A 53,707-nucleotide genomic window follows, 5' to 3' on the forward strand; every position below is an offset into this window, starting at 1 on the left:
AAAGGGCCGGGCGCGGGTTCAATTTGCGGCTCCGGTCGGGAACGGCCATGCGGACGCGGGGTCGAGGCCGGGCTTTGCTTTTCGCGCCGGGAACGCTGTATCGAGCAGCGCCTTATTTGACGCGATCCGCTGCTTATGGCCAATGGCCGTCAACACGTCCGACAAATCAGGACGTTCACCCTTGGCGGTGGCGGCAGAGAATTCGGCCGTCATGTCGGGATCGGGCATGTCGATGATCTCGTGCGCCCATTCGAGAATGCGCTTGAATGATGCTTGCTCGGCCTTGGTTCGTCCGTGGGCCGGCGATTTGATCGTCTCGATGAGCCGCGCTGCGCCGGAACGAATCGCTTGAACGCGCGTCCATACCGCGCGCGTCTGGGGCGATACCTTCAGCGGGTCGCTCGCGAAGCTGGTCCCGGTGTTGTATTCGATCGCGTAAATCCATGCGCCGGGTGCGGGCTGCGCGACGCGAATGTATGCGAGCGGCCCCTTAATTCTTCCGGTTCGCTCAGGTCCGCATACCGTATCGACAGGCTCGCAGCAGCCGTTTGCATCCGGCTCGGACAATGGCCAGACCTTTGTCGTTGAGGGGCGGCCGAGTAGATCGGCGAGCGGCATCAGCGCGGTATGAACTGCTTCGATCGTCGGCTTTGCCAGTCGGCCGAAGTTCTTGTCATGGAGTACAGCCTGCAGGGCCTGCAAAAGTTGCTTTGACTGCTTCTCGCTGATTTTGGTGGGGGCGCTTTGCCGCGACGCTGCCTGCATCGGCGCTTGAGTCGCAATCGTGCATTCCGCGGTCGTTGACCCAGCGAGCGGTGCAGTGTCGGTGTCCGTGTCGGCGGATGCGGGTGCTGCATGCTCGGCGGAAGGTTCCGGGTCCGGGCGTGTATCGAGCAGGGGCGCTGCTTCGAGGTACTTCTTCGTTACCTTCGTCTTGCCGGCTTCAGCGGCTTTGGAGATCCCGACGACGATGCGTTCGAGCGCTTTGTCGCCACCGTGCAGGCGGATCTGCTCGATGGCCAGTGTGCCGGTACATTGGCCGTTCCGTATGAGCTGATGCAGTTCGGCCGGTGCCCGTTCGAGGAGGCCGACGTCGCGGATCGTTTGATCGGTGACGTTCAAGCGCTTGCAGATGGCGGCAAGCGTCATGCCGTGAATGTCGCGCAGTTCTGCGACGGCAGCGGCCAGATCAAGCGGCGACGACTGCTTGCCGTTGTTGCTGAGATAACCGTCGATCACCATTTCGGCGCGGTTGACCGTCTTGGCGTCACGGACGACGACCGGGATCTTTCCGATGTCCTTGCCCGCTTCGATCGCTTTGCCGGCCGCGAGGTAGCGGTGCTGCCCCTTGTATACGAACAGCAGATCCTTGCCCGCGACCTTCCGCGCGTAGCAATGGAGCGGTGAGCCCTTGTCGTATCCGTTTTCCATCATCAGCGCGGTGAGGTGCTTCACCCACTCGGGATCAACCGGTCGAATATTGTCCGACGGGTCGTAATGAAGCTGGTCGTAGGGGACCATCCACAGGTCCGCTGACGTTGCGCCGGCCGCAGCGGCTGCGGCCTTGATGTTGCCGGTCGGGATCGGGGCCGTCAGGTCGAGCTGTTGCGTGCGGTCGTCCATTACGCAACCTCCTGCGGTACCGCCGTCCGCGTCTTGCCACGCTTCTTCGCTTTATCGATCGCGTTCGACGCCTCGACGCCCGCTGCGCGCTTGGCGTCGCGCAGGCGTTTGATTGCGTCAGCGCAGTTGCCTTCGTCCGGAATCGAGATCTGCCTGCGGGCGATCTCTGTACCGTCGAGGATCAAATATTCCGTATGCACGCTGTCCGGCAGCGGGCGACGTCCGACAACGTACTTGCCGATCAGGATCGGTGTCGACGGACGGCGTGCGCTTCGGTCGTATCGCGTGAAAGTGCGGAGTGAGAGGGTGTCGCGACGTTCGACGTCGAATAGGGGTTCTGCTTTGACTTTGATGCGCGGCATGGTGGTCTCCATGACGCCGGGGCGGGCTCTCGCCCCGGCAATGTCGGGGCGGTTTAGACGGTGACGTTGTAAGCGGTCGTTGGGGCGACGACCGGATCGTCTTGAAACACATTCACGACGACAAACAGCAGGGCGGCGACGACCGTCCAGCGGAAGATCTTCGATTTTTCAAAGTTGCTTTGGCGTGCCGGCTCGGACGGGGTAATGCGGGGTGTTTGCTCGTCGCGGAGCCATTCGTGACGGTCGTAGAGCTGGCAATCGATCAGGCGGCTCGCTTGACAGTGGTGAGCGACGGGTTGCGAGGCGTGCAGTTCAGGAAGTTCGCGATTCATCAGTTCCTCACGATAGGTTGTGACGTGAGGATGATAGATTTTCTATCCAATCACATGCAAGAAAAACTATCCTTGCGGGTAGAAAATCTATCTATTGAGATCGAGCAGGCAATAGTCAGGAGTGGGGTGCGCAAAAAAAATCCCGCCGAAGCGGGACTGCGGGGAGCGAGTTATCGCCGGCGATATCGACGGTGTTCAACCATCACGCCAATAATCCGAACGGGTTCGTGTTCGCTATTTATCGTTGGATAGTCGGAATTCAGTGGGACCAGCTCAAACACTTCCGCGCCAGTCGTACTCACGCCACGAAGCCTGTACTTCTTGAACGTGGCTTCTTCTTTGCCGTTCTTAGCTACGACATAGTCGCCCGGCCTAGGTGCAATGGCTGGCTCAACGATGATTCTATCGCCGGGCATAAACTCCGGTGCCATCGATTCCCCCTCTACCTCAAGGGCGAACGCATGATCCGATAGCTCTAGATCGGTTAGCAGGTACTCGAATGCACCGCCAGGTGGAAACGGAGTGATTGCCTCGCTCATCAGGCCGGCTTGCACGCTGCTGATCAGCGGTACGCGACGCGTGCCGACATTCGCCGGGACAACGTTCCCAATGGGCGTACCCGCAACGCCGGGGATGGGAATTGCATGTTTGGTAATACGTGCGATCTCAAGAATCTGGCCGAAGCTTGGCTCGTGACGGCCGTTCTCCCACGCTGACACGTTGCCGCGCGTCTTCCCCAATCGCTCCGCGAGTTCATCTTGCTTGAGGCTGGCAGCTTCGCGGCTGGCCTTTATCCATTCACCGATGTCCATGCGCTCAATGGTAAGAAAATCTTGCGCGCATACGGCTATATTTTCTATCTCTCGAATGTTAGAATTTCTATCATTGCGCTGATGATGGAAGCTCATGGACAACATCGTTGAACACCCCTTGGATCGGGCCGCCAAAGCGGCCGGGCTGACTATGCAGTCGCTTGCAGATCATCTCGGCGTGACTCGCGCGGCGGTCCAGCAATGGAAGCAGGCGGGCCGGCGGGTGCCGGCTGAACACTGCCCTCCAATTGAGCAGCTTTGCCACGGTGCCGTGCGATGTGAGGAACTGAACAGTCGGGTCGATTGGGCCTTCGTCCGCCAATCGGGGCCATCGCCAAGCGCAACGCATGTCTGCAACAGCTAACGGTGCGGTTTCGATCGCACATCTCGAATCCTAGTGACGTTTCGTGCGTCGCGACAGGATGAAACGCTCCGATCTCAAACGCTATGACCTGCCGATACGACAGTACCGAATGGCTGGACGTGCTTTATACGTCCGTTCGCAACACGCCCGGCGGTGTCGCCGACGCGGCGAACCACCTTACGATCCGGCGCGGTAAGAACATCACGCCGGAATCGCTTCGTCTTCGCCTGCGTGGCGTTGGCGATAGTCGCTTGTCGATGGAAATGTTCGAGCTGCTGATCGAGTGGATGCAGGAAAAGGCAGAGGGCGAGGCGTATGCGCTCGACGCGCTGCATGCGTTGAACGCGCGCTTCGGGCTGGTTGCCGAGCACGTCGACGACCATGCCGCTGACGACGTCAGCGAACCCGGCACGCTGCGCCTTGTTTCGACGGCGCTGCACCTGCAGGCGCATGTTGGCCTCGTCGCCGACGACGTGACGCGTGCGCTGGCTGATCAGCGGATCGACGATCAACACGCCGAGAAGATCATCGCGACCGGCCGCAAGGGCCAGCGTCTGTTCCAGCGATTGATTCACGCTGCTCGCAACCTCGCCGCGCGTCGACGCCGTCGTCATGGAGCGGTTTAAGCCTGGCATGGGGTGCTGTCGTCCCGACCGTGAACACGTCGGCCTCTACTGCTCGCCCGAGCAGCAACTGGCGTGCTCTGTCACGACGCTCACATCCCGATTCGAGTATGCCCCCGCCGAAGCGGGGCGCTTGCTGTCCGAATTGATCGCCACGTTCCCCGATCGCCTCGCTCCGATTCTTGCGGAAGCGAACGCAGCCGGGCGCGTGCGCCTGTTCATCGAGCGAGCGGCGCGCGCATGCGCCGCGCTCGCGACCAAGGCGGAACGTCACGCGTTCCGCGACCAACTTACCGATCGTCTCTGCGCACTGGACCTTGCCGCGTTCGACGATCTCATGTCGACGGAATGGCGTCGACTGCGTGGCAAATAACCGGAGACACATGTGAACGTGAACGGGATCAGTAGCGCGTTGCGACGCAGCGCATTGCAATACAGCCGCTCGCCGAGCGGGCGGCAGTGCTATGCGGCGGGACGAGCCGTATGGCGAAGCTTTTCTCACAAGGTCGAACGCGACCGCCGTCTCGTCGAGTTGGAGACCGTTCGGCGTGCGAGTTAGCACGGAACCATTCAACGAATTGTGATCTGGCCGCGACATGCGGCCAAAGTAACTTTGATCGAGGGAATTTTTGTATGGCGACACTGGACCAGATCATTCAGCAATTGCGCGCTGCGGGGCATCCCGACCTGCCTGCCGGCCATCCGGTCGCAGACGGCAAACATCATCGGTATGGGCCGCGCAAGAAATACTGGTATCAGCTTCGAGAGATCATCAGCAAGGGCGCGGTAATCGGCTATGGCGGCACGTTCGGCCACTTCTCGGGCGACGATCCGGGCACCGAGCGATTCGAATGGAGCGGCGCACCGATGAGCGAGGAAGTGCTCGCGGAGACGCGTCGCCGGCAGGAAGCCGCCGACCGTGAGCAGGCCGAGCGCGATGCGCGTCAGGCGAAGCTCGCCGCGAACCGCGCGCGAGATCAGTGGAACCGCGCGGCAGAGCATGGCGATTCCACCTATCTTGAACGCAAGCGCATCACGGCCGAAGGCGTGCGTTTCGACGCGGACGGCACGATCTTCGTGCCGATGTATCAGTACGGCGATGACGCTCGGCTCGTCGGTCTGCAGAAGATCACGCCGGACGGCGCGAAGCGCTTCAACAAGGGCATGGAAAAGAAGGGCGCGTCGTATCTGCTCGGCGAGGTGAGCGCCGACGACCAGATCGTACTGGTCGCCGAAGGCTACGCGACCGCGCGATCGATCCGCGTGGCGGTCGACGAGGCGTTCGCGGTCAATGTCTGCTTTGACGCGGGCGGCATCCTCCCGGCCGTGCGGTATTTGCGTGCGACGTATCCGGATGTGCATGTGCTGGTCTGCGCCGACGACGACTGGAAGATCGAGCAGCGCATGCGCGACTGGCTCGCCGACGAGTTCGGTTTCCGGGGTGAACTGCCGTTTGGTGCCGACCCGGTACGGATCGAGGCGAAGAACACGTGGTACATGGTCGCCGCGTCACGCCGTCGTGACGACAATGGCGTGCCGTATGTCGAGGTCAGCTACGGAAACGACGTGATGCCGTTGCGTCGTAAGCGGTTCGAAAACACGGGCCTGAAACGTGCGTATGAGGCGGCAGCGATGGTCGCCGACGTCAGCGTCGTCTATCCGGTATTCGCCAAGCGCGGCGAGCGCAAGCTGACCGATTTCAACGACCTGCACGTCGAAGAGGGCATCGACCCTGTCCAGGCTCAGGTGCAGGCGGCAATCTTGCGCGTCATCGCGCCAGCGAACGAAGAGATCCGACCGGCGGCGGTTGCGGTGTCGACCGCGGACGACACGCCGACGAAATCCGCCGCGACGTCCGCTGCCGCGAAACAGCCGGAATGGGATGGCCGCGAGGCAGAGAACGGCGCGCACACATGGGAGCAGGATCTCGCGCGTTCGGACAAGGGCACGCTGCTGCCGACGCTCGGCAACGTGCACATGATCTTGGCGAATCACAAAGCGTGGCAGGGCGTCATCGAGCAGGACGACTTCGGTGGCCGCGTGATGAAGCGCAAGGCACCGCCGTTCCGGCAAGGCGTGAAGGGCGAGTGGACTGACATGGACGATCAGCGCTGTGCGCTTTGGTTGTCGCAGCGCTACGGCCTCTCGGTGCGCACCGATATCGTGATGAACGCGGTTCTGTTGGTGGCGGACGAGCAGCACTTCCATGACGTGCGCGAATACCTCGAAGGGCTCAAATGGGACGGCGTGTCGCGCGTGCGATCGATGCCGTCGACCTACCTGCGTGTCGCCGACAGCGAGTATGTGCAGCTCGCGTTCATGAAATGGATGATCGCCGCCGTCGCGCGCGTGATGGAGCCGGGCTGCAAGGTCGACAACGTCCTGATCCTCGAAGGCAAGCAGGGGCATCGCAAATCGACGGCGCTGAAGGTGCTGGCCGGCGCTTCGTGGTTCACGGATACGCCAATCCAGATCGGCAACAAAGACACATACGCGGTGCTGGCCGGGAAGTGGGTGATCGAGCTGGCCGAGCTGGACTCGTTGAACAAGGCCGACTCGTCGGCGGTGAAGAGCTTCTTCGCGACGGCCGTCGACCGGTTCCGCAACTTCTACGGTAAGCGGGCGACCGACGTCCCGCGTCAATGCGTGTTCGCTGGCTCGGTCAACTTCGACACGTACCTGAAAGACGAATCGGGCAACCGGCGTTACTGGCCGCTGCGTGTCGGCGGTCTGGTCGACATCGACGGCATTGTGGCCGTCCGCGATCAACTCTGGGCCGAAGCCGTGCACCTGTATCGATCGGGCGTCGTGTGGCACGTAGAAGAGCATGAGCGCCCCCTGTTCGAAATCGAGCAAGCGGAGCGTTACGAGGGCGACGTGTACGAGGACAAGATCGCGAAGGCCCTGGAATTCGTGTCGCGCACGACGATGGAAGAGATCCTCGCGGACATTCTGAAGCTCGATACGTCGAAATGGACGCTGGCAGAGCAGCGTCGCATCGGCAAGGCGTTGAAGTCGCTCGGGTGGGTGCGCAAGCGCGAGTCGACCGGGTCGCGTGGCTGGTACTACGTGAAGGAAGAGCAAGAGCCGGAAGCGGAGCGCGAATTGGTCGCAGCGGGTGATGACGACAGTCCGCTGTAATCGCGCGGCGCGCTGTGCCTCCACGGTAAGCGCGCCACTCGGCCCGTCTTGGCGCGCTGTGGACGTCCCATGTCCCAACGTCCCAAGGCGCGGTCTCGGGCGCGGGTGCAGGGGCGCGACATGCGCGACGTGAGCGGCGCATGTCGCATGTCGCAGGCGCGCACCCCTGCAAGCTTCTTCCCTTGAGACATTGGGACATTAGGACGAGTAGGAGAGAGTGATGATCGATTTGAAAGAGCGGGTGGGCGTTGCGATGAGCGTTCGTGGTCAGTTCACCGACCCGATTGCCGATCCTAAAGTTACTTTGGGCGCGCTCGCCTTTGCGAACGATCTCGGGAGCTTGCTGGCCCGAATCAAGGCCGGGCCGATGCCGACGCCTGCGATGGTGCGACGTGCAATGTTGCTGTTGGCGCAGATGATCCGGACGTCGGGCCGATTCAAGCGTGCGCGGTTCACCGGCCTGTCGCGCGACGAGCGCCGCGATCAACGTGCGGGACACGCTGTCGAGCGTTCGAAGGTCGATATCGTCGAGCGGTTCGCGCTGCGGTTGCTGGATGAGTGGGTGAACGATCAATGTGTCGAGTGCGAAGGGCGTGGTGTCGTGCGTCGTGCGCGTCCTGTCACGACGTCAACGCACGCGTGTGATGTATGCGGGGGCAGCGGCAAAGTGTGTGTATCAGAGGAACGTATCCCGTTCTTCGAAGGGCGTAACGGGCCGTTGGTATTTCGGGAATACGAACCATGCGACGACTGCGGCGGGATGGGGCGGATCGCTGCGTCGCCGGCTTCGGATGCGAAGGGCCGGCACATTTGCCCGAACTGTTCCGGTTCCGGCAAGCGGCAGATCGACGACGCTGGCCGGGCGCACGCACTCGGTGTATCGCTCGACGAGTATCGGAAGAACTGGTCGTGGCGCTTCCACGACATGCTCGCGCTGCTGGATACGGTCGATGGATCGGTGTACGACACATTGCGTCGTCAATTGCGAGGATGAAACGTATTCCATTTCAAGAGCGGATCGCTTAAAATCTGCACATCCTTTACCGCGTCACTGGATAAATGAGCGACCGCATACTCGTGTCGCAACCTTCGCCCGACAGGCATACTGAATCGCGGGAGCGCCGCGACCAACAACGATAACTGTCTGCCGGGATCTGTTGGGAGGGCGTTCGCCCTTACGAAATGAATATCGAAGCCCTGAGTGCGTAAGCCTTGGGGCTTTTTTGCATGGGGGGTATATGTCGAACGTAGATGCGGGGCTGCAGTCGGCGAGCGAAGAGAAGGACAGAATGCTCGATTGGGTGGAAAAGCAAGCTGCTGAGAATCTGCAATTCCATATTCAATGTGCGGAGCACATAAAAAAGGAAGCGAATACTACGCTGACGGTGATCTTAGCCGGCGTCGGTGGTGCATCCGCTTATGTCGTCAAGCTGTTCGACACGCATGCGGCATACTGGTTGATGGCGGCGGCGTTGACGTTCAACGTCTGTCTCTTGTTGTTGGCTGCGTTGCTGATTCTGCGGTGTCTGAATCTCGACAATATTCAAGCGCCTGCAAACGAACCGAAGAACCTATATCTGCCGAATTATTCGCTGCAGTTGGTGCGCGAAGTGGAGCTGGAAAACATGCAGCTACGGATCAAACTTGCTCAGTCACGCAATGGAGAGGCGGCGGACCGCTTAGAACGAATCCGCCTCTATGCCTTGCTGGTTCCCGTTATCTCTGCCTCTGTGGCTGGGACGGCGTTGGCTGTCTCGGCGTTTCACGTGGCGGCACATTAGCCTGTTCCCGTCGACCGGGCGTGGGCTGAGGAATGGTGGGTCGATCTTGACTCATTTAGTTGGTCTCCATGACGGGCAGTTGTTGCCCAAAACGATTTTAGCGTAACCATCGGACGTGTCCGGTTCACAAGCCTCGAGTGCGAAAGTGCTCGGGGCTTTTTCTATTGGTGCCTCGAAATGAATGTTCGATGTGATGGGGGCTGCCAGTTCGACCTTTGGGCGGCATGGGATGAGGATCGAAGCATGGGACGTGTTACAGCGCGGTGCTTCGTGTTTGACGACGCGATGGACCGTGTCGTGTGGGCAATCGACCGAGCAGGCGACGGCGTGACCGCCGATGTCGCGATCGGTGCGGGCCTGCCTAATTTGTGAGCAGGCGGGGACCCTCTGGGCATCGCCGCACGCGGGGGCTCGCACCCGCGTTTTTTCTCTACTGGCGAGTTCCCATAGGGGGTCATATTCATGCCGACTCAGCAGCAGATCGCTGACCATCTCGACCTTGACCAGTCGGCCGTTTCGCGATTCGTCGACAAGGTCCAGCTCGATTACCGCGTGGCGTCGATCGACGAGATCCGCGTCGCGTATATCCGGCATTTGCGCGAGGTCGCGGCCGGCCGGTCCAGCGGTACGGGAATCGATCTCGTCGCCGAACGGGCGAAGACCGAGATCGTCGATCGCGAGATCAAGCTCCTGACGCTGGCCGAGAAGAAGGGGCAGCTCGTCAACGCGGCGCAGCTCGAACAGGCGTACGGCCTGATGGTCGGCGCATTTCAAACGGAGCTGCTGTCGCTCTCCGACAAGCTGGTGCAGGAGCTGCGCACGCTGTACGGCGTCGAGGTGGACGTCGAATGGTTGAACGAGCATATATATGGATGCCTTGAGCAGCTTTCTGAATACGACCCAGACAGTCCACGCGGTGATTCGCCGGATCGCGAAGATGCTGCGACCGCCGGAGCGGATTGGGACGACGGACTGGGCACGCAAACATCGTAGGTTGAGCGCGAAGGGTTCGGCCAGCCCCGGCCGGTATAACCCGAACATCACGCCGTGGGTGTTCGGCATGCACGAAGCGCTGGACGATCCGACCGTGCAGAAGATCGTATGCATGAAGTCGGCGCAGGTCGCGTGGACAGATGGCGTGCTGCTGAACTACATCGGCAAGCGGATCGACGTTGACCCGTGCCCGATGATCGTCATGTTCCCGAAAGAGAAGACGGCGAAGAAGTTCAACCTGGAGAAGTTCGAGCCGATGGTCGAGGTGACGCCTCGCCTGTCGGCGAAGTTGCCGGTGCACGCGGCCCGCGACAAAAACAACTTGTGGGATCACAAAACGTTCGCACGCGGCTTCCTGAAGTTCATCACGTCGAACGCGCCGGACGAAGTGAAGTCGACGCCGGCCCCGGTCGTCGCGGTCGAGGAGCCGGACGACGCGAATACGAACGTTCGCGAGCAGGGCGATTCGATCACGCTGCTGGAGGAACGGAACAAGAGCTACTCGGCCCGGCGACGCAAGATGATCTTGGGCGGCACGCCGACCATCGACGGCCTGTCGCGCATCCAGCAGGCTTACGCGGCATCGGATCAGCGCGTGTATCTGGTGCCGTGCCCGGATTGCGACGAGGAGCATGAGCTGGCGTGGGAAAACGTCACGTGGAGCGAAGGCGCCGAAGTCGTACATGAGGTCTACGGCCGCGCACAACCGGAGACGGCCCGTTACACCTGCCCGCATTGCGGTTCGTTGTGGGACGACGCGACGCGTATTCGCGCTGTCCGGCGCGGGCGATGGGTTGCGACGGCACCGTTTCACGGCGTTGCCGGCTTCCGCATCAACGAGCTGGTGTCGCCGTTTCCCGGCTCGAACATGGCCGAGCTGGTCAAGAAGTGGCTGACCGCCGACAAGGCGCTGCGCGAGGGCGACGATACGAAGATGCGTTCGTTCGTGAACAACTCGCAGGGCCGGGCGTACAAGTACAAGACCGATCTGCCGGAGCTGGACGTGCTCGCACAACGTGCGCTGCCATACGCGGAGCTGACGGTCCCGCTCGGCGGTCTGGTGTTGACGCTCGGCGTCGACGTGCAGCACGACCGGCTCGCGATCGTCCTGCGTGCATGGGGGCGCGGCGAGGAAAGCTGGCTCGTCGCATGGGGCGAGATATACGGCAACGTGACGGAGCAGCAGCAAGACCCGATGACAGGCGGCGTATGGGGCGCGTTGACGATGCTGTTGTCGCACGCATACCGGCATGAGAACGGCTGGCTGCTGCGTATCCGTGCAACGTCGATCGACTCGTCGGACGGTGCGACGTCGGACGCCGTATACAGGTATGTGCGCGCGGCGCAGCAGGCCGGTTACAACGTCATGGCCGTCAAGGGTAGCAGCAACGTCGACGCGGAGATCTTCAGCGTGCCGAAGGCGTCGATCGACTCGACGCGCAACAACAGCAAGGCGGCGAAGTACGGGCTGCGGCCGTATATGGTCGGCGTTAGCCGTGCAAAGGACCTGATTCTCGAAAACCGACTGAAACTCGAAGGCGACGGGCCGGGCCGCATGCACTGGTATCGCGGCGTGCGCAGCGACTACCTGTCGCAGCTCACGGCGGAGGTCAAGGTGCCGGGTCCACGTGGCGGTAAGCGCGTGTGGAAGAAGATCAGCCCGAGAAACGAAGCGCTGGATTGCGAAGGGTATGCGTTGCACGCGGCCCGCAGTGTGAAGGTGCACCTGATGAAAGAAGCGGACTGGCAAGCCGCGCAGCATCGTGCGTCGCAGGTCTCGCTGTTTGATGCGGTCCCGGTGCTGGAGGCATTGCCGACGGCGCTGCCGGCCGAGGTGCCGCCCGATCCGCCGGACGTGCCCGAGATTATCGAGACGCCGCGGCCGTCGCCGCAGGTAGCAAAACCCACCGAAACCCCGCCACCGAGCGGGGTTTCGCGCATTCAGGGGCGTCGTGTTGGTCGCTCGACGTACCTGAAGCGGCGCTAAACGAGGAATGGCATGGCATACACGAAACAGGATCTGCAGAGCATCCAGTCGGCAATCGCGAAGGGCGAGCTGGAAGTCCAGTATGCCGACCGGCGCGTGAAATATCGCTCGATCGGCGAGCTGCGCGAGGCGCGCACCGAGATCATTCGCGACCTGAACGGCGCGGCCGGGCGTTCGTCGATCGTCCGGATTCGTCACGCCGGCAAGGGGGTGCGATGAAGGCGGGCTTTCCGTCACTCGCGCGGCGCGGATTCGTGGTGCCGACGCGGCTCAAAGCGGCGGCCTACGAGTCGGCGAGCACGACAGGCGCGCGGGCGAAGTCGTGGCGGACGTCGAGCGCGGGACCGAATGCGGCGGCGGTGCAAAACCTGCCGCTACTGCGCTCGCGCGCTCGCGACGCGATCCGCAACGAGTCGTGGGCAAAAGCGGTCATCGAGCGGCTTGTCTCGAACACGATCGGCACTGGCATTCAGGCGCATCCGCAGCATCCGAACGATGCAGTGCGCAAAATGCAAAAGCAACTTTGGGAGGATAGCTGCGAGGAGATCGACGCGGACGAGCGGGCCGACATCGGCGGAGTACAGACGCTTGCGGGCCGAGCATTTTTCAGCGATGGCGAGGTATTGGTGCGTCGCCGATTGCGCAGTCCGCGTGAGGGCTTGGCGGTTCCGATGCAGATCCAGCTACTCGAAGGCGATCTGCTGCCGGTGGAGAAGAACGAGATCGTGGCGGGCGGGGGCGAGATCATCAATGGCGTCGAGTTCGATGCGGACGGTCGGCGTGTTGCTTATCACCTGCTGCAGCGTCATCCCGGCGAGTACGGGCGGGCGTCGACGACCAACATGCAGACCGTGCGCGTGCCGGCTGACGAGATCGCGCACGTTTTTCATGCGCTTCGGCCCGGACAGGTGCGCGGCGTGCCGGTGCTGTCGACCGTGCTGCTGCGGCTCAAGTCACTGGACAACTTCGACGATGCAGTGCTGTTCCGGCAAGAGGTCAGCAACCTCTTTGCAGGGTTCATCACGAAGCCGCCCGCCGAGCCGGGCCTCATGGGCGATCCAGTGACGGGCGCGGCGATGGAGTACGACGTCGACGGCTTCTCACCGGTCGTTTCGCTCGAACCGGGGAGCATGCAGGAGCTAGCGCCGGGCGAAAGCGTCACTTTTGCGGAGCCGCCGGGTGCGGGGACCGACTACGGCCCGTTCATGCGTCAGCAACTGATGGCCGCTGCGGCGTCGGTCGGCATGCCGTACGAGGTCATGACGGGCGATCTGCGCGACGTGAGCGATCGCGTGCTGCGCGTGATCTTGAATGAGTTCCGGCGATCGATCGAACAGCTCCAGTGGAACGTGTTCATTCACCAGTTTTGCCGGAAGGTGTGGCGCTGGTGGGTCGACGCTTGCGCGTTGTCGGGCGCGATGCCGATGCCGGATTACTACCGACGTCGTCGTGACTATCTGCGGGTGCGATGGGTGCCGCAGGGCTGGCCGTATATCCATCCGGTGCAGGACGTCACGGCGAAGCGAATGGAGATTCGCTCCGGACTGGCGAGCCGGACCGGTGCGGTGCTTTCGCGTGGTGACGATCCGGAGCAGGTCGATCGAGAGAACGCGGACGATCTCGCGCGTGAGCGCCGGCTCGGGATTCGATATGACACGCTCGATCCGGTCGACGGCGCGGGCGATCTTTCTATTGGGGAGGGCGAATGAAAGGGAAGAAGCGGTGGTGGGATATCCGTGCGCAAGCGAACGCGGCGGGCGGGAACGAGGTCGAGATCCGGATCTACGGCGACATTGGTTTTTGGGGCACCGACGCCGAACTGTTTGCGACGAAGCTGGACGAGGTAGCGTCGACAGCGACGTCGATCGTCCTCGCGATCAACTCGATGGGCGGCGACGTGTTCGATGCGTTCGCGATCTACAACGCGGTGCGTCGGCATAGCGGCAAGGTGACGGGGCGCGTCGACGGTGTCGCCGCATCGGCTGCGTCGCTGATCCTGATGGCATGCGACACGATCGAGATGCCGTCGAACGCGAGGCTGATGATCCACAACCCGAATACGGTCGCGGCTGGCGAAGCGGAGCATCTGCGCAAGCTCGCCGATCTGCTGGACAGCACGTCCGACAGCATGTTGGCGGCCTACGTCGAGCGCAGCGGCCGAACCGCAGAGGAAGTCCGCGCGATCATGGATGCCGAGACCTGGCTCACGGCCGCGCAGGCGAAGGAGCAAGGCTTTTGCGACGCGATCGTCGATCCGATCCGGATCGAGGCGTATGCGGGCGCGGCACGGCTCGCCGCACGCTATGCGGCGGTGCCGGCCGAGATCCGCGCCGTGCTGGAGGACGACAGCGAGGTGACGCCGGCCCCGGAGCCTCATCGGCTGCCGACGCCCACACCCGCGCCGGGTCCGGACGTGTCGGTTCTCGCTGCCCACGTCTACAGCGCGTGCCGCGACGCGCGGATCGAGCACTGCGCGGAGGGCATCGTGCTGGCGACCGGCCTACGGGATCGCGCGAGCGTCGACGCCGCGATCCGCAACGCGCAGGACATCGCTGGTATCTGTCTGGCCGCAAGCCTGACCGAGCTGACGGCCGGCTTTGTCTCGGATGGCTTGTCGCCGGATCAGGTGCGCGCGCGGCTGTTCGAGCGCATGACTGCCTCGCAGAAGCCGATCAACCATCGTGCTGCCCCGGTTGCGTCGCAAGACGCGCCCGTGGTCGCGAATGCGCCGCGTGCGGCGTCCATCTACGCGGCTCGCAAGAGCGGCAAGTAACTTTGACGTAACCCGAGGAGGGGAAAACTCATGTCGAACTGGAAAGTACAGGCCGCTCTGACGGCCGAATTTCTCGTGTCGGAGGGCAACGGTCAGATCTCGCGCGAGCACATCATCGTCAAGGCCGGCCCGGCGCTGCCGGCCGGGCAGGTGCTCGGTGTGACCAGTACCGGCGAGTATGCGCCGTACGACAACGCCGCGAACGACGGTTCGGAGGTCGCCGCAGCGATTCTCTATGCGCCGCTGGCGGCGTCCGAAGCGCCGCGACCGGCGACGGGTGTCGTCCGGCTCGCTGAAGTCGCGGGCGCGCTTCTGACGGGCCTCGATGCGGCCGGTCGCGGGGATCTCGCCGAGCGACACGTGATCGTCCGCTGATCACAACACACCCCATTCAAGGCCACGCCAACCGCGTGGCCTTTTTTGTATCCATTTTCATGTCGGAGGTTGTATGGCGGATATCGCCCTGTTTCAAGACGACGCGTTTTCGCTGTCGTCCCTGAGTGCTGCGATCAACGAGCAGCCGTATGTTCCCGGCCGGATCGGCACGCTCGGGCTGTTCGAAGAGGACGGCATCACCACGACGACGATCCAGATCGAGCGCGACGGCGACACGCTGTCGCTCGTCGCGTCTGGCCAGCGCGGTGCACCGTCCGCTATTGTCGCGGGCAGCAAGCGCAACATGATCCCGTTCAACACGGTGCATCTGCCGCAGCGTGCGGTGATCATGGCCGACGAAATCGCGAACCTGCGTGCATTCGGTTCCGAAACGGAGCTGGAGGCACTCCAGACCGTCGTGAATCGCCGACTCGCGAAGATGCGTCGGCAGCTCGATGCGACGCACGAATTCCACCGCATCGGCGCAATCAAGGGCGCGGTGCTCGACGCGGACGGCAAGACGGTGCTGATCGATCTGCTGAAGTACTTCGGCATCGAGCAGACGGTCATTGCGTTCGAACTGTCGACTGCGACCACCGAGATTCGCCAGAAGTGCGTCGAGGTGCAGGACGCGATCGAAGATGCGCTCGGCGCGATGACGTATACGGGCGTGCGTGTGCTCTGCGGGCGCGAGTTCTGGAACAAGCTGATCGTCGCGAAGTCGGTGAAGGAAACGTATCTCGCGTCCGTGATGGCCGCGCAGCTGCGTGGCGATGCGCGCGACGCGTTCGACTTCGGTGGCTGCACGTTCGAGCGTTATCGCGGTCGCGTCGGCGATGTCGGGTATGTCGCGGACGACGAAGCGCATGCGGTGCCGGAGGGCGTGTCCGATCTCTTCATCACGCGTTTCGCGCCGGCCGACTACGTCGAGGCGGTGAACACGACGGGGATTCCGTACTACGCGAAGCAGGAACTGATGCCCTTCGGCAAGGGCGTCGAGGTCGAGGCGCAGTCGAACCCCATCCACCTGTGCACGCGCCCGAAAGCGCTCATCAAGCTGAAGGCGTGACATGGCGTTCCGGGATCTGATCTCGGACGTCGACGCTGCGGTGCTGCGCGACCTGGGCGACGCGGACATCACGATCGACGGCCGGCCCGTCGAAGGTATGTTCGCGTCGCCTTGGATCGGCCCTGATCTCGGTAGCCAGCGTACGCAACTGGTTGCGCCAGTGTTCCATGTGCGTGATCGCGATGCTGTCGGGGTCCGGCAAGGCAGCATCCTGATCGCGAGCGAGGAGCGTTACCGGGTGCTCGAAGCGAAGCCGGACGGCACCGGCTGGACAATCCTCATTCTCCAGTAGGCGATATGGACGATCTGAAGATCGAAATCGATATCAAAGAGGCGACGGCGGTGCTGCAAGGGCTGTCGCCGTCCGCGATGCAGGCTGCGTGGCGACGGACGTTGCGCAAGACGGCCGGGTGGATCAAGAGCCAGACGGCGAAAGAGGTCGGGGCCGCGACGAAGATCCCGCAGAAGGCGATCCGTCGCCGCCTCTACTTCTTTCTTCGCTCGGCTGATACCGGCAAAGTGTGGCTCGGCCTGAACCCGATCGAAGCGCATCGTCTCGGCAAGGCGACGCGGACGCGCAAGGGGATGCGAGTCGGCCGCCAGTCGTTCGAGGGCGCGTGGCGACAGACGAATCGGAAGCCGGACGGGCCGATTTACGAGCGCGTCGGTAAAGAACGGATGCCGTACCGGATGGTGACGGTGGCGTGGCAGCAATCGGGCGACCCGGCATTTCGGCGGGCCGCGAAAGCCTGCGAGGCTCGGCTGATGGTGATTCTCCGTCAGGAAGTGAACTACGAACTGCAGAAGGTGATGCGCCGTGCTTGAGAATCTGAAAGCGCTACATGAGGCAATCGAGCGCGGCATGCGCGCGAAGCTGCCCACGATGAAGCGGATCGAGGCATATCCACGGCTCGGTCAGAAGATCGACACGCCGTTGATCGCGATCGAGCTGAACGAGTTCGAACCCGGTCACGACGATGGGACCGGCGACGTCGCGCTGATTGCACGCATGCAGGCCCGTGTCGTGTTCGATCCGATCGAGGACGGTGCGGAGCTGGCCGTGCGCGAGGTCGCGGCCCGCGTCGCAATGGTCGTGCACGGGAATACGTGGGAACTGCCAATCACGCCGGGTAAGGTCGTGCAGGTCGCGGAGGATCCGTTCCGGCCGCAGCTCGACACCTACTGTGTGTGGCTCGTCGAATGGACGCATGAATTCGGGCTCGGGATCGAACTGGACGATATCCCCGACGGGCGGGCGATCGTATGGGGCGTTGACCCGGACATTGGCCCGGGCAACGAGGGGCAGTACTGGGATCCCGGTGCGGAAGGCGGCGAATCATGAGCGACTACGAGCTGGGCGAGATTGATCGCCGCATGGCCTGCATGGTGCAGCACGGGACGGTCGAGAACGTCTCGTATCAGCCGCCACAGTGCCGTGTGCGGATCGGCGATTGGGTCAGCGACTGGATGCCGTGGAAGACGGCCGCAGCGGGTGTGGTGCGCTTCTGGCGCCCGCCTTCCGTTGGCGAGCAGGCGTCGATGTTCGCCCCGTCCGGAGATCTGGCTGGCGCATACGCGGCTCCGGGCTACTACTCTGATCAGCATGGCGGTTCTGCTCGGTCCAATCCGAACGAAACGGCGTGGGATTACCCGGACGGTGCATCGGAGGTCTATGACCACGAGAAGCACGAATACCGCGTCGACGTGCCAGCGGGTGGGCGGATCGTGTTTCGCATCGGCGCAACGGAGCTGGAACTGCGTGCGGACGGCGTGACGTTGCGCACGGAGAAATTGCTCGGCGATGTTCCTGATTCGACGTTCACGGGCAACACGACGACGGAGAAGCTGTTGACGTTCAACGGCGGGATGCAGGGCAAGGGTGGCGGTGACAGTGGCCCTGCCGTCCAGGTCGAGGGCGGGGCACTTTACACGGACGACGTTGAAATTGGCGGCAAGTCGTTCCTCAGACATTCGCACATGGAAGAGGGTGACGGTGCGCCCGTGTCGCCCCCGTTGTAACGCGCACATTCACAAAGTTGCTTTGCCCCGCTTCGGCGGGGTTTTGTTTTTGAGGGAGTCATCATGGCAAAAGATATTCCGCAGGCAGCAACTCCGGCCGCTTCGCCCGGTGCGACGTTTCTCGATACGCGGTTCCGTAGTCGCGTGATCGTGTTTCCGAGCGGCGATGTCGTGCACGTCCTTTCCGGCGAAGCAATCGCACGAACGGCCGCGCAGATCGAATACCTCGACGCGCATCCGGACTTCAAGCGGCTGGAGGAGCGCGGATGAGCCGGTCGGGTGCGCTCGTCGGCATGGACCGATGGACGGGTGCGCCGATCAGTGGCGTGGCGCACCTGAAACAGAGTCTCGGCGACATCCTCAGCACGCGCAAGGGCACCCGCCGGGAGCTGCCCGAATACGGCTCGGACATTCCGTTGATGGTCGATCTTCCGGTCACGCGCGGATGGATCTCGGCGGCGCAGGCCGAGGCCGCACGCGCGATCGGGCGATGGGAGCCGCGTATCAAGCTGACTCAGGTCAAGGTGCTGTCGATCATCGACGGCAAACCAACGTTCGCGATTCGCGGCGAGTACGACGGCACGGCCGTCGAAATCGAGGTGCCAACATGACGATTATTGATCTCGCTTCGCTGGACCCCCCTGATCTTGTCGAGGTGCTCGACTTCGAGGCGGCGTTCCAGATGAAGTTGGAGTACTTCAAATCGATCTATCCGGACTGGACGGCGGCGCTGAAGTCGGATCCAGTCGTCAAGCTGATCGAGCTGGCAGCGTATGACGAGATCCGCGCAGCAGCGCGCCTGAACGACGCTGCCCGCGCGGGCATGCTCGCTTTCTCGACGGGCGCTGATCTGGAGCATCTGGCCGTGCTGCTGGATACGGAGCGCGCAGTCGTTGAGCCCGGCGATCCCGAGGCGAATCCGCCAGTCGCGCGGCGCATGGAATCCGACGATCGGCTGAAGTTGCGCACCCAGATGTCGATGGAGCGCGCGACGGTCGCCGGACCATTCGCGGCATACCGGGCATTTGCGATGGATGCGTCGGCCGATGTCCTCGATGTCGCTGTCGACCGACCGGTGGCCGGTACGGTGCGACTCACGATCATGTCCGCACGTGGCGACGGTGTACCGGATGCGGCGTTGCTCGATCTGGTCCGCGCGAAGGTTACGCCGGAGACGGTCCGCCCGCTCAATGACACGGTTCTGGTCGAGCCGGCGATCAAGTTCGAGTATGCGATCGATGGGCTGATCTATGTCGGCAGCGGGCCGGATCCGAACATTGTGCTCGACGCACGGCGTAAGGTGCTCGACGGCGTGATAGCGAAGTCACGACGCCTTCGTGCCGGCATGCCGCGAACCGCGATTGAAGGGGCGCTGCATGCGCCGGACAGCGGTGTCACGCGTATCGAATTGCGTTCGCCGGCCGCCGACGTCTTGTGTGGTGCGCGCGAGTTTGCGCACTGTACGAGCATCAATCTGGAGGTCAGAGCAGATGACGCGTGAACCACTGCTGCCGTCCAACCAGACACCGCTGGAGGCCGCACTCGCTCGCGTACTGCGTCCGAGTGTCGATCCAGAGATCTTGCGCACGTTGTGGGACGCGGATCGTTGTCCGACCGCGTGGTTGCCGTGGCTCGCATGGGCGCTCGCCGTCGATGGCTGGGAGCTGGCCGAATCCGAAGATGCGCGGCGAGCGCTGGTGAAGGGCTCGATGGCGCTGCACAGGAAGAAGGGGACGCCGTGGGCGGTGCGGGAGGTGATCCGGCGGCTCGGTTTCGGCGAGGTAACGATTATCGAGGGACGCAGTGGGCGACGGCGCGATGGCTCGTTTGTTCGTAATGGCGACCAACTGCACGGGAAGGCAAGCGCATGGGCCGAGTACATCGTGAAGCTTGGCGTGCCGATTACCCGTGATCAGGCCGACAAGCTATGGCGCGCAATTGAGCGTTATGCGCCCGCGCGCAGTCAGCTTGTGGCGCTCGACTATAGAGCCGTTCCGATTCGTCACAACGGCGTCGCGCGGCGGGACGGCCAATACACGAGAGGGAGTATCACAACATGACGAACTTGGTTGAGTTCGATCGGTGGGAAGACGGGATTTATCAGCTTGAGGAATCGGATCCGGTCGTCGGCGGCCCGGAAGGTATCGACAACCTTCAGGCGAAGCAACTCGCGAACCGGACGCGCTACCTCAAAAAGGCGGTTGAGGTGAGGCAAAGTGACTTTGACGGGCACGTTGCGGCAGTTGATCCGCATCCGCAGTATGCGACGCATGCCGATCTGGCGGAAAAGTTGGCCGCGTTGGTCGCGCAGTCCCCGGAAACACTCGATACGCTCAGTGAACTCGCGAAGGCGCTCGGCAATGACCCCAACTTTGCGACGACGATCACGAATCAACTCGCGCTAAAAGCGCCGCTGGACTCACCGGCTTTCACTGGTGCGCCGAAGGGCACCGCTGCGCCGCAGTTTGACAGGAGCTTGAGGCTTACAACCAACGAGTTTCTGCAGCGTGCGCTTGGGAACTTCAATCTGAGCAGCGGCACAGGTTCCGGCATCGGCGCCGCTGCGACGGCACTGACGAACGACGACATCGGCGGCTTTCATTACTTCAACGGTGCCGGGGCCCAGACGGCCACACTGCCGAGCGAAACGGGCTTACCGCCGGGCGCTGCGATTTCGTTTCAACGTGGCGCTCAAGCCGGATTGACAATTGGGACAAAGAACTCGAACGCGATCATCGATACGACGGTTGGGCTCGCGGCGTCGATCACGCTGATGGCCGGCGAGTTCGTCGTATTGGTATGGAGCGGTACGTATTGGCAGGCGTTCGGGACTTATACGCAACGCGTCGGCCAAACGTTCGCCAGTTCGCTCGGGACAAACGGTTGCCAAAAACTGCCGAGCGGGATGATTTTTCAGTGGGTCACGGGCACCAGCGACGCGAACGGCAACATGACGCTCACGCTCCCGCTCACTTTTCCAAACGCGGTACTGGGCGGCATGGCGAATGAGTCGAATCCGGGCGGTTGGGCTTCGAACACCGCAACGATCTGGGCATTCGACGGGGCGTGGTCAACACAATCCACGGTTGTGGCTCGCGTGCGAACGATATCTAACCCGGCGGGGCCTGCGATAGCCGGCGGCATTGCCGGTCGAATCTTCTGTTGGGGAAAGTGACATGGGACAAAAACTCGCCGCGTACAGCGCGGACGGCAACATCGTTGCCTTTTACGACACGGTCGATAGTCCCGCTCCTGATGGAGTCGCCGTTATCGAGATCACCGCAGAGCAACTGGACGATCTCATGCGTGCACAAGCGATAGGAAAGCGCCTTGCGGTCAAAGACGGAGTGCCCATCGCTGTCGATCCGCCGCCGCCGACGCGAGCGGAACTCGCCAATGCAAAACGAGCGCAGCGGGACGCGGCACTGAAGGCGACAGACTGGCTCGTTTCCCGGCACCAGGACGAGCAACTGTTGGGTGACGGGACGACTCTGACGGCCGACCAGTTTGCGACGCTGCTCCGCTATCGGCAATCGCTGCGGGAAGCGAGTGACCTTCCCGGCTGGCCGAATGCGGAGCTACCGTCGCCACCACCATTTGCGGGTGCGCAGCCGGTTGCGACGGTATAGCGCCGATATCGACTCGTCCGTATGTGTGGCCGCTCATTGAGCGGCCTTTTTATTTGTAGCTTTCTCGGAGATCTGAATGGCTGCTACTTCTTTCTATCACGGCGTGACAACCGTGCTCGTCGACGTCGGCCCGCGTACGATCGCCGTGCCGTCGACGTCGGTTGTCGGCATCGCCGATACCTACACGTCGGGCCCGGACCTCGTCGCACCGCACGTGCCCGTGCGTATTACCAGCGAATACGACGCCGCCGCAGCATTCGGCGAGACGAGCGCGATCACGCGCGCGATTCAGGGCATCTACAAGCAGAGCAAGACGGTCATGGTGGCGGTCGGCGTCCCGGCCGATCAGACCGACGCCGAGCTGACATCCGCGATCATCGGTGGCGTGTCGGCAGGCGGTGTTCGCACCGGCATGCAGGCACTGCTCGACGGTAAATCGCTGTTCGACCTGAAGCCGCGGCTGCTGCTCGCGCCGGGACACACGGCCAAGCAGCCGGTCGCGACGGCGGCCGACGAGCTGGCCGCGAAGCTGCGCGCAATCGCGATCGTCGACGGGCCGAACAAGACCGATGAGGACGCGATCCAGTACGCGAAGAACTTCGGAAGCAAGCGGCTGTATCTCGTCGATCCCGGCGTGCGGTATTGGGACACGGCGAGGAACGCGGACGTCGATGCGCCGGCATCTGCGTACGCTGCGGGTCTGTTCTGCCAGACCGACGCGGCGATCGGCTTCTGGGCGTCGCCGTCGAACAAGGAGATCGTCGGGATCAGCGGCACGAAGCGGCCGATCGAATTCCTCGACGGCGACGAGACGTGCCGCGCGAACCTGCTGAACAACTCGTTCATCACGACGATCATCCGCGACGGTGGGTTCCGCCTGTGGGGCAACCGCACGCTGTCGGCCGATCCGAAGTGGTCGTTCGTGACGCGTGTGCGCACGCTCGACATCGTGATGGACGCCGTGCAGGCAGGCCATAAGTGGGCCGTCGATCGCGGTATCACGGCGACGTATGTGAAGGATGTGACCGAAGGGCTACGGATGTTCATGCGCGACCTGCGCACGCAGGGTGCGGTGATCAACTTCGAGGTGTACCCGGATCCGAAGCTCAATTCGGCGTCGCAACTTGAACAGGGCAAGGTGTACTGGAACATCCGCTTCACGGACGTCCCGCCCGCAGAAAACCCGATCTTCCGCTTCGAGGTCACGAACGAGTGGCTGACGGAAGTTCTCGACACGCAATCGTAAGAGGTGACGCATGGTCCCGGAAACTCTCAACAACATGGCGCTGTACGTCGACGGGCGCGGCTTTGCCGGCCGCTCGCCCGAAGTCAGTCCGCCGAAGCTGAAGATCAAGACGGAGGACTATCGCGCGGGCGGCATGGACGCGCCGGTCAAGGTCGACCAAGGCATGGAGGGGCTGCAGGCGGCGTTCACCATGGGCAGCGTCGAGCGTGACGTGCTGAAGTTCTTCGGCCTGGCCGACAACAACGCATTCAACGCGACGTTTCGCGGTGCGTTCCGCGACACGCGCGGCAAGGTGAAATCGGTCGCGCTCATCATGCGCGGCATGCTGTCCGAATACGATCCCGGCAGTTGGAAGCCGGGTTCGACGTCGGAGCTGAAGTACACGGCCGAGCTGTCGTACTACAAGGCGGAGATCGACGGTGCAGTGATCTGCGAGATCGACGTGCTGAACATGATCCGCGTCATCGACGGCGTCGACCAGCTCGCCGACGTGCGCAAGGCGCTCGGTATGTAAGTGCTGCGGCCGGCCAGTGCACCGGTCAAAGTAACTTTTCGATAACCCTAGGGGCGGTCCATTGACCGCCCTTTGTCATTTCTGAGGTGCTGAATGGAAACCGTGAAGATCACGCTGAAGTATCCCGTCTCGTTCGACGGCGTCGTGCGCAACGAGCTGGTGATGCGCCGCCCGAAGGTACGCGACATGCGTACTGCGAGCAAGCAGGCGCAGGGTGACGACGAGCTGCGCGAAATCGTGCTGTTCGCGACGCTGGCCGAAGTCGCTCCCGACGATATCGAAGCAATGGACATGGTCGATTACGACGCCATGCAGCGTGCGTACGAATCCTTTCGATCCGTTCGTCCGGCTTCCAATCGGAACGGTGAAGGCGCTGGCCCGGCGGATGATGAAGGAGTACGGAACGCAGCCGCAGTCGGTTGACGACATGACGATCGACGAATTGTTGTGGTGGCTGACGGATTGAGTGAGGACTGACATGGCACGCGATATTGCACTTGGCATCGTCATCGGCGGTGCGGTGTCGGCAACGCTCGGTAAGGCGTTTGCTGATACGAATTCGAAGATCGTTGGCATTCGCAAAGCCGCTAGCGAGCGCGGAATGTGGCAGCGGCAGATCGGAGAGACGGCGAAGCTGCAACAGGAGTTTCGCAGGCTTCACCTCGCGGGCGACAGCGCTGCGGAAGGAATCCGGCGCAAGCTGGAAGCGAATCTGGGCTCATTGCGTGCCGCTGGCGTTGAAGTCGATCGCCTCGATCGCTCGTACGCTCGTTTGGGTCGTACCGTCCGCAGCCTTGACATGCGTGCGGTAGGTCACGAACGGTTCGCGGCTGGTCGAGGTGGGATGCGCGATGCAATCGGGGACTCCGTGAAGCTCGGCGCGGCCGTCGCGGTGCCGACGGCGGTTTCTGCGCAGTATCAAGCAATCATTCGGGACATCGCCATCAAGGCCGGCATCGCGCGCACCGAGCAGGAACGCGCGATGTCCGAGCGCATCCGTCGTGACGCCCTGTCGAATGGCATGGGGCGCAACGAGCTGGCCGACGCCGTCAACCAGATGGTCGCGGCCGGGATGGACGTCGATCGGGCGCTGAACTTCGGCCCGGCCGTGGCGAAATTCTCGGTGGGTCAGGGGGCGTCGAGCGTCGAGACCGCGCAGATGATTCAGGCACTGCAGCAGAACGCCAACATCGCGGACCCTAAGGCGATGATGAAGGCGCTGGAGGCCATTGCGTATCTCGGCAAGGAGGGTTCGTTCGAGTCCGTCGACATGGCTCGGTGGTTCCCGGTGCTGCTTGCCGAAATGAAGAAGATCGGTATCACGGGGCAGGATTCCGTGACGCAACTCGGCGCGATGCTACAGGTTCAGATGAAGACCGCCGGCAATGCCGACGAGGCGGCGAACAACCTCAAAAACTGGTTCTCGAAGATCGGTTCGGGCGAGACCGAGCGCAACTACAAGAAAGCTGGCGTCGACTACGAAGCGAAGATGAAAGAGGCGATCGGCAAGGGCTGGTCGACGCTGGAGGCGTCGTTCGTTCTCGCCCGGGCGTACATCGAGCGTGTCGATCCAAAGAAGGCGGCGCAGCTCGCAGCGGTGGCGAAGCAGCTCAACAGCGAGCTGGATCCCGCCAAGCGTCAGGCGCAGATGCGGGCCTTCGAGGACACGATGAAAACCGGCGACCTGTTCAACGACATGCAGGTCAAGGCGGCGCTCACGGCCTACATGCAGAACGCCGATCTGTATCAAAAGCTCAAGCGCAACGCGGCGGACGCGAACGGCGAGATCGACAAGGATCTCGGTGACCGGCGTGCAACGTCGAAGCAGATCTGGAGCGAGGTCGCCCAGCAGTGGGACGACGCGATGCGCAGTATCGGCGATGCACTGCGGCCGGTGACGGATCGCGCCGGCAAGGTCGCGAAACGGACGGGCGAAACGGTGCAGCACGCGTCGGACGCCGCACCTGGTGCGACGGCGGCGGTCGTCGGCGTTATCGGCACGGCGATCGCCGTTCGTGGTGCCCGTGCCGCGTGGAACATGGGGCGCGGTGTGCTCGACATATTGCGCGGCGGTTGGATGGCGCGACGCGGTGGCGGTGGAGCGGCCGGGGGCGGCGCTGCTGGCGGGCGGCTTGGTAAGGCGCTCGATGCGTTGAGCGGCGCTGCCGGGGGCGTGCAGCGCGTATTCGTCGTCAACTTGCCGGGCGGCGGCCTTGGCGGCGTTGCGGGGGCCGCAGGTGACCTGCTCGGCGATCTGGCCGGAGGCGGCTCTGGCGGTGGCCGGGTTCCGCGCGGTCGTCTCGGTCGTGTCATCGGTGCATTTCGGACGATCGCCGGCCGTTTCGGGCCTTACGCGGGAAAACTGGCCGTCGCCGCCAGTGTCATGAAAGTCGCATTTGCAGCCAAGGATGCGTACGCGGTTGCACGTAGCGATCAGCCGTCCGCACGCAAGGCGGAAGGGTACGCAAGCATCGGTGGTTCGCTCGCAGGCGGCATGGTCGGGGCGAAGCTCGGGGCAAGTATCGGGGCGCTCGGCGGCCCGATTGGCGTGGCGGTTGGTGGTGTTGTCGGCGGTGCGATCGGTACGTTCGCCGGTGGAAAGTTACTTGGGGCGATGGCGCGGTTGGCGACGGGTTCGAAGGATGGCGACAGCGACGCGGCGAAGGCGGCCGCGAAGGTGGCGGCTGGCCCGGAATCGCCGCAGTCTCGACCGTTCAAGGTCGAGCAGCAAAACTCGTTTGCCCCGGTGTTTCACATCAAGGTCGAAGGCGGCACGGACGCGGAGATCGCGGACAAGCTGCTCGCGCGCATCAATCCGCTGATTCAGCGGACGATGACCGAGTCGATGGACAAGAGCAACCGGTCGGCCATGTTCGACGCACCGCATCTGTAAGGGGAAGTGGATGGACTTCATTTCGAGTGTGACGCAGGCGGCAACGCAGGCGAGCATCGCGTCCGAACGTGTTCGGCACGTGGTGCGCGTGTTCGATCGAAACCGGAGCGCGAGTCAAAACACGGTCGACACGTTGACGAAGTTGGCGACGGGAAATCTCACGTCGGCCGCCGACCTGCTGCGCGGGGCGACGAGCCTGCTGTCGGTGGCCGGCGACCTGAGTCCGCAGCTCGGCACGGTGATGCGCAGCTTCTCGGCAACCGGTGCGGCCGTCAGTGGCGTGCTGAAGATGATCGGGGGCGTCAATCACCCGTTGATCCAGTCGGCCGCGCAGTCGGTCATGGGCGCGTTGGGCGACGCGAAAACGCAGTTCACCGCGTTGGTCGGCGAGCAGACGATGGGTGCGCTGAAGTCGTTCGCGCAGACGACGGGCTTGAGTTCGGTTCTCTCCGGCCTGTTTGACAGCGCGACGTCTTCCACCCCTCATCTGCTGACGCTATCAACTGATGATGGGGACGCGTTCCACTTCGGACTGTCGACGGCAGCGTACGACAAGCTGCGGCGCTCGACGCGCTTCAAGATCGCGTCGCAGGAGCGCTTGAATCGCGAAGAGGCGCAGCAACCGGTGAGTCAGGGCGGCGACACGATCACGCTGTCGGGCGTCGTGTTTCCGTCGCTCGGTGCCGGTTTCCGTCAGTTGGAGACGCTGCGCGCGATCGGCGCGAAGTTGAAGCCGGTGCAACTGACGGCCGGCACGGGCGACGTGCTCGGACGCTGGTATCTGCACAGCGTCGACGAAGAGCAGGAGGCGCTGATGTCGGACGGTGCGCCCCGCAAGCAAACCTACAGTCTGGAGTTTGGCCGCTATGGCGAAGATTTTGCGAACCTCTGACGGGGACATCCTCGACTCGCTCTGCTACGCCCATTACGGGACGTTGAAGGGCACCGTCGAGGCCGTGTACGAAGCCAATCCCGGCCTCGCGCGCGAGCCGCAGCCGTTCCGGTCCGGCGTGTTGATCACGATGCCGGATCTCGATACGCCACGCGACGAACCGATTCAGCTCTGGTCGTGACGGAGGAACGATGCGAGCAATTTTTCAGGTCGTCGCGAACGGCGCCGACATCACGCGCGTGATTCAGGACCGCGTGCTGCGGATCCAGACAACCGACAAACCGGGCCTTGAGGCCGACGAATGCGAGATCGAGCTGGACGACCGCGACGGCAAGGTCCGATTCCCGCCGAAGGGCGCGACGTTGAAGATCTCGCTCGGATGGGAGGGGCAGGGCCTGTCGATGCTCGGCGAGTATGCCGTCGACGAGATTGTGCTACGTGGTCCGCCGGCGACGATCGTCATCCGCGGCCGACCGGCCAACATGCGAGCGACGTCGAAGACGCAGCGCAATGGTAGTTGGACGAATGTGAAGCTGGCCGACATCGTCGGCGACGTCGCGCGGCGCAACAAATGGGTGGCCGCGTGCTCGGTCGACGCTGTCGTGCCGCGTGCCGATCAATTCGGCGAAAGCGACCTGCATTTCATCACGCGTATCGCGCGGCAGTACGGTGCAACGGCGACAGTGAAGGCAGGCAAGCTGATCGTTGGGCCGATCGGCGGCGGCAAGAGCGCGAGCGGCAAGCCGCTGCCGGCGATCACGTTGACGCCGGCCGATCTGACGGACTACGAGATCTCGTTTCCTGACCGCGCCAGCTTCGTTGCCGTACGGACGAAGGTACACGACAAGAAAACGGGGAAGAAAATCGACCTGACGATCCCGAATCCGGACGCACCGCCGGGAGCCGCCGCTGTCCATACCGAGCGCCATGCGTTCGCCAGTCCAGAGGCCGCGAAGGCCGGTGCGAAGTCGCGTCTGGAGAAGCTGAACCGGCACACAGCGCGCAGCGTGCTGCGCATGAAGGGGCGCACGGACATATCGGCCGAGAAGACCGTGAAGCTTTCCGGCTTCAAGCAGGAGGCGGACGGCGATTTTCTTGTCGATTCCGTACGACACACCTATGCCGGTAATGGATGGGAGACGTCAGTCGAGCTGAACGCCGGCAACAAGGGCAAGGCGAAGGTCGGCCATCGCAAGAAGCCGACGAAGAAAGTCGACCTGGTCGTACCGTCGCCGCCGAAGTAACACACGCGCGTATCAATTTCTGGCAGCCGCCTCGGGGCAACTCGGGCGGCTTTTTTATTTTCAGCGGGGGTTTGATGGGTGATGAAAAGCAGGAGGGGCTGGCCGTTCAGATCGCGACGTTGACGCAGCAGATGCGCGCCGTCGCCGCGAGCGTCGAGGACATCAAGCGATCGGTGCAGCCGTTCGCGGATCTCGACCGGCGGCTCGCGGAGATGGCAGTGCGAGCGGAGACGACGCGAGAGGACATCGGACTGCTGTGGAGCCGTTCGCGGGCGGAAGAGCGTGCTCGCGGCGAGCTGGCCGACGAGATCGCCGACGTCGATCGCAAGGTCGACGCGATGAAAAACAAGGCAACGGGCGCGATGTGGGTGCTCGGTGTGTGTCTCGGTGTGGTGCAGACGTTTCTGGTCGGTTCGATCGTCTGGGTCTTCACGCACATCAACGAGGGTGATGCGCTCAACCGTCTGCAGCAGCAGCGCATCGATTTACTGGAACAGGCGGTGAGCCGGGGAGGGAAGCAATGAACGTAACGGCGAAGATTGAGGCGCTGATCGGGCGCGAAGGCGGGTTCTCGAACGATCCGAACGATCGCGGCAATTGGTATCTCGGGAAGCTCGAAGGAACCATGTGGGGTGTGACGGCCGCCGAAGCGCGCGCGAATGGATACACGGGGCCGATGAAGGACATGCCGCGCTCGACGGCCGTCGCGATCTACGAGTCGCGGTACTGGCAGCGTCCGAAGTTCGACCAGGTCGACGCGATCTCGTCGACGCTCGCGGAAAAGCTGTTCGACATCGGCGTGAACACTGGGCCGCCGACCGGCGTCAAGTTCATGCAGCGAGCGCTGAACGTGCTGAACCAGAACGAAAAGACGTTCCCGGATATCGCGGTCGACGGCGGCATTGGCCCGATGACGATCACGGCGCTGAAGTCGTTCCTGCAGCAACGTGGGGCCGACGGGCATCGCGTGCTGTACGGCATGATCGCCGCGCAGCAGTCGGTGTTCTACATCGAGCTCGCCGAGCGCCGGCCGGAGAACGAGAAATTCGAGTACGGCTGGCAGCTCAATCGCGCATTGGGGGTGTAACGATGCTGGACATTCTGAAGACTGTTGCGCCGTGGCTGGTCACGGCGCTGACCGGCGGTGTGCCCGGTATCGCGGCGATGGCCGCGTCGGCGATTGCGGACAAGCTCGGCTTCGATGACGGGTCGGTGGACGCCGTGAAGGCGGCGCTGGCCGGCCAGTCAGTGACGCCCGAGCAACTGCTTGCGTTGAAGCAGGCCGACGCGGACTTCGAGCTGAAGATGCGACAGGCCGGCTTCGAGCATGCGGAAAGCATGGCAGGCATTCAGGTGCAGGCCGACAAGGTCGCGGCGGACGATCGCGCCAGCGCTCGCCAATACGCTGCGGCCGAACACGACCACACTGCGCGGAATCTTGCCTACATGTACACGGTGGCGTTGTTCGTCGTGATCGGGCTGGAGTTCTATCTGGCGATCGGCGAGATCAAGATGCCCGACGTCGTGAAGAGCACGCTCGACACGCTGCTTGGCGTGCTGATCACGATGGTGATCGGCTCGAAGGAGTACTTCTTCGGGTCGTCGTCGCGGGCCGACAAGCAGGCAGACCGCATCACGCAGTTCGCCGTGTCGCCGGATATCACCGTGACGGGCGGGCCGATTGATCCGAAGGTGATCGCATCGGTTCCGGTCGAGCATCGGACGCCGTGACGGCAGCGAGGCATTGAAGAAACAGGGCGACCGGGGGAGTGTTGGAGCACTCGCCCGGCCGCCTTTCCACTGTCTACGCCAGTGAATCAGCCAAGGCCCTGCTACCTACCGGTAGGCGGGCCGGATTCTACACCAAGTTCAAAAACGGCTTTCACAATGGCAAATCCCATCATTCCTTGGATCGGCGGTAAGCGCCGTTTGGCAGATCACCTCATCCCGCGTTTCCCGGCGCACGATTGCTATGTCGAAGTGTTCGCGGGTGGGGCCGCGCTGTATTTCCTCCGTCCGCCGGCCAAGGTCGAGGTCGTGAACGACGTGAACGGGGAGCTGGTCAACCTGTATCGCGTCGTACAGCATCACCTGGAAGAGTTCGTGCGCCAGTTCAAATGGGCGTTGACGAGCCGGCAGGTATTCGAGTGGCTGAAGCATACGGTCCCGGAAACGCTCACCGATATCCAGCGTGCTGCGCGGTTCTACTACCTGCAGAAAAGTTGCTTTGGGGCAAAGCTCGAAGGACAGACATTTGGCACGGCGACAACTACGCCACCCGGTCTGAACCTGCTGCGTATCGAGGAGGAACTGTCTGCAGCCCATCTACGGCTTGCGAACGCGTTCATCGAGCGGCTGGATTGGGCTGCCTGCATTGATCGATACGACCGCCCGCATACGCTGTTCTACCTGGACCCGCCGTATTACGAGACGGAAGGGTATGGCGTGGCGTTTCCATTCGGCGAGTACGAGAAGATGGCGCAGCGTCTGAGGTCGATCAAAGGGCGCGCGATCGTGAGTCTCAATGACCATCCCGCCATTCGGCGCGTGTTCGACGGATTTCACATCGAGACTGTGCCGATTCAATATACGGTCGGTGGTGGCAGGGGCGTTGAGCGAAACGAACTGATCATCTTCAGTTGGGACGATGCGGCGCAACCTGTTGGGTTGTTCTGACGGGCGATAGTGGGCGGGGCAATTGTCCCGCCTGACTTTTGCTTGGATGAAAGACTCCCGATCCCTGTGTCCTAACGGTCTTCAACACAATTTGTTGAACAAATTATCAAGCCGTTTCGCTGATTTTGGCTGTAGTAAATGCCAGCTTTCGGTGCGGCTATTTGTGCTCTATTTTTGAGGCGCATTGCCGGGTGGGCATTAAAAAGGCTGCTGCGATGCGCGATCAATAATCTATTTTCTGGGGAACGAAATGTCGGCACGAAGCACTGTTGTGAAATTGAAAAACAATTCGGGCAACAAGTTGATGCTGAACTCGGCATCGATCAGTCTGCCTCATGGCGAATGGGCCAGCGGCAAGTATCCGCCGGTGACGATCCTGAATGGACAAACGGGGGAATGGGAGAGCGACTCCAGCGGTTTTATGACCGGAACGGAGGGGAAGCTTGAGTATCAGTTCGCTGACGATGGCGATGTCGCGAACGTGCGGATCTACTGGGACAATCCTTTTAACGGCAGCAACGCATACTCGATAACCGTGAGCAGCGACCATTACAAGGTCGGTTATGAGGGGGGCTCAGGGGACAATGCGACGGTCAATTTCTACATCACGAAAGCCTGATTTGGTGTGATCGGCTCGCGCCCATTTCGATGGGCGCGAGCGCCGGCGAGATGTCTGACAGGTACGTTTTGCGCGGGGGTGTCTGCTCTCACATTGCGTCATTCGCCGCGACGCCTTGACGGTCTTCCGGGACGTATCGTCCATTGGAAGCTAGTTGACCGGCTCGATGTAGAACCCGCGCGCCGTTAGGTCCATCTTCGCGTCGCTGAACGAGTCGAAAATATCGTATCCGCATTCGACGTACGTGATCGTGGATTCGAATTTGAGATCCTCGATGTTGCGCTTCCATGTGAGCGGCAAGTCGGTGGAGTGCCCCGGGTCGAAGTGGACGACGCTCAGGTACGGCGGACGAATGCCGCGAGGCGGATACTCCGTGCGTAGTATGAGTTCGACGTTAACGACGACATGGTGTTCCGGGATGCGGTCCGCGTAACGCAGCAGGTACGCCCGCAGCGAATGGCCGTCCTTGCGGTCTTGCGCCGAGGCGAAGCCGAACCAGTCGTCGTTGGAATCGCTGAATTCTTCCGCAATCGTGCGCATGTCGATCTCCAAGTGCGACGAGCGTCCAGAATGCCACAGGCGCGTCACAAGTTCATCCGCGCCCGACGCAGCTCTTCACGAAGCATGTGGTAGAGCTTTCGAAACGGCCCAAACGGACCATCCAGATCACCGCGATCCGACGTCGCGCGCTCGGTCGATTTCCACCAGTCCATGACCTTCTCAAGCGATTTTCGCAGCGCCACGATCTCGAGGATGAGGCGCCGGACCTCGGGGTCGCGGTGGGTGCGCCAGAGCTCGCGGAGTTCCGATTCGGTCGGGGCCACGAAGTCCGGCATCGAGACGAGGCGGTGATATTGCTCCCTGAGTGGCACCACATTTCGATCGACCTTCGTCTCCTCCAGCGGGCGCGGGTCCGATTCATCGGGGAACTGTCCGGTGTAGGACTGAAATTCACTCCGCGTCACAGGGAGGTGCGTGCGCCGGCGCTCCCCCGATTCGAGGTGCGTGTACTCCCAGATGTAGGCCCAGCGCGGTTTCATGATGCGATGTGATGCTGTATGGATGTACAGTGTATCGCGGGTTAAGATGGGATCGTCAACTCGAAAAATTGGGGACGGCCTATGTGCACGAACTACGTCGCGCCGGGCGAGGATCCGGGCCTGAGCGAGCTCAAGATCGACAGTTTCCGCGATCTGTACCGCTGGACGCCGTGGAAACCCGAGATTTACCCGGACTATGATGCGCCGATCGTTGGCTACGTCGACGGGCAGTTCAAGCCGCTGATCGCAGGCTTCGGTTTCTGGCCGAGCGCGCTGCAGAAGGCAAACATCAAGAGGGCGAAGGAGCAGGGACGCAAGCCGCCGCTCATGCGCAGCACGATGAACGTGCGCGATGACAACCTCGGGAAGTCTCCGTTGTACGGACCAACTTGGCGCGGCGGCCGACGTTGCCTGATCCCGGCGCGTTTCATAGTCGAGCCGTCATACCCGGATGCACACCAAGAAGCGAATGGCGACTGTGTGCTCGGGCCGTGCGTGTGGCAGCGGATCAGTGTAGTGGACCGGCCGACGATGTGTGTCGCCGGTATCTGGCGCACGCTTACGAACCAAGACGGCGCTGAGCGCCATCTGATGTCGATGATCACCGTAAACGCCGATGGTCACCCGCTGATGTCGCGCATGCATAAGCCGGCCGACGAGAAACGGTCGGTCGTGATCCTACGGCCGGACGACTGGGAAGAGTGGCTGACGACGCCGAACCTGGAGGCCGCGCGCGCGATGCTGCAACTCTATCCGGCCGACGAGATGGTTTCGACGCCAAAGTGACCTGAATCGTGGGCCTTCAGCAAAAGCGGCAACGCGCGCCTAACGCTTCTTCTCTGCGGCGGTTGCGAACGCAAGTGCGAATGCTGTCGAATTGCATTGCGTCGTTTCCATGACCGGCGCAGTTTGTGTCACCGGCTTTTCATCCCCGCCGAGGAGAACGCTTGCGCCATATTTGTTCACCGGATCCGAAAGCACGATGCCGCCGTGGGTCTTGTCGTCCTTCCGGTAACGATATTCGATGTCTTTAAGTAACCCGCCAAGCTGAGTACGCGCGTCAAGCCAATGCTCAGATGTATGTGTCTTGATCGAGTAGTGCTCCGCGCAGCATACTTGCGCGGCAATCGGAAACAGTACAGCCGACGTCAAGAGATCGGCCATTTGTAGACCTGCATGATTGTCGCTGTGCCCGAACAATGGTAATTCGACGAGACGCGGGTAGGGATCCCCCTTCAATCGACGACGCTGCGTGAAGATGGAGTGCGCGACGTTGACGTTTGGACGATGCCCCCTGCTATCGGCGACGATGAGGCCGGATTCCCGCTCCGTTTCGAGGAAGTGGTGAAAGTGACTTGCGATTGATTGGACGCTCGCCGTGTATACGGCCTTGCCGTCAAGCGGTCCACCGATTGGCTTGACATACACGCGAGCGACAAACTTCGCATTTACTTTGCCAAGAGCTTTCAGGCTATTGATCGCATAGCCCATAGCATGTCGCCGGTTGTTGCGCCCCGAATCCCGCATCATGTTTCGGATCGTTGATCCCTTGATCTCTGCCGCCATCCAATCGAATGCGCGTGCACTGGCGGGCAGATTGTTGGGAAAGTACTTCTTTTTGAGGGCGAGGAGTTCCCTCGTCAAGTCGTCAACTTGGTCCTTGTGGACAAACAGCCCGGCGATTGCAAAGATAGGGGTCGGTTGTGCGTCCGTTGCGCTCTGGATGGCGCCGAGGCAGCCCGACTCGTCGATGTAGCAGATGTACATATGCCCCGTATAAGCAACTAGGGCCACCCGAAGGTGGCCCTAGGATTTGCCGCCGCAGGCTCTCGCCTCGAACGACACAAAAAGTTGTCGAGGTGGATTCTGCCACGATGGATCGCCAGTGTGATTTATTTGTTCTATCAGAAAGATAATAATAATTTTGGGGCGGGATCAGTCCACACCGCCTGTGTACTTGTGCGGATCATCGTGATACGCGCGGATCCCGGTGCCGGCGCTTGCGGAGAGAATGGTCAATGCAGGCGGTTAAATCTCGTAATGTATTGATTCTGTTGCATAAATGACGGCCTGCAAAGCCGTTTAGCCGGTGGCGACTCGGCTGCTGCCTCTTCAACGCCTTGGCTTGGGTGCGGTAGCTGGCGGCGAAGCTGCCGTTGCTCCTCCTGATTACGGGCAGCCTGGTCGACCAAGTGCAAGCAGTAGGGGAATGATGTGCTTCATGAGCTGGCCGAGGTACCGGTCTCGGGCCGTCGGCTCGGTCGACAGTATCCGGGCAATCTGCTCGATGTGGTTCTCAACCTCTCGTAGGACAGTCTGCTGATCTCGGTGGGCGACGCACAGCCCCTCCAGTACCATTTGATACGCGTTGAGGCGATGCATCAGCCTGACCACCTCCTCGGAGACGATTGCCAGCTCATCGCTCAGCGATACCGTGAAACGTCTCAAATCGGCGACGTCGTTCGACTCGTTGCTCATTGGGCTCTCGACTCGCTGGAAGGACCCGGGGCGCAAACTATCTTCTCATTGGTCGTCACTTGGGCCAACCTAGTTACTTTGGGAGGGGCGACTGCTGTCAAACCTCCGTCCGTGGCGCCATTATGTGTATGAGACGGCTTCGCGAACTGGTGCTATCACAGTTGCATAAGCCTTCGAGGCTTACTTAGTCCGGTTGCGGGCCGCCTAGTCGATTAAGTGCAACCGTTAGCCGAACGACGTGCTCCATGAGTGGGACGAGGTAGCCGGCTCACTGGCCACTATCCGGGCAAGCTGCTCAATCTGGTTCTCAATCCGACGTAGCGTTAGGTGTAAGCAACGCGACAGTCCGGCAGCGGCAGGTCAGGCAAACCGAGCACATCGAGCATAAAAAATCCTTGCTAATATCTCATCATGGTTCGGCTTCTTTCACGACGCACGGTGAATTCCAGAGACGTTCCGTATGATCAAAGTGGCGATTTCCGATGCGCACTCAGTGATACGCGAGGGAGTGCGGGGCACGCTGGAGGCGACTAATGAATTTACGATCGTGGGCGAAGCTTTCGATCGCGAGAGCACTCTTACGCTAGTGCGCTCTACTGACGCGGATGTGCTGACGCTAGGTCTCATAATGCCCGGCGTGAGTGGTGTTGAACTCATCGAGTTAATTCGGAAAGATTGCCCATCGCTTCGTGTACTCGTTCTGACGAGGCGATCGGAGGAGAAGTGGGCTGTCCGAGCGTTCAAGAGCGGCGCATCGGGGTTCGTTAGCAAATTTAGCCCGGCTGCAGATCTGATTGCCGCGGTTCGAAAAGTTGCGCGCGGCGGTATCTATGTCAGTCTCGCATTTGCGGATCAATTGGCATGTAGCCTCGACAATAGGGTCGATGCGTCTCCTCACCACGGTTTGTCGGGTCGGGAACTAGATGTACTCGTGCGTATTGCTTCTGGAGAATCGCTTGATGCAATATCACACGCTCTTGGCGTGAGTAAAAAAACTATCGGTACGCACAAAGCGCGCGTTCTCCAGAAACTTGGGCTACAGAGCGATGCTGCGCTCGTACGGTACGCATACAGACACAAAGTTATTCCCGACGACAGTGGCGAAGGAAGTACTGGAGCATAGCGGTCTCATCATATGACCATTTGAAGCTCGATACGTCAGATGAACATGGGGAGGTACCACTACCAAAGGGAACCCCGTCATGGGATCTTGGGGGCGGGCAGCGACTAATTTGCAAGGCGATTCAATCAGGGAGGCTGAAGGATCCTGCCGCATCATCGGGGCAGCAAGTTGCTTTGCAACCCAGTGGCAGGACTGGAGCCAAGAAGCGAAAAAGCCCGCTGCGAGCGGGCTTTTTCACGTGCTACAAATTTGCTACAGCACAGGGCGGAAGCCTTGCTGAATAAGCCTCGCGCTTATCATTCCTTCCCCTGAACTATGCGGTGGATGACCTGAGTCAATCGGGGGCGATTGACTCCGCTTAAAGTAAATTCACGTCGAACTTGATGGACGCGCGGTAAGCGATGCGACGCGCGGCCTGATATTGACGGAAACGGCTCGGGAAATCGAGCTTTTGCGGGGTAAACGTCGTGAACAGAGGCATCATGAGACATCAGTCCTTTTGCATGCTCGCCGCACTATTCGCGGGGTATGTCACGTCGACGACTGCCTGTGCGCAGACGTTAGACAAAATCTCCCGGTCCAATCAAATCGTCGTTTCGTATAGGGAAGCCGCCGTGCCGTTCAGCTATCTGCTGACACCGCATAAAGCCGTCGGCTTTTCGATAGACGTAACCGAAGCAATCGTCGACGACGTTCGCAAGGCACTTCGCAGACCGGATCTGAGGGTCGCTTACGTGCCGGTTACCGGTCAAGATCGAATTCCGCTGCTCGTCAATGGTTCTTACGACCTGGAGTGCGGGTCGACGACAAATACGTCGGCTCGCGGCAAGGACGTCGCGTTTTCGATCAATTACTTTTATGCCGGTACGCGCCTGATGGCGAAACAGGCGTCGCGTATTGGCGGCTATGCCGACCTCGCGCATAAGGCTGTCGTGACAGTCGGTGGAAGTACGAACGAAAAAACGCTGCGGCGCCAACTCGAAGCGCAGCACATCGATGCCGAAGTCGTGCTGACAAAGGACTATGCAGAGGCACTAAAGATCGTCGCGAACGACAAGGCGGCAGCACTCGCGCTCGATGATGTTCTGCTTTACGGGCTGAGGGCGAACGCGGGGGACCCGAGCATGTGGGTCGTGACAGGGGACGCGCTGCAGGTCGAGCCGTACGCATGTATGGTGCGCAAAGACGATCCGGCGTTCAAGCGACTCGTCGATGGCACGCTCACCCGGCTCATGAAGAGTGGTGAATTCACTCGCCTGTACGCAAAGTGGTTCGAATCGCCGATTCCGCCGCGTGGCGCGAATCTCGACATGCCAATGAGCGCGGCGCTAAAGGGAAATCTGGTCATGCGCAGCGATCGTCCTGCACAATGACGAGCCAAAGGCTGGCGCGTAGGTTTCTGTGCCAAGCTTTGTCAGACAGGGCGCAGGTACTGCTGGATCATCGGTCACTGATGGGGATGCTTGTGGTGTCCCCATCTTGAAGTGCCTCTTCCTCGACGTCGTCGAGCCAGTTCGCCCACGCTTGCATCATCTCCCGACGGTCCGGTAAATACTTCGCATGGTTGTACGTCGAGCGAGTCCTGTCCTTGTCCTTATGCGACAACTGCATTTCAACCACTTCGTCCTTCCATCCCATTTCATGGAGGTTGGTCGACGCAGTTGCCCGAAAGTCATGGCCGGTTATAGGTTCGGGGTTATCCGGAACCATATAGTCGATCGCCCGGTTGATCGTTGCGCGACTCATGTGTGGGCGCTTTCGATTGCTATGCAGAATCGGCAGGATATACCCGCGATTTCCGTACATCTCCTGCAGCTCGCGCAGCAGTTTCAGTGCTTGTTTGGGAAGGGGGACGATGTGCAGGCGTCGTGATTTGATTTTTTCGGGGGGCACCTTCCATTCGGCGGTTCCCAGGTCGATTTCTTCCCATCGCGCTCGGCAAAGCTCGATCGTTCGCGGAAACAGCATCATCAGCAATCGGATCGCAATCGCGGTTCGTCTGCTCTTGTAGGTCGGAAGCTGACGAAAGAGCTTCTTGAGCTCTTCACGGCTCAACGCCCGAGCATTCTCTGTCGGGGGTTTCAGGACTGAGCCACGCAGCACCGATGCGGGATCTGTATCGGCTCGCAGTGTGATCACCGCATACTGGAACACGTTGGACACGTACTGGCGCAGTTTGATCGCCACGGAAGGCGAGCCGCGCTCTTCGACGCGACGCATCAAAGCAAGCACGTCATGAGCGGTAATGGAGCGCATGGGGCGGTTCCCGATGAACGGGTACGCATCGCATTCGAGCATGCGCAGAATCTCGCCAAAGTGCCGCTCGGTCCAAGTCTTCCGCTTCTTTTCCAGCCACTCGTCGCTGACTGCGCGAAAAGTTGCTTTGCCTTCGTTGATACGCGCCGACAGCACTTCCTGCCGCGCATGTGACGGGTGCAGTCCCTTCTTGACGAGTTCACGGGCATCGTCACGCGCCGCGCGCGCGTCTTGAAGGCTGATCGTGGGATATTCGCCAATCGCGAAGAGGTTTTCCTTCCCGGCAATCCTGTACTTGTAACGCCAGAGCTTGGAGCCTGACGGCTTCACCAACAGATACAGTCCATTGCCGTCGGTAAGTTTGGTAGGCTTGTTGCCTGCCTTCGCTTGTCGGATCTTGATGTCGGTAAGTGGCACGGTGAAAAGGGGGTATCGTTTCTGGAGGCTCGAAATGATACCCCCTTTTATACCCCCTTTTTTTGCGGCTGGGCACGATTTCCGGCGAACGTGAGCGAACAGCGGAGGGGCATAGAATGCCCAACTGGTAAGGGTTATGGGCAAATTGCCGAACCAACACGAACAGGAGCGAACGAAGTGATCAGACATATTGTCATGTGGAAGTTGAAAGAATCCGCGGAAGGCGCCACGCGCGCGCAGAACGCGCTGAAGCTGAAGGAAAAGCTCGAAGGCTGCCGCGACCTCGTGCCGGGCACCCTGCAGATCGACGTCGGCCTGGCGACGCCCGGCCTCGACGCGACCGCCGACATCGTGCTCGTCTCCGATTTCACCGACAAGGCGGCGCTCGACGCGTACCAGGTGCATCCGGTTCACCAGGAAGTGAAGAAATTCGTCGTCGCGGTGGCCGAATCGCGCGAGTGCGTCGACTACATCGTCGACGTCGCACGATGAGCGACGCGGCAACCCCGACGGAAGGCCTGTCGATCGAAAGCCCGTTCGTCGATCTGCTCGGTGTGCAGCTCGTGTCCGCGAAGGACGGTGCGAGCGAGATCGTGCTGCCGCTCGAGGAGCGCCACATGAACACGTGGAGTATCGCGCACGGCGGCGTGACGATGACGCTCGCCGATATCGCGCTCGCGATGGCGGCGCGCAGCCTGACCGACGACGGCGTCGGCGTCGTCACGGTCGAGATGAAGGTGAACTTCATGCAGCCGGGCCGCGGCGAGCTGCGCGCTTACGGGCGCGTGATGCACCGCTCGACGACGATGGCCTACTGCGAAGGCGAAGTGCGCGACAGCGACGGCAATTTCGTCGCGAAGGCGCTCGGCACGTTCAAGTACATGCGGCGGCTTGCGGTCGGCCGCGACATCAAGCGGCAACGCTCGCGCACGGCGCCGGACGCCCATCCCGGCCCGAGCGACGCGTAAGCATCCGCCACGCGCGGCCCTGTCTCTTCGATGCGGCAGGGCCGTTTCGTTTGGCGGCATGGAATGCCGGCACACGGCGCGCCGCGCCGCGTGTCCGGCCCCCGCGTGGCATCATGTCACGCTTGTCCGTTCACGGCGCCCCGCCGGCGCCGTCCACTCCGATGCCGCTGAATCCGAAGATCGCCCAGGTGCTCGACATGATCGAGCGCGCGAAACGTCCGTCGTATCACCACCAGACGCCGCAGCAGGCGCGCGCCGCGTACGAGAAGAGCGCGCCGATCCTCGACGTCGCGCCGGCGCCGATGCATTCGGTGGAGGAATGCGTGGTGCCGACGCGCGACGGCCGCACGATCGGCGCGCGGCTGTATCTGCCGGTCGCGCCGAGCCTGGCGGAGCCGCTACCCGCGCTCGTGTACTACCACGGCGGCGGCTTCACGGTCGGCAGCGTCGACACGCACGATGCGCTGTGCCGGATGTTCGCGCACGATGCGCAATGCGCGGTGCTGTCGGTCGGTTACCGGCTCGCGCCCGAGCACAAATTTCCGACCGCGGTGAACGACGCGGACGACGCGCTGCAATGGCTGCATCGCGAGGCCGCCGCGTTCGGCATCGACGCCGCGCGGCTGGCTGTCGGCGGCGACAGCGCGGGCGGAACGCTCGCGACGGTCTGCGCGGTGCTCGCGCGCGACGCGGGCATTCGTCTTGCGCTGCAGCTTCTGATCTATCCGGGCGTGACGCGTGACCAGGACACCGAGTCGCACGCGCGACTCGCCAGCGGCCACCTGCTGACGCAGGACACGATCCAGTGGTTTTTCACGCAATACGTGCGCGATCGGGCGGATCGCGACGACTGGCGTTTCGCGCCGCTCGACGGCACGCGCGATGCGCCGTCGTTCGCGGGCGTCGCGCCGGCGTGGATCGCGACGGCCGAATACGATCCGCTGAGCGACGAGGGCGCCGCGTACGCGGACAAGTTGCGTGCGGCCGGCAACGCGGTCACGCTGGTCTGCTATCCGGGAATGATCCACGAATTCTTCAAGATGGGCGGCTACGTGCCGGAGGTGCGGGTCGCGCATGCCGATGCGGTCGCGGCGCTGAAGGCCGCATTCGACGAGGTTTGACGGCGGGCGCCGGAAGGCGCGCGCCGCGGGAGGATGGCGATGACGAACGGCGTGGGCAGGGTGGAAACGGGCGACTGGACGGTGCTTGGCGGCGACGCCGCGCGGATTCGCGACGCGGTGTTCGTGCGCGAGCAGCAGATTCCGCCGGAATGGGAACTCGACGACGACGATCCGCTGTCGCTGCATGCGGTCGCGTACCGGACCGACGCGGCGACCGGGCTGCGCCGCGCGGTCGCGACGGGGCGGCTGTTGCCGTCCGGCACGATCGGCCGCGTCGCGGTGCTGGCCGACATGCGCGGGCAGGGGGTCGGGTCGGCCGTGCTGAATGCGCTGCTGGACGCCGCGCGGCGCCGCGGCGAAGCAGTCGTGCGGCTGTACGCGCAGGACTCGGCGGTGTCGTTCTATCTGCGGCACGGTTTTGCGGCGGTCGGCGAACCGTTCGTCGAAGCCGGCGTCCCGCACGTCGAGATGGCGCGCGCGCCGTAGCGCGCCACGTGTGCGCTCAGCGCGGCCGCGCCGCGTCGATATCGAACGTGAACGCGCGCTCGAATGCGCCGGGGCGGACGGTGCGGTGCGAGCCGTCGTCGTCGCTGCGTTCCTTGAGCTCGACCGTCAGCCGCACGCCTTCCTTCATCGTGACGCGCAGCGCGGTCGTGCCGCGCGTGCCGTATTCGGGCGTCTCGATGAACGCGGCCGACAGCGCGCGTTCGCGCTCGATCGGAATGCCCGTGTGCGGCAGCGCGTCGTCGTCCGCGACGTGCGGGTCGCGCATCAGCGCGATCAGTTCGTCGAGCGACGGGGTCGGGTTGTCGGTGAGCAGCGTGCCGAGTTCCGCGCGCTTGCGCACCACTTTCGGCCAGGGCGTATCGAGGCGCGCATTCGACAGCGCATGCACGCCCGGCGCGATCGCGACGGGCGCGGCGACGCGGCTTTCGCCTTCGGGCGCGCGGTTGCAGAACCACGCGAGTTCGCGCCGACGCCAGTCGCCGACGAGCAGGTTGAAGCCGTTGTACACGGCCGCATGCTCGGCAAGCTGCGCGAGATAGTCGAGCGGCGCGACGGGCGAGCCGCCGAGAAAGTCGGAGACCAGCTTGCCGCGGGTTGGCGCGCCCGCGCGGATGTCGAACGGCGCGCGGTAGTTGGTCAGCGCGGCGAAGCGGCCGTCGCGCGAGACGCCGAGCCACGTGCCGCCTGCTTCGAGATCGCGGCCGGCCAGTACGCCCGGCACGTCTTCCCACCAAGAGAGCGGCGCGCTGGTCCGGCGAAAGAACTCGTCGCGATTGGCGGCGAGGGTAAAGACGGGACCGGCGGCGGCATCGGGCTGCCAGTCGAAGGCAATCAGACACATCGGGCGAATCTCTCGCAGGAAACGTCGCGCGCCGGCTGCGACTCGCGAGCCGGCGCGCGAACGGGTTGTCAGTGCATCACGCTTCGGTCGGCCACGCGTACGGCAGCGCGTCGAACGCGAGCGCCGGGCCGTCGGCCGAACCGAGGTGCACCGTGCCGCTGTCGAGCGCGGCGAGCTTGATCTCGACGAGCGCGTCGACGCCGCCCGCCGGCGCGGCCGCCGCGTTGACGATCATTCCGCACGGCTGGCCCGGGTCGTCGCTGTGGAACAGCTCGACGCCGGCATGCACGGTATCGGTCTCGCCGGCGACGTGCGCGAGCGCGGTGCGGCGCTTGATCGTGCCGCGGTACTGGCTGCGCGCCACCACTTCCTGGCCCGGGTAGCACCCTTTCCTGAAGTTAACGGCACCGATCACGTCGAAGTTGACCATTTGCGGGACGAACTGTTCGACGGCCGGCTGCGTGATGCGCGGCTCGCCCGCGCGAACGTCGAGCCAGTCCCACACGGCAGGCGACACGACGGGCAGCGTGCCGGCCAGCGCGGCGAGGCGCGCGTCGACCTCGGCGCGCGGGCCGATCCACAGATAGCGCTTGCGGCCGGCCGCATCGGGCACGCGGATCAGCGCGCCGGCCGGGCCGTCGACCTTCACGTGCACGCCGTCGGGCAGCGCATCGAAGATGCCCGACAGCGCGTCGCGCACGTCGCCCGCGAAGCCGGCCACCGCGAGCGCGTCGCTGGCGTCGGTCAGCTTCGCCTTCGCGCGCAGCACGAACATCGACAGCCGCTTCTGCACGGCCGGCTGCACGTCCTTCGACACGAGCAGGCGCACGTCGTGGCCGGCGCGCCACGTGAGGAACGACGCGAGCAGGCGGCCCTTCGGCGAGCAGTACCCGGACAGCCGCGCGCTGCCGGCATCGAGGTGCTCGATGTCGTTGGTGAGCTGGCTGTGCAGGAACGTCGCGGCGTCGCCGCCGGCCACGTCGATCACGCCGAACTGCGGCAGCGGCATGCAGGCGCCCGGCGCGTCGAAATCGGCGGCGGACGGGCGGGGGAAAACGGGGAGCGAGGCAGATGCGGCCTGGGCAGCCGGTGAAGCGAACGGTGTGCTCATGGAATGAGGGAACAGTCAACCCTGACTTTGACGGAGGCGAGCAAGTATTATATGGGTCTTACCTGAGTCACGTTTCCATGTCCCTACTGAAGAAATGCGCCGCGACGATCGTGGCGCTGGCCGTCGTTGTGGCCGCTGCCGGCGCGGGCGGCGGGTATTACTGGGCGACCCGGCCGCTGTTGCTGGGCGCGGCATCGCTCGACGTCACGATCAAGCCGCGCAGCAGCGTGAAGAGCGTCGCGCTGCAGCTCAAGCGCGGCGGCGTGCCGGTCGAGCCGTTCGCGTTCGTCGCGATGACGCGCGTGCTCGGGCTGTCGAGCCGGCTCAAATCGGGCAACTACGAATTCAAGACCGGCATCACGCCTTACGACGTGCTGCAGAAGATCGCGCGCGGCGACGTGAACGAGTACGTCGCGACGGTCATCGAGGGCTGGACCTTCAAGCGGATGCGCGCGGAGCTCGACGCGAACCCCGATCTCGCGCACGCGACGGCCGGCATGAGCGACGCCGAGCTGCTGCGCGCGATCGGCGCATCGGAGAGCGCGGTGCAGCGCGGCAGCGGCGAGGGGCTGTTCTTCCCCGATACCTACCTGTTCGACAAGGGCACGAGCGACCTGAACATCTACCGGCGCGCGTACCGCCTGATGCAGACGCGCATCGACGAGGCATGGGCCGCGCGCACGCCGGGGCTGCCGTACAAGACGCCTTACGAAATGCTGACGATCGCGTCGATCGTCGAGAAGGAAACGGGCCACGCGGCCGACCGCGCGTTCGTCGCGGCCGTGTTCGCGAACCGGCTGCGCATCGGCATGCCGCTGCAGACCGATCCGTCGGTGATCTACGGGCTCGGCGATGCGTACGACGGCCGTCTGCGCAAGCGCGACCTGCAGGCCGACACTCCCTACAATACCTACACCCGACGCGGGCTGCCGCCCACGCCGATCGCGTTGCCGGGTGTCGCCGCGCTGCAGGCGGCGATCAATCCGGCGCCGACGAGCGCGCTCTATTTCGTCGCGAAGGGCGACGGCACGAGCGTGTTCTCGGACACGCTCGGCGACCACAACAAGGCCGTGGACAAGTACATACGAGGTCAATAATGGCGAGCGGTAAATTCATCACGTTCGAAGGCATCGACGGGGCGGGGAAGACCACCCACCTGCAATGGTTCTGCGAACGCCTCCAGGGCCGGCTGGCCGCGGCCGGCCGGCAGGTTGTCGTGACCCGCGAGCCGGGCGGCACGCAGCTCGGCGAGAAACTGCGCGAGATCCTGCTGAACCAGCCGATGGATCTCGAGACGGAAGCGCTGCTGATGTTCGCCGCGCGTCGCGAGCACCTCGCGCTCGTGATCGAGCCGGCGCTCGCGCGCGGCGACTGGGTCGTGTCGGATCGCTTCACCGACGCGACGTTCGCTTACCAGGGCGGCGGCCGCGGGCTGCCGCGCGACAAGCTCGAGACGCTCGAGCGCTGGGTGCAGGGCGGTTTCCAGCCGGACCTCACGGTGCTGTTCGACGTCGCGCCGCAGGTCGCGAGCGAGCGTCGCGGCGCCGCGCGCATGCCTGACAAGTTCGAAAGCGAGTCCGACGCGTTCTTCTCGCGCACGCGCGCCGAATACCTGCGGCGCGCGGAAGAGGCGCCGCACCGCTTCGCGATCGTCGACGCGACACGATCGATCCCGGAGATCCGCCAGCAGCTCGAACGCGTGCTCGCCGCGCTGTAACCCGCAAGGAACGCACCCCATGATCTATCCGTGGCAAACCGACGACTGGAACCGCCTGCAGCAACTGCGCGCGCAATGGCCGCATGCGCTGTTGCTGCACGGTCAGGCCGGGATCGGCAAGCTGCAGTTCGCGCAGCATCTCGCGCAGGGCTTCCTGTGCGAATCGCCGCAGCCGAACGGCGAGCCGTGCGGTACCTGCGCGGCCTGCAACTGGTTCTCGCAGGGCAACCATCCGGACTACCGGATCGTGCTGCCCGAGGCGCTGGCGGGCGAGGCGCCGGGCGCGGCCGACGATGCGAAGCCGGCCGACGCGGACGAAGGCGGCAAGAAGACGCGGGCGCCGAGCAAGGAAATCAAGATCGAGCAGGTGCGCGCGCTGCTCGACTTCTGCGGGGTCGGTTCGCACCGCGGCGGCGCACGCGTCGTCGTGCTGTATCCGGCCGAGGCGCTCAATGTCGCCGCGTCGAACGCGCTGCTGAAAACGCTGGAGGAGCCGCCACCGGGCGTCGTGTTCCTGCTCGTGTCGGCGCGCATCGACCGCCTGTTGCCGACGATCATCAGCCGCTGCCGGCAGTGGCCGATGACCGTGCCGGCGCCGGAGGCCGCCGCCGCGTGGCTCGCGGCGCAGGGCGTGGACCACGCCAGCGCGCTGCTCGCCGAAGCCGGCGGCGCGCCGCTCGCCGCGCTGGCGCTCGCGAGCGACGAGAACCGCCCGCTGCGCGATTACACGCTGGGGCAACTGGCCGCCGGCGCGGGCTGCGATCCGTTCGCCTGCGGTGAAGCGCTGCAGAAGCTGCCGGTGCCGCTGGTGCTCGGCTGGCTGCAGCGCTGGCTGTACGATTTGCTCGCGCAGCGGATGGCCGGCGCGCCGCGCTACTTCCCGACGCACGCGGCTGCCCTGGCGCGCTGCGCGGAAGCGGTCGACGCGAATGCATTCGCGCGCTTCATGAAGGCCGTGACGCGGCAGCGGACGGTCGAGAACCATCCGCTCAACGCACGGCTCGTATTCGAGGAATTGTTTCTCGGATATCGGGAAATGTTTGGTTGATCCGATATTGTTTCCGATGGGTTGCGAAACGATGAGCGGATCACGCGGCGGCGCGACCGTGGCCGGCCGGCCCGCCTGCGTCGCCCGGTGCCGCATGCCGGCGGGCGCATGAGCGCCCGTCTCACGTATTCAGGAAACACGATGTTCGTCGACTCTCACTGCCACATCAATTTCAAGGGCCTGGCCGACCGCCTGCCGGCCGTTCTCGATAACATGCGCGAGCACGACGTCACGCACGCGCTGTGCGTGTCGGTCGATTTCGAGACGCTGCCCGACGTGCTCGCGATCGCCGAAGCGCACGACAACGTGTACGCCTCGGTCGGCGTGCATCCCGATCACGAGGACGCGCGCGAGCCGACGCTCGCGGAGCTGGTCGAGCTGGCCGCGCATCCGAAGGTCGTCGCGATCGGTGAAACCGGCCTCGACTACTACCGTCTGGAAGGCCGCTCGATCGCCGACATGGAATGGCAGCGCGACCGCTTTCGCACGCATATCCGCGCGGCGACCGCGACGATGAAGCCGCTGATCATCCACACGCGTTCGTCGTCGGAAGACACGCTGCGCATCATGGCCGAGGAGCGCGCGGACGTGCCGGGCGGCGTGATGCACTGCTTCACCGAGCCGTGGCCGGTCGCCCAGCAGGCGCTCGCGCAGAACTTCCATATCTCGCTGTCGGGCATCGTCACCTTCAAGAACGCGACCGACGTGCAGGACGTCGCGCGGCGCGTGCCGCTCGACCGGCTGCTGATCGAGACCGACTCGCCGTACCTCGCGCCGGTGCCGTATCGCGGCAAGCCGAATGAACCTGCGTACGTCAGCCATGTCGGACGCTTTATCGCATCCGAGCGCGGGATCGCCGTCGAGGCGCTCGCCGATGCGACGACGCAGAACTTTTTCCGGCTGTTCAAGATCGCCCGCTAACGACGTGCGCGCAGCCGACAACCCAGGGAAGGAGCCCACAACAATGACGAAGCCGACCAACCATCTGCCCAAACGCGCACTCGTTGCAGCCGCATTCGTCGCGAGCGGCCTGTTCGCCGCCGCCGGCGCGCATGCCGAGTCGCTTGACGCGATCGTCAAGGCCGTCAAGTTCGACGACATCGCCGATATCGGCAAGCAGCTCAAGAGCGGCAAGCTCGACCCGAACACGATCGCGCCGAACGGCGACCCGATCCTCGTGATCGCCGCACGCGAGAAGTCCGACAAGGTCGCGGCGGCGATCGCCACGACGCCGAACGTCGATCTCGAGAAGGAAGACAAGGCCGGTGAAAACGCGCTGATGCTCGCGTCGCTGAACGGCGACCTCGGCCTCGTCAAGCTGCTGATCGACAAGGGCGCGGAAGTGAGCAAGAAGGGCTGGGCGCCGCTGCACTACGCGGCGACCAACGGCCAGGACGCGGTCGTCAAGGTGCTGCTCGACCACGACGCGTACATCGACACCGCCTCGCCGAACGGCACGACGCCGCTGATGATGGCCGCGCGCGGCAACCATGCGTCGACGGTCACGCTGCTGCTCGACCAGGGCGCCGATCCGCAGGTGAAGAACCAGCTCGGCATCACCGCGCTCGAGTTCGCGAAGCACTACAACGCGCCGGACGCGATCGAGATTCTGAGCAAGCGGACGACGCGTATCGGTGCGGCGACGCCGGCAGATGCTCAAAAGAGTGCAAAATAACGGTTTTTGGTGCGGCGGCGCGTGTCCGCCCGGCCGGCTTTCCGGCCGGAGCCGGGCGTCCGGCGCCGCACCGGCCAAGGCAGCAGGCGGTCTCCGGCCGCATTGACATAAGAAGGAACACCATGTTGCGCGCAATGTTTTGTGCCGCGGCGTTTGCCGTGCCGTTGTCGGCGGCGGCTTTCACGGGCGCGGATCTCGACCGGCTGTGCGCGAAGACGGACGTCAAGTCGCGGGCGTCGTGCGCGGCCTATATCGAAGGCGCCGCCGACGGCGTCTATAACACGATCGATGCGATCGGCGGCACCACGGGGCCGCGCGTCGGCCAGTACTTCTGCCTGCCGCCCGACATCCGGGCGCAACAGATGACGGACGCGGTGCGCAAGTACATCGCGGAAAATCCGAAGCTGGCCGACTACAACGCGAGCACCGCGGTGTCGCTCGGTCTCGGCAAGGCGTTTCCCTGCAGGAGCGGAAACTGATCTGACGCCGTGTCCGGGCGCGTGCGTAGCCCGGACGTCGCCGACGCATCCAGGACGAAGCCTGTGCGCTTCATCACTCGAGGGCGCCGATGATTTCAATCGAGGAACTGCAGCGCATCGCCGATGCGCCGTTGCATTCGTGGCTCGGCACGCTGGGCGTGTCGGTCATCGTCATACTGGTCGTCACGGTCGTGCACCGCCTCGGCGCACGCATCGTGAAGCGCATCGCGCAGCCGTATCCGCTGATGAGCGCGATCCTGCGCTACATCGACAAACCGTCGCTCGTCGTGCTGGCGCTGCTGGCGCTCGAGTTCCTGTGGGTCCAGGCGGACGACGGCATGTCGTTCGTGCGCGGCATGCGCACCGCGGCCGCGGTCGGCTCGATCGTGTCGCTCACGTGGCTGCTCGTGCGGCTCGCGGCCGGCGTCGGCGACGCGATCATCCAGGCCCATCCGATCGATACGGCCGACAACCTCCAGGCGCGGCGCGTCCATACGCAGGCCAAGGTGCTCGTGCGGACCGTGATGGTGCTGATCGTGATCATCGGCACCGGCGCCGCGCTGATGACGTTTCCGAACGTACGCCAGATCGGCGCGAGCCTGCTGGCGTCGGCCGGTGTGGCCGGGCTGGTCGCCGGTATCGCTGCGCGGCCGGTGCTCGGCAACCTGATCGCGGGCTTGCAGATCGCGCTCACGCAGCCGATCCGGCTCGACGACGTGGTCGTGATCCAGGGCGAGTGGGGGCGCATCGAGGAAATCACCGGCTCGTTCGTATCGGTGCGGCTGTGGGACCAGCGGCGTCTCGTCGTGCCGCTGCAGTGGATCATCGAGAACCCGTTCACGAACTGGACGCGCAGCAGCGCGGAAATCATCGGCACCGTCTATCTGTCGGTCGACTACCGCACGCCGCTCGCGCCGCTGCGCGAGGAACTCGCGCGGCTCGTCCATGCCGCGCCCGAATGGGACGGCCGCGTGCAGGTGCTGCAGGTGACCGACGCGACGGAGCGCACGATGCAGCTGCGCGCACTCGTCAGCGCGGCCGATTCGTCGTCGTGCTGGGATTTGCGCTGCCGCGTGCGCGAAGGGCTGATCGCCTATTTGCAGAACCGCTATCCGCAATGCCTGCCGCGCAGCCGGATGGAACTGTATCCGCACGAATCGGCGCCGGACGCGCCGAATCCCGAACGGCCGCATGCGCGGTCGCCTGCCGCCAGCACGGCGGCCAACACCGCAGCCGATCCGCAGGCTGTCGACGGCCGCTGAAGGCGGCCCGGCGCCTGCTGCGATTCCCCGTTTCCCATTCCCATGACCGCGCTGAAGACGCTCGCCATCGCCAATTACCGCTCGCTGCGCGAGCTGATCGTGCCGCTCGCGGCGCTCAACGTCGTCACGGGGCCGAACGGCAGCGGCAAGTCGAGCGTGTACCGCGCGCTGCGGCTGCTCGCCGATACCGCACAGGGTCGCGTGATCCCGTCGCTCGCGCGCGAGGGCGGCTTGCCGTCGACGTTGTGGGCCGGCCCCGAGCGCTTTTCGCGCGCGATGCTGGCCGGCGAGGCGCCGGTGACGGGCACCGTGCGCAGTGGCCCGGTGAGCCTGAAGCTCGGCTTCGCGTGCGACGATTTCGGCTATTCGATCGATCTCGGCCTGCCGCTGCCGAGCCATTCGCAGTTCGCGCTCGATCCGGTGATCAAGCGCGAATGCATCTGGGGCGGCGCGGTGCCGCGCCCGTCCACGCTGCTGGTCGACCGGCAGGGCGCGCAGATCCGTGCGCGCACTGCATCGGGCGACTGGCAGACGATTCCGCAGCCGGTCGCGAGCTTCGACAGCATGATGACCGAATTCGCCGACCCGACCGGTGCGCCCGAGATGATCGCGATGCGCGAACGGATCCGTTCGTGGCGCTTCTACGACCATTTCCGGACCGATGCGCAGGCGCCGGCGCGCCAGTCGCACATCGGCACCCATACGCCGGTGCTCGCCGACGACGGGGCCGATCTGGCCGCCGCGCTGCAGACGATCCGCGAAATCGGCGACGCGGCGGCGCTCGACGCGGCAATCGACGACGCGTTTCCCGGCGCGTCGGTCGAGATCGACAATCCGGGCGGCCGCGGCCGCTTCGACGTGCTGATGCGCCAGCCGGGGCTGCTGCGGCCGCTGGCGGCGGCCGAGCTGTCCGACGGCACGTTGCGCTACCTGCTGCTCGCGGCTGCGCTGCTGACGCCACGGCCGCCCGCGCTGATGGTGCTGAACGAGCCGGAGACGAGCCTGCATCCCGATCTCCTGCCGGCGCTCGGCCGCCTGATCGCGCAGGCGGCCCGGCACTCGCAGGTGCTGGTCGTGTCGCACGCGGCGCGGCTCATCGCGACGCTCGAGCGCGAGGCCGGCTGCGAATCGCTGGTGCTCGACAAGCAACTCGGCGCGACCGCGCTCGTCGATGCCGATTCGCGCGACCTGCCGCCGTGGAAGTGGCCGTCGCGTTGACAGGCCGATCGCGTGCTGGGGGGCGGGATCGGCGTCCGGCGGCGCCGGATCGGCCCCGGTCGGGCCCGGGGGGAAGCGGCCCGGGGCCGATCGGTCGAATGTATCCGGTCTGTAACAACCCCCAAAAAATGCAAGACCTGCGGTTCCGCTTCCCGGGATCGCGAATAATAATGAGATATCCGGCCGGCGCCAGGCCGGCCGGCACGGCAGGGACAGGGAACGGCGCGCGCGAGTGCGGCCCGGTCGGGCCGTAACGGACAGGACACAGGAGACGTGGACCATGAGAATTGCCCAGATCGCCCCGCTGACCGAATCCGTGCCGCCGAAGCTGTACGGCGGCACGGAGCGCGTCGTGTCCTACATCACCGAGGCGCTCGTCGAGCTCGGCCACGACGTGACGCTGTTCGCGAGCGGGGATTCGACGACGCGGGCGAAACTCGAGCCCGTGTGGCCGCGCGCGCTGCGGCTCGATTCGTCGATCCGCGACCGCGTCGCGCCGCACATGCTGCTGATGGAGACGGTCGCGCGCCGCGCGAAGGATTTCGACGTGCTCCATTTCCACATGGACTATTACTCGTTCTCGGTCTTCAACCGGCAGGAAACGCCTTACGTGACGACGCTGCACGGCCGGCTCGACCTGCCCGAGCAGCAACCGGTGTTCGACACGTTCAACACGGCGCCGGTGATCTCGATTTCCAATTCGCAGCGCCAGCCGTTGCCGCAGGCGAAATGGCTGACGACCGTCTATCACGGGCTGCCCGATACGCTGTACATGCCGCAGCCCGTCGAGCCGCGCTATCTCGCGTTCCTCGGCCGCATCTCGCCGGAAAAACGCGTCGACACCGCGATCCGCATTGCCCGCCAGTGCGGGCTGCCGATCCGGATCGCCGCGAAGATCGACACGGCCGACCAGGAATACTTCGACCGCGAGATCAAGCCGCTCTTCGCGTTGCCGCACGTCGAATACATCGGCGAGATCGCCGATCACGAGAAGGCCGAATTCCTGTCGGGCGCGCATGCGCTGCTGTTTCCGATCGACTGGCCGGAGCCGTTCGGCCTGGTGATGATCGAGGCGATGTCGTGCGGCACGCCGGTGATCGCGTTCAACCGCGGCGCGGTGCCCGAAGTGGTGGACGAGGGCGTATCGGGTTTCATCGTCGAGGATGAAATCAGCGCGGTGGCCGCCGTGAACCGGCTGCACCTGCTGCCGCGTGCGCGCGTGCGGCAGCGTTTCGAGGAGCGCTTCACGTCGCGCCGGATGGCGCAGCAGTACGTCGACGTGTACCAGTCCGTGATCCGCGCGCAGAAACGCTCGCGCTTCAAGGTGATCGACTCGACGACCTGATCGGCCTGGCCAACCTGACCGACGTGGCGCGCGGCGCCGGCGGATAAAAAAACGGCGATGCCCGCAAGGACATCGCCGTTTGCGCATGCCCCGCGCGCAATGCGCGCGGGCAGTGCGTCGACGTCAGATCTTGAGCTTCGTGACCTTCGTGCCGTTGATCGACACATCGCCCATCAGACCGGCGTTGGTCAGCACGACGACCTGGATCGGCGCCGTGGCCGTGTTGGAGTCGACCGCACCGTTCGCGCCCATCTTCACGAGTGCGACCGATGCGCCGGCGCCGGCTGCCCAGCCGTCCGAGTTGCGGAATTCGTCGAGCGCCTGCTGCGTCATGAACAGGAACACGACCGCCTTCGACTGCGCGCCGGCCTGCAGGCCGACCGACAGCGACGACGTGTTGTAGTAGCCGACGGTGCTGCCGCCGACGCGCAGCGCGCCGTTGCCGGACTGGGCGCCGACGATGAAGCCGGCCTGGAGCACTTCGGGGAAGACCAGCACGCCGCGCGATTTCGCGACGAGCTCGCGCGAACCCTTGACGGTGGAGTACATGCGCGACAGCGTGGCGTCGACGCTCGCATCGATCGACTGGCGTTTGGACGCGTTGGTCGCGGCGTTGTCCGGCTTGTCCGGGGTGGTGGTGCAACCGGTGAGCGCGAGGCTACCGACGATCAGCGCGGCGGCGGCTTTGAGCACAAGAGTCCGTTTTTGCATCGTTGTTCTCCATCGGATGATGTTCGGAGTGAGTCTCGCTCAAGGAGCGGATCACGTCGGCAGTTATATCACAGCGGATTAGGGCCTCTTTTCGTTGCCGTGTGAAAAAGCGTCAAATCGCGCGGGGGTGTCGCGGCGCGCCAACGGACGAAGCGGCGCCAACGCGCGCCCGGCGCGCGGTCGGCGTGCGGCGAACGCGTGCGGCGAACGCGAGCGGAGAGCGGCGGCGCTTGCAGTGTGCGTCGGTGTCAGTGCGTGACGGGCGGAACGGGCGGCTTGATCGGCGGGCGGCGCAGCGCGCGGCGGATCAGCGCGATCACGACGCCGCATGCGAACAGGAACGCGGCCGGGACGACCCAGTAGCCGACGAACGCATGCCACAGGTAACCGGCGAGCGTATTGCGGCGCACCACGTATTCGTCG

The 53,707-nt window shown here is 63.6% G+C and carries 66 protein-coding genes (2 of these 66 cut by a window edge); 51 read left to right on the top strand and 15 right to left on the bottom strand.

Features of this window, described 5'->3' with window-relative positions; all coding sequences use genetic code 11:
• The 5 genes from A9Z05_RS09155 to A9Z05_RS09175 all read right to left on the bottom strand — a co-directional run.
• Positions 1–49 carry the start of a hypothetical protein gene (locus tag A9Z05_RS09155; protein WP_371090799.1) on the bottom strand. The gene continues 428 nt to the left of window position 1, outside the view, so the window shows 49 of its 477 coding nt (coding positions 1–49); its start codon is at positions 47–49; its stop codon lies beyond the left edge, outside the window.
• Complete coding sequence (locus tag A9Z05_RS09160; protein WP_069617803.1) at positions 19–1,623, bottom strand: pyridoxal phosphate biosynthetic protein PdxJ; 1,605 nt, start codon at positions 1,621–1,623, stop codon at positions 19–21. Before A9Z05_RS09160 ends, A9Z05_RS09155 begins: the two co-directional genes overlap by 31 nt.
• On the bottom strand, positions 1,623–1,985 hold the full coding sequence (locus A9Z05_RS09165; RefSeq protein WP_069617804.1) for a beta-hexosaminidase: 363 nt from the start codon (positions 1,983–1,985) through the stop codon (positions 1,623–1,625). Before A9Z05_RS09165 ends, A9Z05_RS09160 begins: the two co-directional genes overlap by 1 nt.
• 53 nt (positions 1,986–2,038) lie before the next feature.
• Positions 2,039–2,317 (bottom strand): hypothetical protein, encoded by a 279-nt coding sequence (locus tag A9Z05_RS09170; RefSeq protein WP_023475494.1) that lies wholly within the window; start codon positions 2,315–2,317, stop codon positions 2,039–2,041.
• 170 nt (positions 2,318–2,487) lie between these two features.
• Positions 2,488–3,225, bottom strand: a complete 738-nt coding sequence (locus A9Z05_RS09175; RefSeq protein WP_256121928.1) for a LexA family transcriptional regulator — start codon at positions 3,223–3,225, stop codon at positions 2,488–2,490.
• Here A9Z05_RS09175 and A9Z05_RS34385 point away from each other — a divergent pair.
• The 35 genes from A9Z05_RS34385 (at position 3,224) to A9Z05_RS09340 (ending at position 31,967) form a co-directional block, all read left to right on the top strand.
• A complete protein-coding gene (locus A9Z05_RS34385; protein WP_072465517.1) occupies positions 3,224–3,493 on the top strand; it encodes a YdaS family helix-turn-helix protein in 270 nt (89 codons plus the stop codon). The two genes, A9Z05_RS09175 and A9Z05_RS34385, sit on opposite strands and share 2 nt — an antisense overlap.
• A gap of 83 nt (positions 3,494–3,576) precedes the next feature.
• Positions 3,577–4,119 (top strand): phage regulatory CII family protein, encoded by a 543-nt coding sequence (locus A9Z05_RS09180; RefSeq protein WP_060044608.1) that lies wholly within the window; start codon positions 3,577–3,579, stop codon positions 4,117–4,119.
• On the top strand, positions 4,106–4,489 hold the full coding sequence (locus A9Z05_RS09185) for a hypothetical protein (protein ID WP_069617806.1): 384 nt from the start codon (positions 4,106–4,108) through the stop codon (positions 4,487–4,489). Before A9Z05_RS09180 ends, A9Z05_RS09185 begins: the two co-directional genes overlap by 14 nt.
• Positions 4,490–4,749: 260 nt before the next feature.
• Entirely contained in the window at positions 4,750–7,257 is a 2,508-nt protein-coding gene (locus A9Z05_RS09190) for a VapE domain-containing protein (RefSeq protein ID WP_069617807.1), read from the top strand.
• 220 nt (positions 7,258–7,477) lie between these two features.
• On the top strand, positions 7,478–8,251 hold the full coding sequence (locus A9Z05_RS09195) for a zinc finger-like domain-containing protein (protein ID WP_069617808.1): 774 nt from the start codon (positions 7,478–7,480) through the stop codon (positions 8,249–8,251).
• A 244-nt stretch (positions 8,252–8,495) separates the two neighbouring features.
• Positions 8,496–9,038 (top strand): hypothetical protein, encoded by a 543-nt coding sequence (locus A9Z05_RS09200; RefSeq protein ID WP_141723392.1) that lies wholly within the window; start codon positions 8,496–8,498, stop codon positions 9,036–9,038.
• Between the two features lie 462 nt (positions 9,039–9,500).
• Positions 9,501–10,031: a MarR family transcriptional regulator gene (locus A9Z05_RS36850; protein WP_176730183.1), complete on the top strand. Its 531-nt coding sequence runs from the start codon at positions 9,501–9,503 to the stop codon at positions 10,029–10,031.
• Positions 9,976–12,018 (top strand): phage terminase large subunit family protein, encoded by a 2,043-nt coding sequence (locus tag A9Z05_RS09205; protein ID WP_371090819.1) that lies wholly within the window; start codon positions 9,976–9,978, stop codon positions 12,016–12,018. The genes A9Z05_RS36850 and A9Z05_RS09205 overlap by 56 nt, the downstream gene beginning before the upstream one ends.
• Positions 12,019–12,030: 12 nt before the next feature.
• The gene (locus tag A9Z05_RS09210) at positions 12,031–12,237 is read left to right on the top strand and encodes a phage head-tail joining protein (RefSeq protein ID WP_027787007.1); all 207 of its coding nucleotides are present in this window, start codon (positions 12,031–12,033) and stop codon (positions 12,235–12,237) included.
• A complete protein-coding gene (locus tag A9Z05_RS09215; RefSeq protein WP_069617810.1) occupies positions 12,234–13,727 on the top strand; it encodes a phage portal protein in 1,494 nt (497 codons plus the stop codon). Before A9Z05_RS09210 ends, A9Z05_RS09215 begins: the two co-directional genes overlap by 4 nt.
• A complete protein-coding gene (locus A9Z05_RS09220; RefSeq protein ID WP_023475483.1) occupies positions 13,724–14,791 on the top strand; it encodes a head maturation protease, ClpP-related in 1,068 nt (355 codons plus the stop codon). Before A9Z05_RS09215 ends, A9Z05_RS09220 begins: the two co-directional genes overlap by 4 nt.
• 30 nt (positions 14,792–14,821) lie before the next feature.
• Positions 14,822–15,166 (top strand): head decoration protein, encoded by a 345-nt coding sequence (locus A9Z05_RS09225; RefSeq protein WP_069617811.1) that lies wholly within the window; start codon positions 14,822–14,824, stop codon positions 15,164–15,166.
• A 73-nt stretch (positions 15,167–15,239) separates the two neighbouring features.
• On the top strand, positions 15,240–16,235 hold the full coding sequence (locus tag A9Z05_RS09230) for a major capsid protein (RefSeq protein ID WP_069617812.1): 996 nt from the start codon (positions 15,240–15,242) through the stop codon (positions 16,233–16,235).
• A gap of 1 nt (position 16,236) precedes the next feature.
• Positions 16,237–16,527, top strand: coding sequence for a hypothetical protein (locus tag A9Z05_RS09235; protein ID WP_069617813.1), 291 nt, complete (start codon positions 16,237–16,239; stop codon positions 16,525–16,527).
• 5 nt (positions 16,528–16,532) lie between these two features.
• Entirely contained in the window at positions 16,533–17,060 is a 528-nt protein-coding gene (locus A9Z05_RS09240; RefSeq protein WP_059585217.1) for a phage tail protein, read from the top strand.
• Positions 17,053–17,577, top strand: a complete 525-nt coding sequence (locus tag A9Z05_RS09245) for a hypothetical protein (RefSeq protein ID WP_069617814.1) — start codon at positions 17,053–17,055, stop codon at positions 17,575–17,577. Before A9Z05_RS09240 ends, A9Z05_RS09245 begins: the two co-directional genes overlap by 8 nt.
• Positions 17,574–18,254, top strand: a complete 681-nt coding sequence (locus A9Z05_RS09250; RefSeq protein ID WP_069617815.1) for a phage baseplate assembly protein V — start codon at positions 17,574–17,576, stop codon at positions 18,252–18,254. Before A9Z05_RS09245 ends, A9Z05_RS09250 begins: the two co-directional genes overlap by 4 nt.
• Positions 18,255–18,317: 63 nt before the next feature.
• The gene (locus A9Z05_RS09255) at positions 18,318–18,524 is read left to right on the top strand and encodes a hypothetical protein (RefSeq protein WP_069617816.1); all 207 of its coding nucleotides are present in this window, start codon (positions 18,318–18,320) and stop codon (positions 18,522–18,524) included.
• The gene (locus A9Z05_RS09260) at positions 18,521–18,865 is read left to right on the top strand and encodes a GPW/gp25 family protein (protein WP_069617817.1); all 345 of its coding nucleotides are present in this window, start codon (positions 18,521–18,523) and stop codon (positions 18,863–18,865) included. Before A9Z05_RS09255 ends, A9Z05_RS09260 begins: the two co-directional genes overlap by 4 nt.
• Positions 18,862–19,755 carry a baseplate J/gp47 family protein gene (locus A9Z05_RS09265; RefSeq protein ID WP_069617818.1) on the top strand — a complete coding sequence of 298 codons (894 nt, stop codon included), beginning with the start codon at positions 18,862–18,864 and terminating at the stop codon, positions 19,753–19,755. The genes A9Z05_RS09260 and A9Z05_RS09265 overlap by 4 nt, the downstream gene beginning before the upstream one ends.
• Positions 19,745–20,314, top strand: coding sequence for a phage tail protein I (locus A9Z05_RS09270; RefSeq protein ID WP_069617819.1), 570 nt, complete (start codon positions 19,745–19,747; stop codon positions 20,312–20,314). Before A9Z05_RS09265 ends, A9Z05_RS09270 begins: the two co-directional genes overlap by 11 nt.
• A complete protein-coding gene (locus A9Z05_RS37680; protein ID WP_069617820.1) occupies positions 20,311–21,429 on the top strand; it encodes a hypothetical protein in 1,119 nt (372 codons plus the stop codon). The genes A9Z05_RS09270 and A9Z05_RS37680 overlap by 4 nt, the downstream gene beginning before the upstream one ends.
• Position 21,430: 1 nt before the next feature.
• Positions 21,431–21,883, top strand: a complete 453-nt coding sequence (locus A9Z05_RS09280) for a tail fiber assembly protein (RefSeq protein ID WP_069617821.1) — start codon at positions 21,431–21,433, stop codon at positions 21,881–21,883.
• Between the two features lie 76 nt (positions 21,884–21,959).
• The gene (locus A9Z05_RS09285; RefSeq protein WP_069617822.1) at positions 21,960–23,129 is read left to right on the top strand and encodes a phage tail sheath family protein; all 1,170 of its coding nucleotides are present in this window, start codon (positions 21,960–21,962) and stop codon (positions 23,127–23,129) included.
• Between the two features lie 10 nt (positions 23,130–23,139).
• A complete protein-coding gene (locus A9Z05_RS09290) occupies positions 23,140–23,643 on the top strand; it encodes a phage major tail tube protein (RefSeq protein WP_069617823.1) in 504 nt (167 codons plus the stop codon).
• A gap of 93 nt (positions 23,644–23,736) precedes the next feature.
• Positions 23,737–24,066 carry a phage tail assembly protein gene (locus A9Z05_RS09295; RefSeq protein WP_059585228.1) on the top strand — a complete coding sequence of 110 codons (330 nt, stop codon included), beginning with the start codon at positions 23,737–23,739 and terminating at the stop codon, positions 24,064–24,066.
• 55 nt (positions 24,067–24,121) lie between these two features.
• Entirely contained in the window at positions 24,122–26,536 is a 2,415-nt protein-coding gene (locus tag A9Z05_RS09300) for a phage tail tape measure protein (protein ID WP_069617824.1), read from the top strand.
• A 10-nt stretch (positions 26,537–26,546) separates the two neighbouring features.
• The gene (locus tag A9Z05_RS09305) at positions 26,547–27,428 is read left to right on the top strand and encodes a phage tail protein (RefSeq protein ID WP_069617825.1); all 882 of its coding nucleotides are present in this window, start codon (positions 26,547–26,549) and stop codon (positions 27,426–27,428) included.
• Entirely contained in the window at positions 27,403–27,609 is a 207-nt protein-coding gene (locus A9Z05_RS09310) for a tail protein X (protein WP_069617826.1), read from the top strand. Before A9Z05_RS09305 ends, A9Z05_RS09310 begins: the two co-directional genes overlap by 26 nt.
• Positions 27,610–27,619: 10 nt before the next feature.
• The gene (locus tag A9Z05_RS09315) at positions 27,620–28,672 is read left to right on the top strand and encodes a phage late control D family protein (RefSeq protein ID WP_069617827.1); all 1,053 of its coding nucleotides are present in this window, start codon (positions 27,620–27,622) and stop codon (positions 28,670–28,672) included.
• Positions 28,673–28,746: 74 nt separating this feature from the next.
• Positions 28,747–29,196 carry a hypothetical protein gene (locus tag A9Z05_RS09320; protein ID WP_060157964.1) on the top strand — a complete coding sequence of 150 codons (450 nt, stop codon included), beginning with the start codon at positions 28,747–28,749 and terminating at the stop codon, positions 29,194–29,196.
• Positions 29,193–29,759 carry a glycoside hydrolase family 108 protein gene (locus tag A9Z05_RS09325; RefSeq protein WP_069617828.1) on the top strand — a complete coding sequence of 189 codons (567 nt, stop codon included), beginning with the start codon at positions 29,193–29,195 and terminating at the stop codon, positions 29,757–29,759. The genes A9Z05_RS09320 and A9Z05_RS09325 overlap by 4 nt, the downstream gene beginning before the upstream one ends.
• Positions 29,760–29,761: 2 nt before the next feature.
• The gene (locus A9Z05_RS09330; RefSeq protein WP_069617829.1) at positions 29,762–30,403 is read left to right on the top strand and encodes a hypothetical protein; all 642 of its coding nucleotides are present in this window, start codon (positions 29,762–29,764) and stop codon (positions 30,401–30,403) included.
• Between the two features lie 156 nt (positions 30,404–30,559).
• Positions 30,560–31,348: a DNA adenine methylase gene (locus tag A9Z05_RS09335; RefSeq protein WP_069617830.1), complete on the top strand. Its 789-nt coding sequence runs from the start codon at positions 30,560–30,562 to the stop codon at positions 31,346–31,348.
• A 271-nt stretch (positions 31,349–31,619) separates the two neighbouring features.
• Entirely contained in the window at positions 31,620–31,967 is a 348-nt protein-coding gene (locus A9Z05_RS09340) for an aegerolysin family protein (protein ID WP_256121930.1), read from the top strand.
• 150 nt (positions 31,968–32,117) lie between these two features.
• Here A9Z05_RS09340 and A9Z05_RS09345 read toward each other — a convergent pair whose 3' ends face one another.
• Together A9Z05_RS09345 and A9Z05_RS36855 are read right to left on the bottom strand one after the other, a co-directional pair.
• The gene (locus A9Z05_RS09345; protein ID WP_141723393.1) at positions 32,118–32,507 is read right to left on the bottom strand and encodes a hypothetical protein; all 390 of its coding nucleotides are present in this window, start codon (positions 32,505–32,507) and stop codon (positions 32,118–32,120) included.
• A gap of 44 nt (positions 32,508–32,551) precedes the next feature.
• Positions 32,552–33,007, bottom strand: a complete 456-nt coding sequence (locus A9Z05_RS36855) for a hypothetical protein (RefSeq protein ID WP_176730184.1) — start codon at positions 33,005–33,007, stop codon at positions 32,552–32,554.
• 81 nt (positions 33,008–33,088) lie between these two features.
• Here A9Z05_RS36855 and A9Z05_RS09355 point away from each other — a divergent pair, with 81 nt between their 5' ends.
• Positions 33,089–33,793 carry an SOS response-associated peptidase family protein gene (locus A9Z05_RS09355; protein WP_069617834.1) on the top strand — a complete coding sequence of 235 codons (705 nt, stop codon included), beginning with the start codon at positions 33,089–33,091 and terminating at the stop codon, positions 33,791–33,793.
• A 39-nt stretch (positions 33,794–33,832) separates the two neighbouring features.
• On the opposite strand, the gene A9Z05_RS09360 is transcribed toward A9Z05_RS09355, so the two are convergent.
• Positions 33,833–34,774, bottom strand: a complete 942-nt coding sequence (locus A9Z05_RS09360) for a DUF3800 domain-containing protein (RefSeq protein WP_069617835.1) — start codon at positions 34,772–34,774, stop codon at positions 33,833–33,835.
• Positions 34,775–35,176: 402 nt separating this feature from the next.
• Entirely contained in the window at positions 35,177–35,485 is a 309-nt protein-coding gene (locus tag A9Z05_RS09365) for a hypothetical protein (protein WP_069617836.1), read from the bottom strand.
• A 460-nt stretch (positions 35,486–35,945) separates the two neighbouring features.
• On the opposite strand from A9Z05_RS09365, the gene A9Z05_RS34400 reads away from it, so the two are divergent.
• A complete protein-coding gene (locus tag A9Z05_RS34400; RefSeq protein ID WP_084044175.1) occupies positions 35,946–36,608 on the top strand; it encodes a response regulator transcription factor in 663 nt (220 codons plus the stop codon).
• Between the two features lie 358 nt (positions 36,609–36,966).
• Here the strand turns inward: A9Z05_RS34400 and A9Z05_RS37685 are convergent, their stop codons facing one another.
• The gene (locus A9Z05_RS37685) at positions 36,967–37,092 is read right to left on the bottom strand and encodes a hypothetical protein (RefSeq protein ID WP_256121931.1); all 126 of its coding nucleotides are present in this window, start codon (positions 37,090–37,092) and stop codon (positions 36,967–36,969) included.
• On the opposite strand from A9Z05_RS37685, the gene A9Z05_RS09370 reads away from it, so the two are divergent.
• Positions 37,091–37,981: an amino acid ABC transporter substrate-binding protein gene (locus A9Z05_RS09370; RefSeq protein WP_069617837.1), complete on the top strand. Its 891-nt coding sequence runs from the start codon at positions 37,091–37,093 to the stop codon at positions 37,979–37,981. The genes A9Z05_RS37685 and A9Z05_RS09370 overlap by 2 nt on opposite strands.
• A gap of 67 nt (positions 37,982–38,048) precedes the next feature.
• Here the strand turns inward: A9Z05_RS09370 and A9Z05_RS09375 are convergent, their stop codons facing one another.
• Positions 38,049–39,281 carry an integrase arm-type DNA-binding domain-containing protein gene (locus A9Z05_RS09375; RefSeq protein ID WP_069617838.1) on the bottom strand — a complete coding sequence of 411 codons (1,233 nt, stop codon included), beginning with the start codon at positions 39,279–39,281 and terminating at the stop codon, positions 38,049–38,051.
• A 177-nt stretch (positions 39,282–39,458) separates the two neighbouring features.
• On the opposite strand from A9Z05_RS09375, the gene A9Z05_RS09380 reads away from it, so the two are divergent.
• The 4 genes from A9Z05_RS09380 (at position 39,459) to A9Z05_RS09395 (ending at position 41,856) form a co-directional block, all read left to right on the top strand.
• Positions 39,459–39,773 (top strand): Dabb family protein, encoded by a 315-nt coding sequence (locus A9Z05_RS09380; protein WP_012328683.1) that lies wholly within the window; start codon positions 39,459–39,461, stop codon positions 39,771–39,773.
• A complete protein-coding gene (locus A9Z05_RS09385) occupies positions 39,770–40,249 on the top strand; it encodes a PaaI family thioesterase (protein WP_069617839.1) in 480 nt (159 codons plus the stop codon). The genes A9Z05_RS09380 and A9Z05_RS09385 overlap by 4 nt, the downstream gene beginning before the upstream one ends.
• 161 nt (positions 40,250–40,410) lie before the next feature.
• Complete coding sequence (locus A9Z05_RS09390; RefSeq protein ID WP_069617840.1) at positions 40,411–41,370, top strand: alpha/beta hydrolase; 960 nt, start codon at positions 40,411–40,413, stop codon at positions 41,368–41,370.
• Between the two features lie 39 nt (positions 41,371–41,409).
• Positions 41,410–41,856 (top strand): GNAT family N-acetyltransferase, encoded by a 447-nt coding sequence (locus tag A9Z05_RS09395; protein WP_069617878.1) that lies wholly within the window; start codon positions 41,410–41,412, stop codon positions 41,854–41,856.
• A gap of 16 nt (positions 41,857–41,872) precedes the next feature.
• On the opposite strand, the gene A9Z05_RS09400 is transcribed toward A9Z05_RS09395, so the two are convergent.
• Both A9Z05_RS09400 and A9Z05_RS09405 read right to left on the bottom strand, forming a co-directional pair.
• A complete protein-coding gene (locus A9Z05_RS09400; protein ID WP_069617841.1) occupies positions 41,873–42,718 on the bottom strand; it encodes an NRDE family protein in 846 nt (281 codons plus the stop codon).
• A gap of 76 nt (positions 42,719–42,794) precedes the next feature.
• The gene (locus tag A9Z05_RS09405; RefSeq protein ID WP_069617842.1) at positions 42,795–43,829 is read right to left on the bottom strand and encodes a folate-binding protein YgfZ; all 1,035 of its coding nucleotides are present in this window, start codon (positions 43,827–43,829) and stop codon (positions 42,795–42,797) included.
• 77 nt (positions 43,830–43,906) lie between these two features.
• On the opposite strand from A9Z05_RS09405, the gene mltG reads away from it, so the two are divergent.
• From mltG to A9Z05_RS09450, 9 genes are all read left to right on the top strand, one after another.
• Entirely contained in the window at positions 43,907–44,926 is a 1,020-nt protein-coding gene (gene mltG, locus A9Z05_RS09410) for an endolytic transglycosylase MltG (RefSeq protein WP_069617843.1), read from the top strand.
• Positions 44,926–45,546, top strand: a complete 621-nt coding sequence (tmk, locus tag A9Z05_RS09415) for a dTMP kinase (protein ID WP_006478605.1) — start codon at positions 44,926–44,928, stop codon at positions 45,544–45,546. Before mltG ends, tmk begins: the two co-directional genes overlap by 1 nt.
• A 19-nt stretch (positions 45,547–45,565) precedes the next feature.
• Positions 45,566–46,594 carry a DNA polymerase III subunit delta' gene (locus A9Z05_RS09420; RefSeq protein WP_069617844.1) on the top strand — a complete coding sequence of 343 codons (1,029 nt, stop codon included), beginning with the start codon at positions 45,566–45,568 and terminating at the stop codon, positions 46,592–46,594.
• Between the two features lie 141 nt (positions 46,595–46,735).
• The gene (locus A9Z05_RS09425; RefSeq protein ID WP_069617845.1) at positions 46,736–47,515 is read left to right on the top strand and encodes a TatD family hydrolase; all 780 of its coding nucleotides are present in this window, start codon (positions 46,736–46,738) and stop codon (positions 47,513–47,515) included.
• Positions 47,516–47,558: 43 nt separating this feature from the next.
• A complete protein-coding gene (locus A9Z05_RS09430; RefSeq protein WP_069617846.1) occupies positions 47,559–48,269 on the top strand; it encodes an ankyrin repeat domain-containing protein in 711 nt (236 codons plus the stop codon).
• A gap of 122 nt (positions 48,270–48,391) precedes the next feature.
• Complete coding sequence (locus A9Z05_RS09435; protein WP_006485939.1) at positions 48,392–48,748, top strand: Rap1a/Tai family immunity protein; 357 nt, start codon at positions 48,392–48,394, stop codon at positions 48,746–48,748.
• Positions 48,749–48,837: 89 nt separating this feature from the next.
• Positions 48,838–50,010 (top strand): mechanosensitive ion channel family protein, encoded by a 1,173-nt coding sequence (locus A9Z05_RS09440; protein WP_069617847.1) that lies wholly within the window; start codon positions 48,838–48,840, stop codon positions 50,008–50,010.
• A 42-nt stretch (positions 50,011–50,052) separates the two neighbouring features.
• On the top strand, positions 50,053–51,228 hold the full coding sequence (locus A9Z05_RS09445; RefSeq protein WP_069617848.1) for an AAA family ATPase: 1,176 nt from the start codon (positions 50,053–50,055) through the stop codon (positions 51,226–51,228).
• 280 nt (positions 51,229–51,508) lie between these two features.
• Entirely contained in the window at positions 51,509–52,573 is a 1,065-nt protein-coding gene (locus A9Z05_RS09450; RefSeq protein WP_069617849.1) for a glycosyltransferase family 4 protein, read from the top strand.
• A 123-nt stretch (positions 52,574–52,696) separates the two neighbouring features.
• Here A9Z05_RS09450 and A9Z05_RS09455 read toward each other — a convergent pair whose 3' ends face one another.
• Positions 52,697–53,284, bottom strand: a complete 588-nt coding sequence (locus A9Z05_RS09455) for a YSC84-related protein (RefSeq protein WP_050013250.1) — start codon at positions 53,282–53,284, stop codon at positions 52,697–52,699.
• A 248-nt stretch (positions 53,285–53,532) separates the two neighbouring features.
• A protein-coding gene (locus A9Z05_RS09460) for a membrane protein (RefSeq protein WP_012328676.1) crosses the window boundary here: on the bottom strand, positions 53,533–53,707 show its final stretch. 275 nt of this gene lie beyond the right edge of the window; only the last 175 of its 450 coding nucleotides appear in the window; its start codon lies off the right edge, out of view — the gene reads right to left on this strand; the stop codon is at positions 53,533–53,535.

This window comes from Burkholderia sp. A2, from assembly GCF_001729305.1.
In the GTDB taxonomy this organism is placed as follows: domain Bacteria; phylum Pseudomonadota; class Gammaproteobacteria; order Burkholderiales; family Burkholderiaceae; genus Burkholderia; species Burkholderia sola.

Excerpts from the sequence above, each read along its gene's own strand:
- A9Z05_RS09160 (WP_069617803.1), bottom strand. The coding sequence starts at position 1,623 with ATGGACGACCGCACGCAACAGCTCGACCTGACGGCCCCGATCCCGACC.
- A9Z05_RS09165 (WP_069617804.1), bottom strand. The coding sequence starts at position 1,985 with ATGCCGCGCATCAAAGTCAAAGCAGAACCCCTATTCGACGTCGAACGT.
- A9Z05_RS09170 (WP_023475494.1), bottom strand. The coding sequence starts at position 2,317 with ATGAATCGCGAACTTCCTGAACTGCACGCCTCGCAACCCGTCGCTCAC.
- A9Z05_RS34385 (WP_072465517.1), top strand. The coding sequence starts at position 3,224 with ATGGACAACATCGTTGAACACCCCTTGGATCGGGCCGCCAAAGCGGCC.
- A9Z05_RS09175 (WP_256121928.1), bottom strand. The coding sequence starts at position 3,225 with ATGAGCTTCCATCATCAGCGCAATGATAGAAATTCTAACATTCGAGAG.
- A9Z05_RS09180 (WP_060044608.1), top strand. The coding sequence starts at position 3,577 with ATGACCTGCCGATACGACAGTACCGAATGGCTGGACGTGCTTTATACG.
- A9Z05_RS09185 (WP_069617806.1), top strand. The coding sequence starts at position 4,106 with ATGGAGCGGTTTAAGCCTGGCATGGGGTGCTGTCGTCCCGACCGTGAA.
- A9Z05_RS09190 (WP_069617807.1), top strand. The coding sequence starts at position 4,750 with ATGGCGACACTGGACCAGATCATTCAGCAATTGCGCGCTGCGGGGCAT.
- A9Z05_RS09195 (WP_069617808.1), top strand. The coding sequence starts at position 7,478 with ATGATCGATTTGAAAGAGCGGGTGGGCGTTGCGATGAGCGTTCGTGGT.
- A9Z05_RS09200 (WP_141723392.1), top strand. The coding sequence starts at position 8,496 with ATGTCGAACGTAGATGCGGGGCTGCAGTCGGCGAGCGAAGAGAAGGAC.
- A9Z05_RS36850 (WP_176730183.1), top strand. The coding sequence starts at position 9,501 with ATGCCGACTCAGCAGCAGATCGCTGACCATCTCGACCTTGACCAGTCG.
- A9Z05_RS09205 (WP_371090819.1), top strand. The coding sequence starts at position 9,976 with ATGCTGCGACCGCCGGAGCGGATTGGGACGACGGACTGGGCACGCAAA.
- A9Z05_RS09210 (WP_027787007.1), top strand. The coding sequence starts at position 12,031 with ATGGCATACACGAAACAGGATCTGCAGAGCATCCAGTCGGCAATCGCG.
- A9Z05_RS09215 (WP_069617810.1), top strand. The coding sequence starts at position 12,234 with ATGAAGGCGGGCTTTCCGTCACTCGCGCGGCGCGGATTCGTGGTGCCG.
- A9Z05_RS09220 (WP_023475483.1), top strand. The coding sequence starts at position 13,724 with ATGAAAGGGAAGAAGCGGTGGTGGGATATCCGTGCGCAAGCGAACGCG.
- A9Z05_RS09225 (WP_069617811.1), top strand. The coding sequence starts at position 14,822 with ATGTCGAACTGGAAAGTACAGGCCGCTCTGACGGCCGAATTTCTCGTG.
- A9Z05_RS09230 (WP_069617812.1), top strand. The coding sequence starts at position 15,240 with ATGGCGGATATCGCCCTGTTTCAAGACGACGCGTTTTCGCTGTCGTCC.
- A9Z05_RS09235 (WP_069617813.1), top strand. The coding sequence starts at position 16,237 with ATGGCGTTCCGGGATCTGATCTCGGACGTCGACGCTGCGGTGCTGCGC.
- A9Z05_RS09240 (WP_059585217.1), top strand. The coding sequence starts at position 16,533 with ATGGACGATCTGAAGATCGAAATCGATATCAAAGAGGCGACGGCGGTG.
- A9Z05_RS09250 (WP_069617815.1), top strand. The coding sequence starts at position 17,574 with ATGAGCGACTACGAGCTGGGCGAGATTGATCGCCGCATGGCCTGCATG.
- A9Z05_RS09255 (WP_069617816.1), top strand. The coding sequence starts at position 18,318 with ATGGCAAAAGATATTCCGCAGGCAGCAACTCCGGCCGCTTCGCCCGGT.
- A9Z05_RS09260 (WP_069617817.1), top strand. The coding sequence starts at position 18,521 with ATGAGCCGGTCGGGTGCGCTCGTCGGCATGGACCGATGGACGGGTGCG.
- A9Z05_RS09265 (WP_069617818.1), top strand. The coding sequence starts at position 18,862 with ATGACGATTATTGATCTCGCTTCGCTGGACCCCCCTGATCTTGTCGAG.
- A9Z05_RS09270 (WP_069617819.1), top strand. The coding sequence starts at position 19,745 with ATGACGCGTGAACCACTGCTGCCGTCCAACCAGACACCGCTGGAGGCC.
- A9Z05_RS37680 (WP_069617820.1), top strand. The coding sequence starts at position 20,311 with ATGACGAACTTGGTTGAGTTCGATCGGTGGGAAGACGGGATTTATCAG.
- A9Z05_RS09280 (WP_069617821.1), top strand. The coding sequence starts at position 21,431 with ATGGGACAAAAACTCGCCGCGTACAGCGCGGACGGCAACATCGTTGCC.
- A9Z05_RS09285 (WP_069617822.1), top strand. The coding sequence starts at position 21,960 with ATGGCTGCTACTTCTTTCTATCACGGCGTGACAACCGTGCTCGTCGAC.
- A9Z05_RS09290 (WP_069617823.1), top strand. The coding sequence starts at position 23,140 with ATGGTCCCGGAAACTCTCAACAACATGGCGCTGTACGTCGACGGGCGC.
- A9Z05_RS09295 (WP_059585228.1), top strand. The coding sequence starts at position 23,737 with ATGGAAACCGTGAAGATCACGCTGAAGTATCCCGTCTCGTTCGACGGC.
- A9Z05_RS09300 (WP_069617824.1), top strand. The coding sequence starts at position 24,122 with ATGGCACGCGATATTGCACTTGGCATCGTCATCGGCGGTGCGGTGTCG.
- A9Z05_RS09305 (WP_069617825.1), top strand. The coding sequence starts at position 26,547 with ATGGACTTCATTTCGAGTGTGACGCAGGCGGCAACGCAGGCGAGCATC.
- A9Z05_RS09310 (WP_069617826.1), top strand. The coding sequence starts at position 27,403 with ATGGCGAAGATTTTGCGAACCTCTGACGGGGACATCCTCGACTCGCTC.
- A9Z05_RS09315 (WP_069617827.1), top strand. The coding sequence starts at position 27,620 with ATGCGAGCAATTTTTCAGGTCGTCGCGAACGGCGCCGACATCACGCGC.
- A9Z05_RS09320 (WP_060157964.1), top strand. The coding sequence starts at position 28,747 with ATGGGTGATGAAAAGCAGGAGGGGCTGGCCGTTCAGATCGCGACGTTG.
- A9Z05_RS09325 (WP_069617828.1), top strand. The coding sequence starts at position 29,193 with ATGAACGTAACGGCGAAGATTGAGGCGCTGATCGGGCGCGAAGGCGGG.
- A9Z05_RS09330 (WP_069617829.1), top strand. The coding sequence starts at position 29,762 with ATGCTGGACATTCTGAAGACTGTTGCGCCGTGGCTGGTCACGGCGCTG.
- A9Z05_RS09335 (WP_069617830.1), top strand. The coding sequence starts at position 30,560 with ATGGCAAATCCCATCATTCCTTGGATCGGCGGTAAGCGCCGTTTGGCA.
- A9Z05_RS09345 (WP_141723393.1), bottom strand. The coding sequence starts at position 32,507 with ATGCGCACGATTGCGGAAGAATTCAGCGATTCCAACGACGACTGGTTC.
- A9Z05_RS36855 (WP_176730184.1), bottom strand. The coding sequence starts at position 33,007 with ATGAAACCGCGCTGGGCCTACATCTGGGAGTACACGCACCTCGAATCG.
- A9Z05_RS09355 (WP_069617834.1), top strand. The coding sequence starts at position 33,089 with ATGTGCACGAACTACGTCGCGCCGGGCGAGGATCCGGGCCTGAGCGAG.
- A9Z05_RS09360 (WP_069617835.1), bottom strand. The coding sequence starts at position 34,774 with ATGTACATCTGCTACATCGACGAGTCGGGCTGCCTCGGCGCCATCCAG.
- A9Z05_RS09365 (WP_069617836.1), bottom strand. The coding sequence starts at position 35,485 with ATGAGCAACGAGTCGAACGACGTCGCCGATTTGAGACGTTTCACGGTA.
- A9Z05_RS34400 (WP_084044175.1), top strand. The coding sequence starts at position 35,946 with ATGATCAAAGTGGCGATTTCCGATGCGCACTCAGTGATACGCGAGGGA.
- A9Z05_RS09370 (WP_069617837.1), top strand. The coding sequence starts at position 37,091 with ATGAGACATCAGTCCTTTTGCATGCTCGCCGCACTATTCGCGGGGTAT.
- A9Z05_RS37685 (WP_256121931.1), bottom strand. The coding sequence starts at position 37,092 with ATGATGCCTCTGTTCACGACGTTTACCCCGCAAAAGCTCGATTTCCCG.
- A9Z05_RS09385 (WP_069617839.1), top strand. The coding sequence starts at position 39,770 with ATGAGCGACGCGGCAACCCCGACGGAAGGCCTGTCGATCGAAAGCCCG.
- A9Z05_RS09390 (WP_069617840.1), top strand. The coding sequence starts at position 40,411 with ATGCCGCTGAATCCGAAGATCGCCCAGGTGCTCGACATGATCGAGCGC.
- A9Z05_RS09395 (WP_069617878.1), top strand. The coding sequence starts at position 41,410 with ATGACGAACGGCGTGGGCAGGGTGGAAACGGGCGACTGGACGGTGCTT.
- A9Z05_RS09400 (WP_069617841.1), bottom strand. The coding sequence starts at position 42,718 with ATGTGTCTGATTGCCTTCGACTGGCAGCCCGATGCCGCCGCCGGTCCC.
- A9Z05_RS09405 (WP_069617842.1), bottom strand. The coding sequence starts at position 43,829 with ATGAGCACACCGTTCGCTTCACCGGCTGCCCAGGCCGCATCTGCCTCG.
- mltG (WP_069617843.1), top strand. The coding sequence starts at position 43,907 with ATGTCCCTACTGAAGAAATGCGCCGCGACGATCGTGGCGCTGGCCGTC.
- tmk (WP_006478605.1), top strand. The coding sequence starts at position 44,926 with ATGGCGAGCGGTAAATTCATCACGTTCGAAGGCATCGACGGGGCGGGG.
- A9Z05_RS09420 (WP_069617844.1), top strand. The coding sequence starts at position 45,566 with ATGATCTATCCGTGGCAAACCGACGACTGGAACCGCCTGCAGCAACTG.
- A9Z05_RS09425 (WP_069617845.1), top strand. The coding sequence starts at position 46,736 with ATGTTCGTCGACTCTCACTGCCACATCAATTTCAAGGGCCTGGCCGAC.
- A9Z05_RS09430 (WP_069617846.1), top strand. The coding sequence starts at position 47,559 with ATGACGAAGCCGACCAACCATCTGCCCAAACGCGCACTCGTTGCAGCC.
- A9Z05_RS09435 (WP_006485939.1), top strand. The coding sequence starts at position 48,392 with ATGTTGCGCGCAATGTTTTGTGCCGCGGCGTTTGCCGTGCCGTTGTCG.
- A9Z05_RS09440 (WP_069617847.1), top strand. The coding sequence starts at position 48,838 with ATGATTTCAATCGAGGAACTGCAGCGCATCGCCGATGCGCCGTTGCAT.
- A9Z05_RS09445 (WP_069617848.1), top strand. The coding sequence starts at position 50,053 with ATGACCGCGCTGAAGACGCTCGCCATCGCCAATTACCGCTCGCTGCGC.
- A9Z05_RS09450 (WP_069617849.1), top strand. The coding sequence starts at position 51,509 with ATGAGAATTGCCCAGATCGCCCCGCTGACCGAATCCGTGCCGCCGAAG.
- A9Z05_RS09455 (WP_050013250.1), bottom strand. The coding sequence starts at position 53,284 with ATGCAAAAACGGACTCTTGTGCTCAAAGCCGCCGCCGCGCTGATCGTC.